Origin of the sequence: Methylorubrum aminovorans (genome assembly GCF_022179725.1) — a bacterium.
GTDB lineage: Bacteria > Pseudomonadota > Alphaproteobacteria > Rhizobiales > Beijerinckiaceae > Methylobacterium > Methylobacterium aminovorans.
In genome coordinates this window covers 1-56,913 of sequence record NZ_BPRC01000002.1, presented here as the reverse complement: position 1 = coordinate 56,913, position 56,913 = coordinate 1, and the positions used below count along the sequence as shown (strand labels likewise).

49 protein-coding genes and 2 pseudogenes (1 of these 51 only partly in view) are annotated in these 56,913 nt (G+C 62.4%); 24 read left to right on the top strand and 27 right to left on the bottom strand.

Annotation, left to right across the window (positions count from 1 at the left end; translation table 11 throughout):
* A protein-coding gene (locus MFF24_RS05255; RefSeq protein ID WP_238223000.1) for a DUF5991 domain-containing protein crosses the window boundary here: on the top strand, positions 1 to 289 show its 3' portion. 179 nt of this gene lie to the left of the window's left edge; the window shows 289 of its 468 coding nt (coding positions 180-468); its start codon lies off the left edge, out of view; the stop codon is at positions 287 to 289.
* Positions 290 to 322: 33 nt separating this feature from the next.
* On the opposite strand, the gene MFF24_RS05250 is transcribed toward MFF24_RS05255, so the two are convergent.
* The gene (locus MFF24_RS05250; RefSeq protein ID WP_238222990.1) at positions 323 to 583 is read right to left on the bottom strand and encodes a PepSY domain-containing protein; all 261 of its coding nucleotides are present in this window, start codon (positions 581 to 583) and stop codon (positions 323 to 325) included.
* 220 nt (positions 584 to 803) lie between these two features.
* Here MFF24_RS05250 and MFF24_RS05245 point away from each other — a divergent pair.
* The 10 genes and pseudogenes from MFF24_RS05245 to MFF24_RS05200 form a co-directional block, all read left to right on the top strand.
* A pseudogene (locus MFF24_RS05245) lies at positions 804 to 1,790 on the top strand (YifB family Mg chelatase-like AAA ATPase); the annotation flags it as partial.
* 44 nt (positions 1,791 to 1,834) lie between these two features.
* Positions 1,835 to 3,595, top strand: a complete 1,761-nt coding sequence (locus MFF24_RS05240; RefSeq protein ID WP_238222989.1) for a recombinase family protein — start codon at positions 1,835 to 1,837, stop codon at positions 3,593 to 3,595.
* A gap of 287 nt (positions 3,596 to 3,882) precedes the next feature.
* Positions 3,883 to 4,455, top strand: coding sequence for a hypothetical protein (locus tag MFF24_RS05235; RefSeq protein ID WP_238222987.1), 573 nt, complete (start codon positions 3,883 to 3,885; stop codon positions 4,453 to 4,455).
* 428 nt (positions 4,456 to 4,883) lie between these two features.
* Positions 4,884 to 6,374, top strand: a complete 1,491-nt coding sequence (locus tag MFF24_RS05230) for a type I restriction-modification system subunit M (RefSeq protein ID WP_238222985.1) — start codon at positions 4,884 to 4,886, stop codon at positions 6,372 to 6,374.
* Complete coding sequence (locus MFF24_RS05225) at positions 6,364 to 7,548, top strand: restriction endonuclease subunit S (protein WP_238222982.1); 1,185 nt, start codon at positions 6,364 to 6,366, stop codon at positions 7,546 to 7,548. Before MFF24_RS05230 ends, MFF24_RS05225 begins: the two co-directional genes overlap by 11 nt.
* A gap of 9 nt (positions 7,549 to 7,557) precedes the next feature.
* Positions 7,558 to 10,575, top strand: coding sequence for a type I restriction endonuclease subunit R (locus MFF24_RS05220; protein WP_238222980.1), 3,018 nt, complete (start codon positions 7,558 to 7,560; stop codon positions 10,573 to 10,575).
* Between the two features lie 2 nt (positions 10,576 to 10,577).
* Positions 10,578 to 11,318 (top strand): M48 family metallopeptidase, encoded by a 741-nt coding sequence (locus MFF24_RS05215; protein ID WP_238222978.1) that lies wholly within the window; start codon positions 10,578 to 10,580, stop codon positions 11,316 to 11,318.
* A gap of 148 nt (positions 11,319 to 11,466) precedes the next feature.
* On the top strand, positions 11,467 to 12,627 hold the full coding sequence (locus MFF24_RS05210; protein WP_238222975.1) for a hypothetical protein: 1,161 nt from the start codon (positions 11,467 to 11,469) through the stop codon (positions 12,625 to 12,627).
* A 163-nt stretch (positions 12,628 to 12,790) separates the two neighbouring features.
* Positions 12,791 to 13,330 carry a hypothetical protein gene (locus MFF24_RS05205; protein ID WP_238222973.1) on the top strand — a complete coding sequence of 180 codons (540 nt, stop codon included), beginning with the start codon at positions 12,791 to 12,793 and terminating at the stop codon, positions 13,328 to 13,330.
* Positions 13,331 to 13,375: 45 nt separating this feature from the next.
* Entirely contained in the window at positions 13,376 to 13,654 is a 279-nt protein-coding gene (locus MFF24_RS05200) for a hypothetical protein (RefSeq protein WP_238222972.1), read from the top strand.
* Between the two features lie 57 nt (positions 13,655 to 13,711).
* On the opposite strand, the gene MFF24_RS05195 is transcribed toward MFF24_RS05200, so the two are convergent.
* From MFF24_RS05195 to MFF24_RS05175, 5 genes are all read right to left on the bottom strand, one after another.
* On the bottom strand, positions 13,712 to 14,362 hold the full coding sequence (locus MFF24_RS05195) for an MAE_28990/MAE_18760 family HEPN-like nuclease (RefSeq protein ID WP_238222971.1): 651 nt from the start codon (positions 14,360 to 14,362) through the stop codon (positions 13,712 to 13,714).
* On the bottom strand, positions 14,359 to 15,486 hold the full coding sequence (locus tag MFF24_RS05190; RefSeq protein ID WP_238222969.1) for a DUF262 domain-containing protein: 1,128 nt from the start codon (positions 15,484 to 15,486) through the stop codon (positions 14,359 to 14,361). Before MFF24_RS05190 ends, MFF24_RS05195 begins: the two co-directional genes overlap by 4 nt.
* Before the next feature lies 1 nt (position 15,487).
* Positions 15,488 to 16,780: a hypothetical protein gene (locus MFF24_RS05185; RefSeq protein ID WP_238222968.1), complete on the bottom strand. Its 1,293-nt coding sequence runs from the start codon at positions 16,778 to 16,780 to the stop codon at positions 15,488 to 15,490.
* A 309-nt stretch (positions 16,781 to 17,089) separates the two neighbouring features.
* Positions 17,090 to 17,653 carry a recombinase family protein gene (locus MFF24_RS05180; RefSeq protein WP_238222967.1) on the bottom strand — a complete coding sequence of 188 codons (564 nt, stop codon included), beginning with the start codon at positions 17,651 to 17,653 and terminating at the stop codon, positions 17,090 to 17,092.
* Between the two features lie 1,351 nt (positions 17,654 to 19,004).
* The gene (locus MFF24_RS05175; protein ID WP_238222966.1) at positions 19,005 to 20,624 is read right to left on the bottom strand and encodes a DNA methyltransferase; all 1,620 of its coding nucleotides are present in this window, start codon (positions 20,622 to 20,624) and stop codon (positions 19,005 to 19,007) included.
* Between the two features lie 666 nt (positions 20,625 to 21,290).
* Here MFF24_RS05175 and MFF24_RS05170 point away from each other — a divergent pair.
* Positions 21,291 to 21,899 (top strand): hypothetical protein, encoded by a 609-nt coding sequence (locus MFF24_RS05170; protein WP_238222965.1) that lies wholly within the window; start codon positions 21,291 to 21,293, stop codon positions 21,897 to 21,899.
* Positions 21,900 to 22,190: 291 nt separating this feature from the next.
* Here MFF24_RS05170 and MFF24_RS05165 read toward each other — a convergent pair whose 3' ends face one another.
* Entirely contained in the window at positions 22,191 to 22,397 is a 207-nt protein-coding gene (locus MFF24_RS05165) for a hypothetical protein (protein WP_238222964.1), read from the bottom strand.
* A 902-nt stretch (positions 22,398 to 23,299) separates the two neighbouring features.
* Here MFF24_RS05165 and MFF24_RS05160 point away from each other — a divergent pair.
* Both MFF24_RS05160 and metG read left to right on the top strand, forming a co-directional pair.
* On the top strand, positions 23,300 to 24,766 hold the full coding sequence (locus MFF24_RS05160) for a hypothetical protein (RefSeq protein ID WP_238222963.1): 1,467 nt from the start codon (positions 23,300 to 23,302) through the stop codon (positions 24,764 to 24,766).
* 494 nt (positions 24,767 to 25,260) lie between these two features.
* Positions 25,261 to 26,943: a methionine--tRNA ligase gene (gene metG / locus MFF24_RS05155; RefSeq protein ID WP_238222961.1), complete on the top strand. Its 1,683-nt coding sequence runs from the start codon at positions 25,261 to 25,263 to the stop codon at positions 26,941 to 26,943.
* 34 nt (positions 26,944 to 26,977) lie between these two features.
* On the opposite strand, the gene MFF24_RS05150 is transcribed toward metG, so the two are convergent.
* The 6 genes from MFF24_RS05150 to MFF24_RS05125 form a co-directional block, all read right to left on the bottom strand.
* Positions 26,978 to 27,658 carry an HAD family hydrolase gene (locus tag MFF24_RS05150; RefSeq protein ID WP_238222959.1) on the bottom strand — a complete coding sequence of 227 codons (681 nt, stop codon included), beginning with the start codon at positions 27,656 to 27,658 and terminating at the stop codon, positions 26,978 to 26,980.
* Between the two features lie 244 nt (positions 27,659 to 27,902).
* The gene (locus MFF24_RS05145; protein ID WP_238222957.1) at positions 27,903 to 28,817 is read right to left on the bottom strand and encodes a DUF3471 domain-containing protein; all 915 of its coding nucleotides are present in this window, start codon (positions 28,815 to 28,817) and stop codon (positions 27,903 to 27,905) included.
* Positions 28,818 to 29,819: 1,002 nt separating this feature from the next.
* The gene (locus tag MFF24_RS05140; protein WP_238222955.1) at positions 29,820 to 30,029 is read right to left on the bottom strand and encodes a hypothetical protein; all 210 of its coding nucleotides are present in this window, start codon (positions 30,027 to 30,029) and stop codon (positions 29,820 to 29,822) included.
* A 228-nt stretch (positions 30,030 to 30,257) separates the two neighbouring features.
* On the bottom strand, positions 30,258 to 31,070 hold the full coding sequence (locus MFF24_RS05135) for an aminoglycoside phosphotransferase family protein (RefSeq protein WP_238222950.1): 813 nt from the start codon (positions 31,068 to 31,070) through the stop codon (positions 30,258 to 30,260).
* 661 nt (positions 31,071 to 31,731) lie between these two features.
* Positions 31,732 to 32,154: a hypothetical protein gene (locus tag MFF24_RS05130; RefSeq protein ID WP_238222948.1), complete on the bottom strand. Its 423-nt coding sequence runs from the start codon at positions 32,152 to 32,154 to the stop codon at positions 31,732 to 31,734.
* Positions 32,155 to 32,236: 82 nt separating this feature from the next.
* Complete coding sequence (locus tag MFF24_RS05125) at positions 32,237 to 32,902, bottom strand: class I SAM-dependent methyltransferase (RefSeq protein ID WP_238223312.1); 666 nt, start codon at positions 32,900 to 32,902, stop codon at positions 32,237 to 32,239.
* A 353-nt stretch (positions 32,903 to 33,255) separates the two neighbouring features.
* Here MFF24_RS05125 and MFF24_RS05120 point away from each other — a divergent pair, with 353 nt between their 5' ends.
* Positions 33,256 to 33,510 (top strand): hypothetical protein, encoded by a 255-nt coding sequence (locus MFF24_RS05120; protein ID WP_238223310.1) that lies wholly within the window; start codon positions 33,256 to 33,258, stop codon positions 33,508 to 33,510.
* A 16-nt stretch (positions 33,511 to 33,526) separates the two neighbouring features.
* Here MFF24_RS05120 and MFF24_RS05115 read toward each other — a convergent pair whose 3' ends face one another.
* From MFF24_RS05115 to MFF24_RS05095, 5 genes are all read right to left on the bottom strand, one after another.
* A complete protein-coding gene (locus tag MFF24_RS05115) occupies positions 33,527 to 33,829 on the bottom strand; it encodes a hypothetical protein (protein WP_238222946.1) in 303 nt (100 codons plus the stop codon).
* A 667-nt stretch (positions 33,830 to 34,496) separates the two neighbouring features.
* The gene (locus MFF24_RS05110; protein WP_238222944.1) at positions 34,497 to 34,730 is read right to left on the bottom strand and encodes a DUF7336 domain-containing protein; all 234 of its coding nucleotides are present in this window, start codon (positions 34,728 to 34,730) and stop codon (positions 34,497 to 34,499) included.
* Between the two features lie 51 nt (positions 34,731 to 34,781).
* Entirely contained in the window at positions 34,782 to 35,447 is a 666-nt protein-coding gene (locus MFF24_RS05105) for a class I SAM-dependent methyltransferase (protein WP_238222941.1), read from the bottom strand.
* Between the two features lie 312 nt (positions 35,448 to 35,759).
* Entirely contained in the window at positions 35,760 to 35,942 is a 183-nt protein-coding gene (locus MFF24_RS05100) for an N-acetyltransferase (RefSeq protein ID WP_238222938.1), read from the bottom strand.
* A 520-nt stretch (positions 35,943 to 36,462) separates the two neighbouring features.
* Positions 36,463 to 36,732 carry a RuvC family protein gene (locus MFF24_RS05095; protein WP_238222936.1) on the bottom strand — a complete coding sequence of 90 codons (270 nt, stop codon included), beginning with the start codon at positions 36,730 to 36,732 and terminating at the stop codon, positions 36,463 to 36,465.
* A 38-nt stretch (positions 36,733 to 36,770) separates the two neighbouring features.
* Between MFF24_RS05095 and MFF24_RS05090 the strand changes: the two genes are divergently transcribed.
* Together MFF24_RS05090 and MFF24_RS05085 are read left to right on the top strand one after the other, a co-directional pair.
* Positions 36,771 to 37,163: a hypothetical protein gene (locus MFF24_RS05090; protein WP_238222935.1), complete on the top strand. Its 393-nt coding sequence runs from the start codon at positions 36,771 to 36,773 to the stop codon at positions 37,161 to 37,163.
* Between the two features lie 177 nt (positions 37,164 to 37,340).
* Positions 37,341 to 37,718 carry a hypothetical protein gene (locus tag MFF24_RS05085; protein ID WP_238222934.1) on the top strand — a complete coding sequence of 126 codons (378 nt, stop codon included), beginning with the start codon at positions 37,341 to 37,343 and terminating at the stop codon, positions 37,716 to 37,718.
* 153 nt (positions 37,719 to 37,871) lie between these two features.
* Here MFF24_RS05085 and MFF24_RS05080 read toward each other — a convergent pair whose 3' ends face one another.
* Positions 37,872 to 39,578 (bottom strand): VapE domain-containing protein, encoded by a 1,707-nt coding sequence (locus MFF24_RS05080; protein WP_238222933.1) that lies wholly within the window; start codon positions 39,576 to 39,578, stop codon positions 37,872 to 37,874.
* An 855-nt stretch (positions 39,579 to 40,433) separates the two neighbouring features.
* Here MFF24_RS05080 and MFF24_RS05075 point away from each other — a divergent pair.
* The 3 genes and pseudogenes from MFF24_RS05075 to MFF24_RS05065 form a co-directional block, all read left to right on the top strand.
* A pseudogene (locus MFF24_RS05075) lies at positions 40,434 to 40,994 on the top strand (magnesium chelatase subunit ChlI family protein); the annotation flags it as partial.
* A gap of 115 nt (positions 40,995 to 41,109) precedes the next feature.
* A complete protein-coding gene (locus MFF24_RS05070; protein WP_238222932.1) occupies positions 41,110 to 42,306 on the top strand; it encodes an FIST N-terminal domain-containing protein in 1,197 nt (398 codons plus the stop codon).
* A 10-nt stretch (positions 42,307 to 42,316) separates the two neighbouring features.
* Positions 42,317 to 43,681 (top strand): ATP-binding response regulator, encoded by a 1,365-nt coding sequence (locus MFF24_RS05065; RefSeq protein ID WP_238222931.1) that lies wholly within the window; start codon positions 42,317 to 42,319, stop codon positions 43,679 to 43,681.
* A gap of 12 nt (positions 43,682 to 43,693) precedes the next feature.
* Here MFF24_RS05065 and MFF24_RS05060 read toward each other — a convergent pair whose 3' ends face one another.
* Together MFF24_RS05060 and MFF24_RS05055 are read right to left on the bottom strand one after the other, a co-directional pair.
* Positions 43,694 to 44,017 (bottom strand): hypothetical protein, encoded by a 324-nt coding sequence (locus MFF24_RS05060; protein WP_133088188.1) that lies wholly within the window; start codon positions 44,015 to 44,017, stop codon positions 43,694 to 43,696.
* Positions 44,018 to 44,181: 164 nt separating this feature from the next.
* A complete protein-coding gene (locus MFF24_RS05055) occupies positions 44,182 to 44,856 on the bottom strand; it encodes a transglutaminase-like cysteine peptidase (protein ID WP_108939862.1) in 675 nt (224 codons plus the stop codon).
* Positions 44,857 to 45,100: 244 nt separating this feature from the next.
* Here MFF24_RS05055 and MFF24_RS05050 point away from each other — a divergent pair, with 244 nt between their 5' ends.
* The gene (locus MFF24_RS05050) at positions 45,101 to 45,514 is read left to right on the top strand and encodes an acyl-CoA thioesterase (RefSeq protein WP_166059123.1); all 414 of its coding nucleotides are present in this window, start codon (positions 45,101 to 45,103) and stop codon (positions 45,512 to 45,514) included.
* A gap of 49 nt (positions 45,515 to 45,563) precedes the next feature.
* Here the strand turns inward: MFF24_RS05050 and MFF24_RS05045 are convergent, their stop codons facing one another.
* Both MFF24_RS05045 and MFF24_RS05040 read right to left on the bottom strand, forming a co-directional pair.
* Positions 45,564 to 46,469 (bottom strand): alpha/beta hydrolase, encoded by a 906-nt coding sequence (locus tag MFF24_RS05045; RefSeq protein ID WP_238222930.1) that lies wholly within the window; start codon positions 46,467 to 46,469, stop codon positions 45,564 to 45,566.
* A gap of 63 nt (positions 46,470 to 46,532) precedes the next feature.
* Entirely contained in the window at positions 46,533 to 47,477 is a 945-nt protein-coding gene (locus MFF24_RS05040; protein ID WP_238222929.1) for a lytic transglycosylase domain-containing protein, read from the bottom strand.
* 305 nt (positions 47,478 to 47,782) lie between these two features.
* Here MFF24_RS05040 and MFF24_RS05035 point away from each other — a divergent pair, with 305 nt between their 5' ends.
* The 3 genes from MFF24_RS05035 to MFF24_RS05025 all read left to right on the top strand — a co-directional run bounded on the left by MFF24_RS05035 (position 47,783) and on the right by MFF24_RS05025 (position 52,922).
* Positions 47,783 to 49,963: a molybdopterin-containing oxidoreductase family protein gene (locus tag MFF24_RS05035; RefSeq protein ID WP_238222927.1), complete on the top strand. Its 2,181-nt coding sequence runs from the start codon at positions 47,783 to 47,785 to the stop codon at positions 49,961 to 49,963.
* Between the two features lie 105 nt (positions 49,964 to 50,068).
* Positions 50,069 to 51,697, top strand: coding sequence for an ABC transporter ATP-binding protein (locus MFF24_RS05030; RefSeq protein ID WP_238222925.1), 1,629 nt, complete (start codon positions 50,069 to 50,071; stop codon positions 51,695 to 51,697).
* 4 nt (positions 51,698 to 51,701) lie between these two features.
* Positions 51,702 to 52,922: a phosphopentomutase gene (locus MFF24_RS05025; protein WP_238222923.1), complete on the top strand. Its 1,221-nt coding sequence runs from the start codon at positions 51,702 to 51,704 to the stop codon at positions 52,920 to 52,922.
* Positions 52,923 to 53,135: 213 nt separating this feature from the next.
* Here MFF24_RS05025 and ettA read toward each other — a convergent pair whose 3' ends face one another.
* The 4 genes from ettA to MFF24_RS05005 form a co-directional block, all read right to left on the bottom strand.
* A complete protein-coding gene (ettA, locus tag MFF24_RS05020; protein WP_108939868.1) occupies positions 53,136 to 54,788 on the bottom strand; it encodes an energy-dependent translational throttle protein EttA in 1,653 nt (550 codons plus the stop codon).
* A 221-nt stretch (positions 54,789 to 55,009) separates the two neighbouring features.
* A complete protein-coding gene (locus tag MFF24_RS05015) occupies positions 55,010 to 55,288 on the bottom strand; it encodes a hypothetical protein (RefSeq protein WP_238222921.1) in 279 nt (92 codons plus the stop codon).
* Positions 55,289 to 55,298: 10 nt separating this feature from the next.
* The gene (locus MFF24_RS05010; RefSeq protein WP_238222919.1) at positions 55,299 to 56,174 is read right to left on the bottom strand and encodes a DNA/RNA non-specific endonuclease; all 876 of its coding nucleotides are present in this window, start codon (positions 56,172 to 56,174) and stop codon (positions 55,299 to 55,301) included.
* A 7-nt stretch (positions 56,175 to 56,181) separates the two neighbouring features.
* Positions 56,182 to 56,436 (bottom strand): hypothetical protein, encoded by a 255-nt coding sequence (locus MFF24_RS05005; RefSeq protein ID WP_166059131.1) that lies wholly within the window; start codon positions 56,434 to 56,436, stop codon positions 56,182 to 56,184.
* Between the last annotated feature and the right edge of the window lie 477 nt (positions 56,437 to 56,913).

Below are 56,913 nucleotides of genomic sequence, written 5' to 3'. Positions count from 1 at the left end.
GCCCCCGGATGTCCGCGACGGCTGCGTCCTCACCGTGCGGGGCTTCCAGAGCGACGAGACGATCCGGTGCAGGACTCGCCGGGAGGGGCAGGATCTCGCCGTGGCGTTCGACCGCTACGGCGATGGCAGCACGGTCAACAAGTACGGGGTGGCGGTCTACAAGCCGGGGCAGCCGCTGTTCACGCTGGCGAAGGGGGCCGGCGGCAAGTTCGCCACCCGCTGGCAGGGCCTCAAGCCGGACGGCGGGGGCGTGGCCGAAAGCGGGCCGTACTTCGCCAGGGTGAAATAGCTCCGGAGCGGCGGGCGCCCCGGAGCCGCAGCCTCACTCGGCCTTGCGGTTCACGATCTCCGTCGTCTTCGGATCGAGCTTGAGATCGAACTGCTTGCCGTTGGCGTCGATGGCGTCGTCCACCTCGATCATGCCGTCGTCCAGCTCGATCTCCTTCCACTTGGTGAAGCCCTCCTTCTTCAGGATGTCCTCGACCTTGGTCTGCTGGTCGGGCGGCAGCTTCTGGTCGGCGAGCGCCGGGCCGGCGAGCAGGGCGAGGCCGAGCGCGGCGGCAGCGAGCGGGCGGACGAACATGAGAAGACTCCTTCGGCAGATTGGTAACCGGCGAACGATTTTGTTTCACCGGTGGTTCCTATCGCCTTGGCCATACTGGCGCGGCTGGTCCCCGTGAACGGGCGAGCACCCCGACGGAGCGAGGAGCCAAACCTGCTGGTCCGAAAGGCCGCGCTTGCAATTGCCAGCGCGCGAAGTGCCGCCTAGGCTGCAACCTCTGGGTTCGGAGCCTATCGAGACCATGGTCACGCGCGTCGCCACCGTCGCCTTCGAGGGAATCGAGGCGCGTGCCGTCGACGTGCAGGTGCAGATCGCCCCCGGCGCGGTCGCCTTCACCCTCGTCGGCCTGCCCGACAAGGCGGTGGCGGAATCGCGCGAGCGGGTGCGCTCGGCGCTGATCGCCTCGGGGCTGGCCCTGCCGGCCAAGCGGATCACCTGCAACCTCGCCCCCGCCGACCTGCCGAAGGAGGGCTCGCATTACGACCTGCCGATCGCGCTCGCGGTGATGGGTGCCATCGGCGCGCTGCCGGCGGACGCGCTGGGCGGTTACTGCGTGCTCGGCGAACTGGCGCTCGACGGCTCGATCACAGCGGTGGCCGGCGTGCTGCCCGCGGCAATGGCGGCCAACGGCCGGGGGCTCGGCCTGATCTGTCCCGCCGCGACGGGGCCTGAGGCGGCCTGGGCCGCGGGCGACATGGACGTGCTCGCCCCGCGCTCGCTGATCCAGCTCGCCAACCACTTCAAGGGCAGCCAAGTGATGGCCCGGCCCCAGCCCGCCGTCGCCGCACCTGCCGGTCCGATGCCGGATCTGCGCGACATCAAGGGTCAGGAGGGGGCCAAGCGGGCGCTCGAGATCGCCGCTGCCGGCGGCCACAACCTGCTGATGAACGGTCCGCCCGGAGCCGGCAAGTCGATGCTCGCCGCGCGTCTCCCCTCGATCCTGCCGCCGCTCGGGCCCCGCGAGCTGCTCGAAGTCTCGATGATCCAGTCGGTCGCGGGCGAGCTGAAGGGCGGCGCGCTCTCGAACCGGCGCCCGTTCCGCCAGCCGCACCATTCCGCCTCCATGGCTGCGCTCGTCGGCGGCGGCCTCAACGCCCGTCCGGGCGAGGCCTCGCTCGCCCATGGCGGCGTGCTGTTCCTCGACGAATTACCCGAGTTCACGCCCCAGGTGCTCGATTCCCTGCGCCAGCCGATGGAGACGGGTGAGATCATGATCGCGCGGGCGAACGCGTTCGACCAATCCCCACCTTCGTGGTAGTCGATGAGAAAGCGATGCACTTTCAGGCGGTTAAAGTGGGAAAACCTCAGCGGCAGGCGGTCTCGTACGCTCGGTTCAGCCACCGGAAGCAGGCGGCGGGTTCGACGATCGAGCGGCAGGAAGAACTCCTCGCGGCGTACCTTCAAGACCACCCCGACATCACGCTCTTGGAGCAGTTTTCCGACAAGGGCGTCTCCGGCTTCCGGGGACGCCACGCGAAGGATGGGGCGCTCGGTCGGCTCCTCGGCGATATCCAGCAAGGCAAGCTTCCGACCCCGCTGGTGCTCATCATCGAATCGGTCGATCGGCTGAGCCGCGAACCGATGATGGATGCGTGGGACCGCTTCAACACCCTGCTGAAGGCGGGCGTGACGGTCGCGGTCTGCGACATGCGGCTCGAAATCGACCGCGACGCGCTCAGCAAACAATCGTGGAAGCTCCATTCGCTCATCAACGCGATGGAGCGGGCACACGGCGAATCAGTTCGGAAGAGCGATCTCATCACCGCGGCGTGGCGCAAGAACATCAAGGACGCCTACGCGCGGAAGACCGCGATCAAGGGGTACGTCGGACCGCCGTGGGTGACGTTCGACGAGGAAACGCAGCGGTACGTCATCACCGAAGCGAATCACCTCACCGTTCAGACAGTGCGGCGCATCTTCGAGTGGGCTGCGGACGGGGTGACCGCGCACGGGATCGCCAAGCGGCTCAACGAGCAGAAGGTGCCGCTCTTCCGCGCCCACGTCGCGAAGACCCACGTGCGGCAGGGATGGTATCAGGGGTACATCACCGAAATCCTGAAGAACCGGCAGGTGCTGGGCGAGCACCGCTACCGGGACGGGGAGGTGATCGAGGGGTACTTCGACCCGATCATCTCGCCCGAATTGTTTTTCCAAGCGCAACAGAATCTCGTGCGGCGTCCGGGGGTGGCGGGACGCCGGGGGCAGACCCTCTCGAACCTGTTCACCGGTCTCGCTCACTGCACGTGCGGCGGGCACATGGAGATGACCCGCAACCGCGCGCCCTCGGAGAACGGCCCGGAACCGATCAAGTACTTGATGTGCTCGAACCGGAAGCGCCGCTTCGGCTGTGAAGCCGTGGGGATGGTCAACTACCCCAAGCTGGAAGAAGCAATTCTTTCGTTCCTCCCCAACGTGCCGTGGTCGGAGATCGTGCGGGAGGAGAACCCCCACGATCCGCTCCCCGGCATCGACCACCGCATCGCGACGGTCATGTTGGAAATCGCCGAGCTTGAGACGACCCGTGCGCAGGCGAAGCGGATGATCCTGAAGGGGGAGGAATTCGAGGAAGAGTTCACTCCCGTCCTCGCTGATGCGATGAAGGGGTTGCGTCAGGCGGAGACGAGCCTTGCCGAGCTTCAGGTCGAGCGGGCGAAGGTCGCCACCACCTGGGGGAACCGCCCCGGCTTGATCCGCACGGCGGAAGAGTTTCACGCGAAGATGAGCACCGCCTCCGACGCGGAGCGCTTCATCATCCGCACCCGCCTCTCCGAAGCCTTGAAGGAGATGGTCACGACGATGGTGTGCGACACGGTGAAGAAGACCGTCGCCGTGGCATGGGGCGGGCGGTACGCCCAGCTTGTCTTCATGCCGATCCGCAAAGACCCCATCGTCTACGGAAGGTGGACGCGGCTCTTCTACCCGAACGACTTCCCTGGAGAGGGGGAGCGGATCAACGCGAAGAAAGAGTTCGCGCGCATCACCCACGAGATCATGGAAGCCGGCTTCTCTTGGGACATGTTCGCGGAGAAGTGACCCGCGATGCCCGCATCGAACACTTTCCTGCTACGGCTCAGCAGATGATCCGCGAGGGGCGGTTCAAGAAGGCGGTGCCGTTGCTGCGCCAGTTTCGGTCGAGGCTGCGCGTATCCATTCATTAAGCATCTGATGAATCGCGACTCGCATTCCCCGTGCCAATGTGCAGAAGTGGCGTTGGGCCGATGTTTTGATGGTCTTGGCTGGGCGAATTTAACCATCGCACAATCTTCGCGTTGATACGGGGTCTTCTTTGTGAGAGCTTCTTCGACGAAGGAGTTTTTGCCATGTCCGGGATCAGCGAAAATAAGACCGCGGCTCAGAGCGCCACGTTTCAACAAAATGCCTCGATGCTTCGTCATCTCGCCCGCCTCTACGTCACCGACATAAAGTTTGCATACCGTTGGACGAACGACGCGATGAACACGTTCGGCTACGGCGAAGAAGCTCTTCTGGACGTAACCGCGGATATGACAGCGGTCACGCGAGCTTTCGCCGAATCGCTATCCCCGTATATCGCGGAGGCCAATGAAGTTGTTCAAGCGTGGGAAGCTCTCATCCTGTCTCAGGCGGACATTACCGATCGTCCGGCGTGGAAGGACCCGAAGATCAACCAGCGGATCGCCGTACTCACCACTGCCTTGTCTCCGACGCTCGGAGCTTTCGAGCAGCAACTGCGCGCACTGAACGATGCAATGCTCACCGCTCAGTTTGACGAAATTCTTGCATCGAGCAGGCATTACGTCAGCATGAAATCGATCGAAGGTTCTGCTGAGGAGTATGGCGCGATCGATTGGGGGCATACGCTCGATCTCGGGCGCTCCACCCTGCCGAGCGCGCACTTCGGACAAGCGGCATAATGCACGTTGATTACGTGGGGTCTTGAGGGAACCGCTACGTCGATCGCGCTGCGCGGTCTGGGAGGGCGTGTAGTTTCACGCCGTGATGACTGACGGCTACACGCTCACCGGTTGTTCATCACCCGATGGTCGGAGAATGACGCAGGGATGAACGTCTGAGCCGACACACGGGGAATATGGGCCTCCGCGACTCAGCATATGTTGCTTGGCGCTTCAAAGTGGAGAGCGACCGCGTGTTCTCCGTCAGCCAATGCAAGGCGACGGCGGTGAAGCTGCGATCGGGCTGAAACGAAAATGGCCCAGAGCCATGTGCGGCACGGTTGGGGCTCGACTCGTTTCCTCCCGTTCACCACCGTGACCTGCTGAGCATAGGGAGGCCATGCAAGCTGGGCTATGATAGCCTCAAACGGTTTCGTTGGGGCTGTAACATGGCTACGCTGACGCTTGCTCAGCTTGAAGGGCACCTTTGGAAGGCCGCAGACATCCTGCGCGGTTCCATCGACGCCTCCGACTACAAGCACTACATCTTCGGCCTACTCTTCTACAAACGCCTGTGTGACGTTTGGCAGGAGGAGTATGAGGATCGGCTCAAGCGCTACGGTAGCGCTGAACTTGCCGCAGACCCAGATGAGCATCGCTTTCACATCCCGCAAGGCCGATTCTGGAAGGACATTCGCAGGCACACCACCAACATCGGTGAACACCTGAACGCCGCCTTTCACGCGATTGAGGATGCGAATCATCGGCTGCGCGGCATCTTTCAGGATGTAGATTTCAACAACAAGGAGCGCTTCCCTGATGCGGCGCTGGAGAAGCTGCTTCAGCACTTCGAGACCTACCGGCTGCGCAACGTCGATGTCGAAGCGGACGTGCTCGGGCAGGCATACGAGTATTTGATCGCGCAGTTTGCCGATGACGCTGGCAAGAAGGGCGGCGAGTTCTACACGCCGAAGATGGTGGTGCGGCTCATCGTTGAGTGCCTCCGGCCTGAGGAGGGCATGAGCGTCTACGACCCAACCTGCGGGTCAGGAGGCATGCTCCTCGAAGCCGTCCATCACTTGGAGCGGCAAGGCAGGAACCCGAAGAGCCTGTCGCTCTTCGGCCAGGAGAAGAACCTCAACACCTGGGCCATCAGCCAGATGAACCTTTTCCTGCACGACATCGACGACGCGTCGATCGCGCGCGGGGACACGCTGCTGAACCCCAAGCACGTCATCGGTGAGGGCTCGAAGGCCATTCGCACCTTCGACCGTGTGCTCGCCAATCCGCCGTTCTCGCTCAAAAGCTGGGGCCACGAGGTTTGGGCAAACGGCGATCCCTATGGACGCGACCAGTTCGGGTGCCCGCCCAAGTCGTACGGCGACCTTGCCTTCGTGCAGCACATGGTGGCCAGCCTGAAGCAGGAGGGGATGCTCGGCGTCGTGCTGCCGCACGGTGTGCTGTTCCGAGGCGGAGCCGAGGGCCGCATCCGCGAGGGTCTGCTCAAAAGAGACCTTATCGATGCGGTGATCGGGCTCGCGCCGAACCTGTTCTATGGGGCCGGAATCCCTGCCTGTGTCCTTATAATCCGCAAGGCGAAGCCAGCCACGCGGAAGGGCAAGGTGCTCGTTGTTAACGGCGTCGAGCAGTACGACGAGGGCAAGGCGCAGAATCATCTGTCAGATGCCAACGTGGCTCGACTCGCAAAGGCGTATCACGAGTACGCAGACGTGGAGCGGCTCGCCCGCGTGGTACCCATGGCCGAGATAGAGGCTAATAACTACAACCTTAACATCAGCCGCTACGTTCACGTTGGAGACGAGGCAGAAGACCTCGATGTAGCCGAAGAGGTCGAGAAGTTGCTCGAAATTCAGGCTCAGCGCGATGTCGCCGAGGCGAATATGATGAGCTTCCTAAAGGAGCTTGGTTATGCGGCCTAGCGCTGACTGGAGGCGTGTTGCACTGCGCGAAGTTGCGGAAATCAATCCTGAGAGCCTGCCTCGTTCTACAGCGCAGGATTTTATCTTCCGCTACATAGATATTGCAACCGTTTCAGGCCCATCGGAGATGGGCGAAGCTCGCAGAATGAGATTATCAGATGCTCCTAGCCGTGCGCGTAGGATCGTGCGCGATGGAGACATACTTGTATCGACTGTTCGACCGTATCTTCGCTCATTTTGCCGAGTTCGAAGCGCGAGTAATGATCTAATCGCTTCGACGGGATTTACCGTAATTCGCCCGCGATCTGGCATAGATAGCGAGTTCCTGAACCAGCACGTTCTTTCAAAATGGTTTGTAAATCATCTCATCCCCAGAATGAAAGGGTCGAACTATCCTGCGGTGTCCGCAGACGACATAGGAGACTATCGCCTGTTGTTGCCGCCCACTACCGAACAGCGCCGAATCGCAAGCATCCTATCGAGCGTGGACGAGACAATTCAAGCAACCCAGGTTGTTATCGAGCAGACTCGGATCGTCAAACAGGGCGTACTCCGTCGCCTGTTGTCCAAGGGCATTGGGCACAATCGCTTCAAGCAGACAGAAATCGGTATGATACCTGAAACTTGGCGCGTCGTGCGAGTTCCTGATTTGCTCGCTAAATTCTCTAAAGCTGCGGTCATTAAGCTTAAAACTCATGATTATCAATTATCCGGCCCCTTTCCAATAGTTGACCAAGGTGCTTCGCTGATCTGCGGCTACACCGATCAGCGATCTGCCTTATGTCCTATACCTAGCCCGATTATAGTTTTTGGGGATCATACTCGGGTATTTAAGTATGTTGACTTTCCATTTGTGGTTGGGGCTGATGGTACGCAACTTCTGAAGCCGATCGAAAATGTTGATGCTAAGTATCTCTACTACGCTCTTTCGGCGCTCGAATTGCCGAGCGAGGGATATTCGCGACATTTTCGATACCTCAAGGAAAAAAATATTGCTTTGCCAAGCATGAGGGAGCAGGAGCAGATCGCTTGTTGTATCACAAGCTTTGACAGCAATATTACAGTTTTGAAGTCGCAAGTCGAAGCTCAAAGGGCGTTAAAGGCTGCTCTCATGTCTGATCTGCTGTCCGGCCGAGTTCGTGTCGGGTCCGACCTTCCCCTGGCGGCTGAGTAGGAGATCGTCATGACCGGCATGGAGTGGCATCTCACCGAAGGGCCGACCATCGCCTGTCTAGAGAGCCTCGGATATCGTCATGTGACACCGGCAGAGCATGCGAGCCTGCGGGGAGGCGACAACGAGGTTCTCTTTCGCCCGCAACTGATCGAAGCGCTCCAGCGCATCAACGGCATCTCGGAAGCAGATGCGCGCGCTGCCGCCGCCGACCTCGCCGCGATCTTCGACAACGAGGCGTGGCTATCCATCCTACGCGGCAACTTCAGTCGCACCGTACAAGGTGCGGCGACGCGTCAGACGCTGCGCGTGATCGATTTCCTCAAGCCTAAGAACAACCTGTTCACGGTCACTAATCAGTTCCGCGTCAAGGCCGAGGCAAGCCGAATCGCCGACGTGGTGTTGCACGTGAACGGCATTCCGCTCGTCGTAGTCGAATGCAAAAGCCCGGTGAACGGTAGGGACAAGACCGGCGAGGCGTTCGAGCAGATCAGGCAGTACGAGCGCGACATCCCGCGCTTGTTCCTCTCAAATTGCTTCAACATTGTCACGGACGGCCTTGCCTGCCTCTACGGCGCGACCGGAAGTCCGTCGAAGTTCTGGGCCGAATGGGGCGACCCCTGGCCCCGGAAAGCGGGCGACTTCCCCGACGCGCTCTCGGAGGGGCTTTGGAGCCTTTTGGAGCCTACGAGGCTCCTCGATCTGGTTGCCCACTTCATCGTGTTCGAGAAGACCGAGACGGGCACGGTCAAGAAGGTCTGCCGCTACCAGCAGTTCCGGGCCGTAAACAAGATCGTCAAGCGCGTCGTCCAGGCGGAGCATCGGCGCGGGCTGATTTGGCACACGCAGGGCTCGGGCAAGTCGCTCACGATGGTATTCGCGGCGCTCAAGCTGAAAACGCACCTGACGCTCGATACGCCGGAACTCACCAATCCGAACCTGATGGTGCTGACCGATCGGCTCGACCTGCACGGTCAGATCAGTGGCACCTTCGCGGCTTGCGGCCTACCGAATCCCGTCGTGCCTGAGAGCATCCGCGCGTTGCACGACTTGATCGGCAAGGGCACGGACGGCCTCACCGTCCTCTCGACCATCTTCCGATTTCAAGGCTCGGATGAGCCGATCCCGAACTCGGGCAACTGGATCGTGATGGTGGATGAATGCCACCGCACCCAGGAGAAGGACCTCGGAGCCTATCTGCGGGCGACCATGCCCGACGCGCGGTTCTTCGGCTTCACCGGAACGCCGATCCGCAAGGACGACAAGGACACCTACGCCAACTTCGGCGTCGTCGGCGAGGGGTACCTCGACAAGTACGGGATCGACGACGCCGTGGCGGACGGCGCGACGGTGCCGATCTTCTACACCGGGCGGAAGACGGACTGGCACATCGACGAGGCCAAGATCGACATCCTGTTCGACCAGTGGTTCGCCGATCTGCCCGACGACAAGCTGGAGGAATTGAAGCGGCGTGGCGTCAAGCTCGCTGACCTGCTCAAGCATCCTCGCCGGGTCGAACTCGTCGCCTACGACATCTGGACCCACTTCAAGGCGTACGCCCGGCCGGATGGCTTCAAGGCGCAGATCGTCGCTATCGATCGCGAGGCGATCATCCTCTACAAGCGCGCCCTCGACCGAGTGATCGCCGATGACCTGATTTCCCAGGGCTTGCCCGAGGACGAGGCTGTCGCGCGGGCCACCGCGATGTCGGCCTGCGTCTACTCGGCATCGCAGGAGGACGCAAAGCCGAGCGAGGACCCGCAGATCGAGGCGCTGCGCTCGGACCTGCGAGGCAACTACCTCGACCGTGATGCCGAGAAGGCCGCCAAGCAGGCGTTCGGACAGCGCGGCCGTGACCCGGAGTTCCTGATCGTCTGCGACAAGCTCCTGACCGGCTTCGACGCGCCGCTCGAATCCGTGATGTACCTCGACAAGCCGCTGAAGGAGCACGGGCTGCTCCAAGCCATCGCTCGCACCAACCGCGTCGCCGACGCCAAGAAGCGCAACGGGCTGATCGTCGATTACATCGGCGTCTCGGGTCACCTCGACGATGCGCTCGCCTCCTACCGCGCCGACGACGTGCAGAACGCGATGCGCGACCTCGACGACCTGCGCAGCCAGCTTCGCACCGCCCACGCGGCCGTCATGGTGATGATGAAGGGCCTCAAGCGCGAGAACGGCACCTCTGAGAAGGACCGCCTGAAGACGGAATTCAATCGGCTCGCGGGCCTGCTCGGCAGCGAGGATCGATGGTTCGAATTCCGGGCCAAAGCGCGCGAGTTCATCGGGCTCTACGAGGCCATCAGCCCCGACCCGAGCGTGCTGGAGTTCACCGCCGACCTCAAGTGGATCGCGGTGTTCCTGATCTACGCGACTCAGGTCTTCGAGAAGCGGGAAGCGTTCGACCACCGCTCCTACAGCCGTAAGATCAAGGACATGCTCGAACAGCACCTCGACGCCACGGGGCTCAGCGTCACGGTGAAGCTGCGCAACATCACCGACCCGGATTTCTGGGAAGACTTCGACACCGAGGGCAAGAGCGAGGACGACCTCAAGACTGCCGCGATTCGCAAGACGACCGAGCTTCGCAAGGTCGTGACCGAGCGCATCGGTCAGAATCCCCACCAGTACGGCAAGTTTTCCGACCGGCTGCGTGAACTGCTGGATCGGCTCGACGATGCCCAACTCTCATGGGCCGACAAGCTGAAGCTTGCCGAAACGCTCGCGGCCGAAATCACGGCTGAAGAAAAGGCTCATGAGGGGACTGGCCTATCGCCCGGAGCGTACGGCATCCTGCAAGTACTCCAATCGTTCGACGTAAGCGGCAAAGGCGAGCAGTTGGCTGCCGAGATTGCGACCCTCTACACCGGCGACGCAACGGCCCCGCCGGGCTGGTGGGAGAAGGACGGCTTGCGCAAGTCGCTGCGGCAGCAGGTGCGCGCGATGGCCCACGCCGCCGGTATAGGAAGCCTCAAGGAGGTCTCCGAACAGGTCGAGGATTTCGCACTCAAGCACTTTCCGCGGGCCTGATCGTGCCCACGCTCGTCGTCGGCGCAAGCCAGATTGACTACATCCTCCGCCGCTCGCTCAGCGCGAAGCGCGCTCGGATAACCGTTACTCCAACTGAAATTGAGGTGGTCGTTCCGACCTGGGCGACGGAGGACGACATTGCGGCGGCTCTGCACAGGCGTCGCGAATGGCTGGCTCTACAACGTCGCGAGATGACGGCCCGTGTAGCAGCGACGCCGAAGATCGGGCATTTTGTGACAGGTGCGAAGATACCCTATCGCGGCCGACGGGCTCGTCTGACGGTAGAGCAGGCCGACACCAGCGTAGTCGAAGTCACCTACCGCAACGGGTTTTACGTAGCCTGCCCGAGCAGCCTTTCCGAAGCATCACGGGACCCACTGATCGAAACTGCACTTAGGCTCTGGTTTCGTAGGCAAGTTCGGAAAGACGTGACTGCTTTTGTTCGCAAGCATGGTACTGAAAACGGGCTGAGGCCCAGAAGCATCCAGATCAAAGATCAAAAGCATTTCTGGGGTAGTTGTGGCGCGGACCGCATTGTAAATCTAAATTGGCATCTTATCTTCGCGCCCAAAACGGTTCTCGAATACGCGGTGGTCCACGAAATTTGTCACCTCCGGCATCGTACTCATGATCCAGCCTTTTGGGGGCTGGTCGGAAGCATACTGCCGGATTGGGAGGTCCGAAAGAGGTGGCTCGAACGGAACGAGCATCTTCTCGCGATTGAACGCCTTTCTCCTGAGTGACGGGGCTAACGAACACGACTCAGTTTAGGAGACAAAGTGGGTGAACCAACGACCGAACTGCTAAACGAATATATTGCGAGATGAGAAGGATTTCAGTTCATTATAAAATACTAAATTAAGTTTTTGCCTCCATTTTGCGTAGCCCATCATGATGGAGAGCTATTTGGAGCCACTGATCTACCGATCCAGCACCGACCCGAAACCCTTCGACGGCGAACATCTTGCGGCGGCGTGCCGGCTCGATGTGGCCCTCCCCGGCTACCTCAACGCGGCTTTTCATGCTTCCGCGCTGAAGCGGACCGCACAGTTCATCGCGTACGCTGAAATCGACTTCGACAGGCCGCAGATTATGGCGGATCGACTGGCCGCGATCAGCCCAACCGACATCTCGGCTACCGATCCTTTCGTGCAGATCGCGAAGGCTTTGATCCTGCTCAGGCCCGCGGAGATCATCCGGGCGCTTTACGGCAATGCACCGCCGGGGCTTATGGGTCTTCTCGCTCGGATCGGGCACAATCCGTTTCGAGACACCACCGACTACCGGCTCGCCTTCGATCTGTTCTCCAAGCCGGAGAATCGGGCGCGCGCCAAGCTCCTCGGCCAGATTGAGGGGACGGTCACCGCGAAAGCGCTTCGGATCATCGCGCGAATCGATCCGATCTTCCTCCGCCCGCATGTTCTCGAAAGAGTGCGCAGCGAAACGTCGCTTGAGGCTCTCCACGAAGCTCTGGCGCTGATCCGCAGGCTCGTGCCGAGCGCGACCGATGCGACGCTCATGGAGAGCCTCGACCATCTCTCGCCACGTGATCGCGATCTTTCGAAATGGATCGAGGGTTGGCTGCGGAAGTCAGAGCGGCTCCTCGTAACCCCGCCCATTCCGGTGGATGATCCCGATCTTCGCCTCATCCCTCTCAAGGACCTCGACGAGGTGGGCCGGAAGCTCGGCAACTGCCTGGGCAGCAGGATCGCCTATGGAGCGCTGGGCTGCCGGCTCTACTACGAATGGGGCAGAGACCAGACCGCCGCTGCCGTTGAGCTTCGGGCGCTGAGCGGTGGCGCGTGGGTGATCGAGCAGATTCGTGGCACCCACAACCAACCGGTTACCCCGGTCGGCCTGAAGGCGATTCGCGCAAAGCTCAGCAGCTACGGCGTTCTCTCCTACGTTGCCCCTGGAATGGGGCGGGCCGGATCGCGGCTGGCCTCTCTGCTTCGAGCGTACGACCTCACGGACACGGACGCCGAAGAGGATTTCGATGATGCTGTCGATGGGATTGTCGAGGAACTCGCCGACCTGATGGACCACGGCTGATGGACGGAACGGCAGCCATCGTCATGGCCGCGCCCGCACGCGAAGTTCTGCGGGATGGCCGCGGCACAATCCTCGGCAGCTACGACGCACGCTCCGATGCAACGCGCGATGCCTCGGGTCGGATAGTAGGCCGAGGCTACCTCCTGCCCGTGCTGCTCAGCCGTTGATCGCGATCATCGAGTTCCTCGTCGAGAGTCTGGAGGAGCAGGCGCAGCGGCTCCGGTCGATGACGGTGCTTCGAACGATCCTCGCCGTTTTCAGCCTCGCGATGCTCGCCTACACGCCAACGATCGGCGGACTGCTGGTTTGGGCTACCGCGATTCGATATGCCCCGCTCGCGCTGCACGAACGCGAACAGCGCCAGCGCATGGCTTGGGCACGGCGTACTGCTGACGATAACGCAGAAGCCGCCAGTGAGGCGCTGAGGCAATTACAGGCGCATTCGGCTGCGCTTGAACAGGAGATCGATCGCCTGCACGCTCGTGAGGCCACTCAGAGCGGGATGGAGATCGACCCGCTGTATCGTACGGTTGGACTGCACGAGCGTGCGCCGGACTGGCTGGTCGTCGCCGCGCGACGGGCGTATCGAGCGAATCTTCACCCGGATCGTCACCCTCGGCACCGCGAGCAGGCTCATGATCGGTTCGTGCGAGCCGAGGCGGTGTTCGACACAATCTACGCGCAGCGGCAGCTTCGAGCCTGAGCGTCATCCCGCGGCAGCAGGAAAGCGCCAGGGGTAAATACGTGCATGACGATGTTCTCCGCCACGCACGCATTCATCACGCGCCTCGACGCCGACAAGCTCAAAGCCACCCCTCACGTCGTGCCTCAGCCGGGTCTACTCCGCTCGGCCATGGGCGACGATGCCTTTCTCGCAGCGTTGGATGAACGTCGAAGATGGATCGCGAAACACTGCGTAGGCGAGTTCCAGATTGCTGACTTGCAGGACGAAATCGGAGAGAAGATTGGCAAGAGCTATAGATTTTCAGATCGAGATGTCGCGTTCTTGTTCCGCTTTCTTTTTTGATGAAGCTTGCCGGGCTACAACGGTATACGCGCGTTAGTAAATCAAAGGGAATATCTATCAACCGACGTTCTGATTTGCCTCCCTTCGAAAACTCTCTTGCACCACAGACTCGTTTAGTATGGCTTCGAATGTTGTTATCAAACTCATGACTAATACAGCATCGCCTTCTATTTTCTCGCGATCCACCTGTTGCGCTCTACCAGTATGGGCGGCATTGTTTCGCCTATGCACAAGAGCGTCTATTTTCTTTTTTTCGCTTTTGATCCGAGATACGTCCACACGCACACTATCGCATATGTCCTTCAATGCATCAAAAGATAGGTTTGATCTGGTCTCTATGTTCTTGTCAGAAAAGGACAGCGGCGAAGTTGCATTGGCAATCACCCACGTGGCAAAATCGGCCATTCTTTCAACGCTCTGCTGCGCGATCAACCCCTGCACTTTCTTCCTGAGCATAAACGAGAATACTGTTGGATGCGCATCGCCAGGAGATAGAGAAAGATTTTCGATATACTCAATGTACATCTGGACGGCTTCTTTAACAAAGCCTTCCCAATGCGCATAGAGCATCGGAACCGCCATTAGATAGGCTGTACTTTGAAGTGTTCCGTTTTCGAATGCCGTGGCGACCCGCTTAACTGCGCTGATTTCCAACCTGCGGCGGTCCACTGTCTCCGCAAGGGCCGACTGGAATTGTGCAACGCTCATGGACGAGCGCCTAAAAACCGGCCTGCTATCGACAATCTCGCGCGCATCCTAGCGCCGGTATTGCCTCCAGGGCCAGTGTTATCACGAAACTCAGCATCTCTCTTCAAATCAAGACAGCGCGCAGCAAGATCGTCAGGCGAAATATCCGCCATGATGTCTAGGCTTCGCGAAACTCCAATTGAAATCGAGTCGAAAAGATAGACAGAAAAGGCTCCTTGCGGCTTGTCATCCCTTAGGTGCTTCCATGCGTCAGCACCCTGCGCCGCATAGATAAGTGCAAAAGTCTTTTCAAAAACAAATCTTTCGGCGAACCTGTCGAATTCTATTTTGCCGCTCACGATTTTTCTGATGTAATTTGTGATGAAAGGATCAACATCGTGGGAGAACGCCTCGAAATTGTTCTTCAGTGTGAAAAACCTCAGAACCAAACCTTTGTCGTACATCGAGTTTTTCTGGTATGGTGATATCTGCAACGAATCTGCAAAAGGCGGGAATCTTGCAAGTTCGTCTATGAACTCCATAAATTCTGGATCGGTGGACCGAAAAATGGCATTCCTGACCTCCTGCGGCTCAAGACGCGCGCCGCCAGTGTTCAATCGCTCGAACACGTCGTATTTCATTGCAGGAGCACTGCCCACTTTTATCACTTCAACCCTGCAATATGTCCTCTTAAGAGCAAGGCGCGATCTTAGGCTCATAGTGTCGAACTGAGTACCATGGAGCGCCGGAAGTTTATGGTCCTCAACAGCCGAGAAGCTGACGGTGAGTGGAGGAAGCTGTCGATCTTGAATGTCGCGAAGGCTTCCCATAAACTCAAATACAGTTGAGAGACGCTGTAGACCGTCTACGAGTTCCCAAACTCCATCATCTCTTTCGGCCACAAAGATGGCTGGAACTGGAAAACCAAGAAGCAAAGACTCTATAAAACTGGCTTTCTGATCCGCAGTCCATCGAAATAGCCGCTGGTACTCAGGTGATATAATTAGTTCCTTGTTCTCGTAAAGAGATGCAAGCTCACCATAGGAAAGATCGATTTTGTCGGTTCTGATATTATTGCGCTCTGTATCAATCTGCGTGTCTAACGTGGCGGTTGGCTCCATAGAGCCCGCAGGTTGCCGTGCCATTTCAATGATCCTTTGTAAAACAAATTACTGATTCCGTAGAGCCTTTTGAATCGCGATAAGTCGCAGATTTGGCGTTTAGCTTGGAGAAGCACCTCAGCGATTCAAACTCACGTTTGTAGACGAACTTAAAGCCGCAATTCTGCATCATTTCTATAGCAATTTTCGGGACATCGTTGTGCAAATCCTTGTAATACGAGTCTTGTATCACCATTACTGCGGCACCACCCGGCTTTATTGCGTCCGATACACAGCCGAATGAGCGATATAGCTTGTCAAAATAGTCTACGTGGTTCTTGTAATAGTACGTGGACGACGCAACAGATTGGTGGTCCGCCACATCCTGAATGAAGCGGTTGCATGTAGGGCCCCAGGCTGAACTCGGCCGGCCAACCTTCTTCGGAACAGTTGTAGTTCCAATCATACTGCGACGAAGTTGATGCTGGTCGATCGATGTGACCGGTTCGAGGACAGCAAGTTCCATTCTGCTACTAGCGGCGTAATCTATCCGAGTGCAGTAAGGTGGTGAGGTCAAAACAAGGTCGTGTTTGAATGCCGCCGCGTAGCTGCTGCTATCTGCCCAATCTATTTTAGCAGATGAGGGGGCATTCCCAGAGCGTTGCACCCAGTCAGCAATCTTAATCAAAGCTTCGATGAATGAGCTTTTGATATTACTAGAATTTATCTTTTCATCAGGAGACTTTGGAAGTTTTGTCCACGTCGGGTTGGTTGACTTGCGGCCTGAGGCCGCTGATCGAACTACAAGAAAGAGTGCCATGTAGAAGCACGAGGCAAGGCTCGAAAACCCGGTGAATAGCGAATTCTTGGCTTGATCGGACGTTGGACACACAAGAAAACGATGAATTGTGCGCTCGATTGAGCGAATTTCATCCGCGTTTTCGCTCGTGAACCAATCGTGCAAAGGATCGGCCAATGGCGCTTGACAGCGCTCGCGTGCCGCACTTGCCTGTATCTCATATGCGAGCGGCAATAGGCTTTTCGCCTCTGACGCAGGCAAAAGTCGTGCTCGTCCAACGATGACCATTGTTGGATTGATGTCGAACCCAGATGCCTGGAATCCAAGCTTCACTGCCGAAGAGGTTGTGGTTCCACTGCCATTCCAGGGGTCAAGGATCGTTGCACCCGCCTTCAGATCAAGCGAACTCAAAAAATGTTCGGCGAAAGCTTGAGAGTACCCCGCATAGTATGGGTAAACTTTGTAAAAATCGCCGCTGACCTTCTTTTCGCGCTTCGGCGAGACGACCGCTTCCGCCGCTGCAACGAGCTTCGTATGCAACACTTACCTCGTTATCGTTTTGCCGTCGTTTGGACCCGAGTGGTATATCTATGTCGGAGCCTCGTCGAGAGCTTACCAATTGTCTCCACCACAAACTGTTTGGCACAGCCGCGGCTGGTTCAAACGAGGGCTCGCAGCACTGCCGGATGATCTGTGATTGGGTGTCCGACGAGTGTGCGCCTTGCGCCGAACTCTCGTAATTGAACGCTGCAATCATCGTGTTCGAGCGAACCGCAGGCCAGATGCATACCCTCGTGCGGCCAAATCGCCCTTGGCAGATCAGTGGGCGGAGCCGCAAAGCATACCTCGCTATGGTGTATCAGAAGCCCCGCCTGCGAGAATGCGGAACACGCTTCGTGCGCTGATCCCAAGCTCGGCAGCGATCACCGCCTTCTTCACGCCCGCCGCAGCCATCGTGCGAACCTCCTCGGCCTTCGCCCGCGCGGTCGGCGCACGTCCCTTGTAGCGCTTCTCGACCTTCGCGCGCGCTACGCCCTCACGTTGTCGTTCGAGCATAATCTCTCGCTCGAACTGCGCGACGCTTGCGAGGACGTTGAGCATCAATTTGCCGGTGGGCGTGGCAGTGTCGAGCCCGAGGGTCAGCACCCGGAGATCGACACGCTTCTCGGCCAGCCGGGTCTGTGTCCGGCAGAAGTCGTGAACTCCGCGAGCGAGGCGGGACAGGTCGGTGACGCAAAGCGTATCGCCTTCGCGGCTGAACTCGATCGCCGCCTCAAGCGCCGGGCGCGGTCCGACTGAACTGGTCTGCTCGACGAACAGCTTCTCGACGCCTGCCGCACCGAGCATTCGCTTCTGCGCCTCCAGCCCGGCTTCCTGTTCAAGGGTGGAGGTGCGAGCGAGGCCGATCAGCATGCGTGTCCTTCTGCGCCAATGAGGTCGAGGGATTGTGGCACGAACGTGCCAATGGTCAAGCTGGACTTATGTGGCACGCTTGTTCGTGCTGAAGAATGCCCGAAGCCGATGTGCCACATGACCAGGGTCTAAAGCCGATATTCGAGGTGACACCATCGTAGGAGCATGTGCAGCTTTCCAGCGTATTTGCGTAAAGTGCTTGAAAAAATGTAGTGGCATTTCTTCGGGGGAACGCTGATTGATTATGCCAATTCAAAAGGCCCCGCCTTCAGCGGGGCCTTGTTGTTTGAGGTGTAAGGATGAGGAGAGTGCTAAATCTGTCTATCTCCGTCTGATTTCCTTTGCCATTAAAATCGACGGCCGTTATGTCATTGCATGCCGCAGTTGGCTTGCATCGGAATCGTTGAGTCTCAATCACTCGGTCCTAAATAGATACGCGACCGACAGAGAGCTTCAGCAATTACCGCACCGCAATTCCCCCCTGTGATTACAGAAGTACCTTATACCGTCGGCTCGGGCTGGGCAGATTGAAAGATTTGTGCTGGTGCGCCGATTATCACAGTCGCAAGTCATATTGCAGTTTGGATCGACAGTGCAATTTCCACACGATTTATTGTAGCTGCCGCCAATATTTTGTGGGCACGACTGGGCCTGTGCTGCGATATTACGCAACGGCAAGCCACTCGCCAACATTGATAAGACGAGAGTATATTTAAGATATCTATTCATTCGTGCCCTCAAAGCGTTGTGCTGGTTACAAGTAGTAAAAATGTTATGCCAGTGGTAGCTTTGCTAACGAACCTCGCATCGACCATCTGAAGGACAGCGCGTCCATACATTCATCCCAGAGCTAGGGAAGAGTGGATCGCTCGTTCGCCGCCAGCAAAGCTCCTCGGCATTTGCGCCTGTCCCGGGGAAAGGCTGTTGCCAGCCCTTCGTAACAGGCTGAGGACCAAATACCCTTCTGTTTAGGTTGCAGTCTTGAAGTCTTCCTTGAGATATCTCGACTTGAGGCAAATAATCCCATGCTTCCATGAACACTGTAATTTGCGCCTTTGCAGGCAAAGAGACTAGGGAAATAGCTGCTCCTGCGAAGGCTATTCTCATAAAGTTGCGCAATGCATGATCCTTTTTCAAATGAATATCTATCAGGCTCGTCCCGAATGGAGTTAATAATTATGGTAAAAATAAGGCATCTGGTATGGAGGTGGCTTAATTCGATTGTATGGCCGATCGTGCTGGATATTAGGCAATGCGTCTCAAGCTAACGGCCTACAGGTGCACTACCGGTCTGGCAAATTTAGGCATTACCTCGGTCGTGATAAGGGAACTGCACTTCCCAAGATATAGATTAGACCCTCAGGGGTGGTTTGTTTGCCATGCTGATCCGCAAGCTCGCGATCCGCACGTACTCCGGCATCAACTCGCATCCGACGATGCCGAACCCCTCCTCCACCGCGGCCTTCCCCGTTGAGCCTGACCCGAGGAATGGATCGAGCACGGTTCCTCCAGGCGGCGTGACCAATCGCACGAGGTAGCGCATGAGGTTGTTCGGCTTAACCGTTGGGTGAGGGTTGCTGGAGCCGCGATCGGACGCAGATGCTTTCGCGCAGTAGAAGAAGCGCGCGGGGTTGATCGTTTTGTTCGGAGCGGACGTGGCATCCATCCCGCTGCTCGGCGTGTGATGCGGCTGGCGCGTCGGGCGACGTTGGTCGCGGGGTGTGGGCTCGGTTGCCGGGCTACGGAACGAGGCGAGCGCTGCGTCAGAGCCGTCGTGGATGATGTTTGCCGGCCACCGCGCGGTCCCATCAACCCCAGCAACACGGCAGCCGTCGATGTTCAACCCTCCAGTGCCGTGCTTCAACACGTTCGCCGCGACGCTCCCCTCGCTCAACGGTTTGCGGGCGATGATGATCGGCTCGTAGGCCGGCTTGAGCGCGGTTCCGAACCCCTCCCAGCGTTGAGCATCAGGATCGGTGATCTCGACCGTCCGCCCCGTCCACTCCCCTGTTGCCATCTCCCGCAGCAGCGATCCTGGGACCGCGCTGCCCTCAGCGGACGGCATCGTTCGACCGGAGTAGCGAGCGCTCCCCTGGCGCAGCCCCTGGATGCCTCGACCAACGCTCGTGGATTTCGGGAAGCCCGTGCCGAACACCCAGGAGATCGTGTCGCGAATCTCGAAGCCGGCATCCTCAACCGCAACAGCGAGACGGTGGAACGTCCGGGTGCCGCCAAAGGCGACGAGGTACCCACCGGGCTTCAGCACGTTGTAGACGGCGCGCCACGTATCGGCATCGAACGCGACGCCACCACCGTCCCAGTCCTGGCCCATGAAGCCACTCGCCATCCCTCGGTAAGGATTCGCGGTGCCGGGCTCACCACCTTTGAGTGGCGCAGAGTTCTTCCTGCCGAAACGCTTTGCGATCGAGAGGTGATAGGGGGGATCGGTGACGCAGGCGTCGAACTGCACGCCCTCGGCAGCGAGTTCGCGCATGATCTCTCGGCAGTCGCCCTGGATCACCCGAATGGCCGGTGCCGGATGAGATGCGCCGGACGCCGCTTCCTTCGGCTGTTCATCAAGTCGAAGGGTTGAAGCGAGCTTCAGCGCCGAGAGCACGGCCAGGAGCGAGTTGATGTGGCCCTGCCCCCTCTCGACCTGAATGATGCTGGGCTTCGAGCACCCTGCCATAAACGCTAGACGCTGCTGGGAAAGGCCCGCGCTCTTCCGGTGTGCGGCCAACCATTCCCCTATGTCCTGCTCGTTGCTCTGAGCGGTGAAGCGATGGTGCAGAACACCCAGGACCGCCCGCATCGACGCGAGAGTGCCGCGTCCGGCTTCGAGATTTTGGACCGTCGCGAGGTCGAGGCGGGCTGATGCGGCGAGAGTCTTCTGAGTGACCCTCCTGCGGCGGCGCGCGCTGCGCAGTTCCTGACCGAGGGCAGCGGCGAGGCTCTCAGAGGGTAGGTTCATTGACCGTCTAGGATCGGAGCGGAGGCGAACTGCCGCCAGGATACCCGAGAAACGCTTACCGCCAAGCTGACGCCGACGTGCTCGGCACAGCGCTTTTCATCGCCGCCTTCGCGACCCGCTTGGGAAGCGCCAGCAACAGCTAAATACAATTATCCCGCATGGTTTCCCGCAGGTCCCTTTTGTACGGATCATCCCTCATCATCATCAACGACAAGCTTCAGGCTCTCGGCCTAAGCTCTTCCGACCGTGATACGTCAATTCGTTGGTGCGGATGTTCGCCCGACCTTGTCCGCGACTGCCGGCGACGGACTGGCGCATTCGCGCGCGTTTCGCCTCGAACCGTTTCTCACCTCCGCCACCGTCTCGCGGCGGCTGCACAGGTCGTCGCGCCGGAGATCGCAGCCGAGCTTTGTAAGCTTGATGTAGACATCGTGCGGGACGTTCGCGTTTACGATCTTCTCGGCCGGCGGTATGGATGATGATTGCGACCCCGCCCGCTACCTAGTGGTCGAAATCCAACACTCGGTACTCACCCGCAGGGTCAGCAGCGGGTGGTAAGCAGTCATCACCTTGATCGTGGGAAGCGGACCTCTCAGGGTCGCTCAAACCCGATCAGGCTACTGGAGAGAGGGCGCGGGTGATCGTCCTAGCCCTACGAAATGCGCAATGAGAACGATCCTTGGCCTGTTTGCATTGCTCTTATGCGCGTCCATCGTTGCGGCGTTGCTAACGCCTCCGCTTCGGCCCAATTATGACGGCCCGTGCACACCATTGCAAGTAGTAGAGGTCCTTGTTAGTGGCATCACGCTTTCAATACCGAGTGCTATGCAACCAGATATTCAAGAACTTGAAGGACAAGAAAAAATTCGCAGAGAGCTAGAGTTGCGTCACTATTGCAGTGAGCAGGCAACACAACCGTTTTTAGCGCAGCATCTCTTCCTGAAGCGCTACCCAGATGGTAGCCCTTTTGGGCCGGAGATGACAACTATTTATATCAGCGACAATCCACATAGAACAGAAGGAGAGAAGGCTCTTCTAAAATCAGGAGCAAGGGTTGGACCAATATTTTTCGGTGAATATACAATTATTATTTACACAGGTCCTTTGAAGACAGTGAATGGTCCGACGAACCTTTATCGGATCATAGGACGTTTTTACTCCGCACAAGTTACGCTCAATCTAAGTACTATAGACCATCCCGATCCTGTGCCGGTTTTGCGGACTACGGAAGAGATATTGAACAAGCTCCGAGTTTTACCGCAGATTTACGAATGATTGATTGTCAATTTGCATTGCGATAACCAAGCTATATGCCGAGACGATGGCCCGGAAGCGGACGTAACGTTAGTCCGGGATGGGTCGCAAGCCCCCCCCTCACTGTCGGTACCAAGCGCCGGATTTGGACCACTAGATTGGTAGGCCGTCTCTCATCCTAGATACCATCATCGACGCAACTGATCGCGATTGCCTCGAAACCAATCCACCCAAAAAGTTCCTCCCGACAGCAGTGCGTATGCTCGCCGGGACTTGCGGCCGAAGGCTCTGAAAGTAATTGAATTTGAAGCTCTAAACTGACTTTTTGGCCTTGAGCATCATCTGGTATCCAGCGACCATCATTACGGCCGCTGACAACGTAATTTGCCAGTTCTCGTTGATGATGGTTTGCGAGACCGAGCGGCCAAGTCCGTTTGCTGCTTGCGCAAGTTTAGCAACATACAGCATCAACAATGCTCCGCTGGCAAAGGACAGGGCTCCATAAACGAATTTGGACACCTGCGAATCTCCTGTCATCGATCAGAAACGACTATCGATTGGATTTGCTTAAAATTTTACGTCTGATCGAGTTCGAATCTACTCAGCTTCGGTCCTTCGCGCATGTATCTTAGGATGAATTCTGCATCGTGAGGACGCGCTAAACGTCCAGAGGTGAGGCCGACAGAAGCCACCTCCATGCCCGCCATACCGAAACGGTCGATCTACGAACATAGATGCTCGCTGCGATCGAGGAACCAGACCGGTGGACCATCGTCGGCACAGCGAAACGGGTTGGCATTGGGAGCGAAGCCACCGGTAGAAGAGCGTTCCGCCCGTGGTGGCGAAATCGGAGCTTCGCGACGTGAGCGTCAACCTCCTCGTATCATCACCGGGAGACAACGCCGTCCGCCGCATGTTTGGGCTGCCTGCGGCAGCGGTGTCATAGGGTGAGCGTCGAGGAGAAGAACTTCTTCACCTCGGGGAAAGAGATCACCTCGAACAACAACCTCAACCGCTCGCCGGTCGGCGACGAGTGAGCGAAGCGCGTCAGCGTTCGCACGCGTCGAGAGCCGGGCCGGTACGGGGATCGCGCGCGTCAGCGCGGCGAGCGCCGTCTCCTATGGGGATAACAACATCACCTACGTCGAGCGATTGCCGCCAATGAGGACGAGGGGCGGACGAAGCCGCCCCATCGTGATGAAGCCGTCGTTGCTTCGCTCTTTCGCTACGCTCAAGCGCTTCACACGCCGTGCTTCATCGAGTCGAAGATTGAATTTGGTCCTCGTCCTTGATGTACTGTAGAAATAAATCCGTCCACCTTCTTCTTTATAAACATGCAGCGGACGCATTTATTAAGGCAATATTCGATGACGAAACTACATGTACTCACTGGCGCGCCCGGTTGCGGCAAGACCCGGAAGATGCTCGACGAGATGATCGCTGAGCCGGGCCGTTACCTCCTCTGCTCGCCCCGCACAAGCCTGATCGACGAGCAAGCAGTGTACCTCCGCGGCTCTGCCGCTGCCCTCGACCAAGCCGTCGAGATCATTCCGATCCATTCCGCTCAGAAGGGCCAGCGTGGAGACGTGCTCCGCCGCCTGCGTGATGTTGTTCGCGAAAGTGCAGCGACCAGCAGAGACGACCATCGGATCGTGATCGTCACGCACGAGGCGCTGTTGACCCTCGATCCGAGTACGATCGCTGGTTGGCACGTGCGAATCGATGAAACACCGAACATCATCGCTTCGGGCTCGATGCGGATCGGCGCAACGTGGAGCAGCCTCGACCGTCACTACGCCCTGGAACCGGTGGAAGGAACTGCGTGGGCTCGCGTTGTTGATCGCGATGATGTTGCTCGGTTGGACCGGCGGCAGATCGTTGAGGACGATGCCACGACGCTCAACGCTTTCCGCAAGGCGGCTTCGAACCCGAACCGCACCACATTCGTGGACCTGCGGGAATGGCGCGACGCAGGGCGATCCCGTAGTCCGGTGCGGTGGTGGTCGATGTGGTCGTTCACCACTCTGGAGGCGTGTGCGTCGGTGGTGATGACCGCCGCCAGCTTCTCCGACAGCATCGCCTACCGCAGCATCCGCAAGTTCGATGCTGAGCGGGTTGAGGTTGTCGAAATGAACGTGTCCGCCGGAACGCCACGGGCGCACCCGAACGTCCTGATCCATCATTTCACGCGGTGCTCGGGCTCAACCACGTGGTGGGAGGGAGATGAAGGCAGCTACTGCCTCGTGCAGATTTCGAGGCATCTGGAGCGCATCGGATTCGACGGGTTCTGGGCGGCGAACGAAGCTGCCGTCCCCTACTTCCGGCACCGCTTCAACGGAACAAGGTGTCAACCGAAGCAGGCTGGCACGAACTCGCTGATCCATCACACCGCTTGTTCGATGACCTACTCGAACAAGGCGCAGAACTCCGACGCTGCTTCGATTGAGGTGCTTGGCCTCGATAACGAGGCCATTCGGAGCGCGCGCGAAGAAGAGGATGTGTTTCAGTTCGTTCTACGGGGAGCGATCCGCGATGCCTCATATGGTGGCACTTATCGTGTGTACCTGCACGACTGGCATCAGGCTGAGGCGCTCAGCCGCCGCCTCTGCGCGAGCGGGATCACGAACAACATCGAGATCGTACCGGTCGTGGAGGCCGAGGTTCTCGACGTGCAGCGCCCCGCCTCGAAGCACGACCGCGGTGCCGGATCGAAGATAGGTCCAGAAGCGCTCGGTGATCGAGTAGCACGGAAGAAGGCCAGGGACCGTGCCCGAGGCGAGCAGCGGCGCATCGCAGCCCGTGAGGAGAAGATCGCGGCGGGAACCTACCGTCGGCGCGGGCGACCGCGGAAAGACGAACATCAGCGAAATGGCACGCCGGGGACATGATGTTGAAAGTGCGCGGTTGAAGGTGGTGATTTCATCGGCCTCCGAGTTCACCGCCTCCGATCCGACCGTGGGGTGCGCCGAATCGCTTGTCGTGGGGCCGAAATGGTTCGAGCCTCGCGCTCGGTGACCGCTCGCAAGATTTCTGAGACGGACGCGATACGTCCCGGCACTCTTTGGCGGTGATCTCGATCACCAGCGCGTGCCCTGGCGATGATGCTAACCTTAAGCTCCGCTGAGGGGACATAGTGTTTGGAGCAAGCGACATCGCGCATTGATCGTGCGCGATCAGCACGGTAGACAGTTCTGATGCGTCCGATTCTCGCCCGCACCCCGCGAATGACCCGGCCCGACCGCACGAGGTTCGGCCGGAGAGGGTGACGCGCGTCAGCGTGCGATAGGCGAGAGCGCCGAACCCAGCCCTTCTCGTGCCGCGCGCGAGGGCTTTTTTGTTTGCGGGTTCGGCGCATCCACTCCCTTCATACGGGACGCTTCCCATGTCGCGCCGCATTCTCATCACCAGCGCCTTGCCCTACGTCAGCGGTGCCAAGCACCTCGGCAATCTCGTTGGCTCCCTCCTCCCCGCCGACGTGCACGCCCGCTTCCATCGCCAGATAGGCAGTGAGGTGCTCTTCGTCTGCGCCACAGACGAGCACGGCACCCCTACCGAGATCGCGGCCGCCCAGGTCGGTCTCGACCCCCGCAGCTTCTGCAACCACGAGCACGACCGGCAGGCAGAGGTCTATCGCCGATTCGGTCTCAGCTTCGACCACTTCGGCCGCTCGTCCTCACCCAGCAACCACGCGCTGACCCAACACTTCTACCGCCGCCTTGACGCTGCCGGACTGATCGACGAGCGGGTCGTTCCGCAGGTCTGGTCATCCGCGGATGGTCGCTACCTGCCCGACCGCTATGTGCGAGGCACCTGCCCGCACTGCGGCGCTGCCGAGGCGCGGGGCGACCAGTGCGATGCCTGCGGCACTCTGCTCGATCCTGTGGACCTGATCGCACCGCGCTCAGCGCTGTCCGGCGACAACCGGTTGGAGGTGCGCGAGAGCCGGCACCTATTCCTATGCCAGTCAGCGCTTGTGGACCGGCTGAACAGTTGGCTCAACACTCGCTCGGGCTGGCCGCCCTTCGTCACCTCCCTCGCCCGAAGCTGGCTGACCGCTGACCTCAAGGACCGCTGCATCACGCGAGACCTCGCCTGGGGCGTGCCGGTGCCGCGGCCCGGGTTCGAGGGCAAGGTGTTCTACGTCTGGTTCGATGCGCCCATCGCCTACATCGCCGCGACTCAGGATTGGGCCGCCGCTCAGGGGCGCGACTGGCGAGACTGGTGGTGGGACGAGGCTGCCCGCGGGAGTGGCTACGTGCAGTTCCTCGGCAAGGACAATGTGCCGTTCCATGCCGTCAGCTTCCCTGGCACCTTACTGGGCTCTGGGGAGCCCTGGCGAACGGTGGACGTGATTAAGGGCTTTCACTGGCTCACGCACGAGGGCGGCAAGTTCTCGACGAGCCAGGGGCGTGGCCTATCCTGCGAGGCCGCGCTCGACGCGCTACCCGCCGACCTTTGGCGCTGGTGGCTGATCGCGAACGCGCCCGAGAGCGCCGACGTGGATTTCCGAGCGGCGCGATTTGCAACGGACGTGAACAAGGACCTCGCCGACGTGTTCGGGAATCTCGTGCACCGGGTGACGCGCTTTGCTCGAACCGCCTTCGGTGGATGCGTGCCCGAAGGCGGCGAGCACGGCGAGGCCGAACGCGCACTCGCGGTGAGCATCCAGGAACGAGTGAGCACGATACGCGCCCACCATGAAGCACGCGAGTTTCGGCACGCTGCGGCGGAGACCCGGGCGCTCTGGGCGAGCGCGAATGCCTATGTCCAGGCCGCGGCTCCCTGGTCTTCGCTCCGAAGCGACCGTCCCCGTGCAGCGGTGGCGACCCGTACCGCCCTGGCGCTGATCGAAGTCTGCGCCACCGTAGCATGGAGCGTCATTCCGAACCTCGCGACCTCGGCCATCACCGCAGTCGGTGGAGTGGTGAGCGAAGCCCCGCCCCTGTGGCCGGACGATGTGGCCGATCAGCTTCTCAATGAACGACGTGTGGGATTGGTTCTACCGTCTTCGTTCGAACCGGTAACCAAACTCAGCGCCGAGAATTTCAGCTTCGCGTATCGGTGATGAGAGAGCAGAGTGCTGTCAGCCTCAACACCCTTCACTCCGCAGCTTGTGGGCGCACCAGCGATAAAACTTCCGAAAGATGGTCGATGCTGGCCCCTGGGTTGGAAGGAGCATCTGGCGGCCACTCAGCGGTCCTACGAAACCAAGCGGTTCTCATGCCCACCGCGTGAGCGCCGAGAACGTCGGCCATGGGGTTGTCGCCGACGAACAAGCAACGTGACGGCTCGGTCCTACAAGCCGTCGCTGCTCGGAGAAACAGGGCCGCATCCGGCTTCCGTAACGCTTCCCGCTCCGAGATAAGGACAGCATCGACCAGCCTGTCCAGTTCGAGCGCTTCGATATGCCTCGACTGGAACTCGGTCTCACCATTCGTCACAATACCGAGGGCAAGCCCCTGTGCCCGCATTTCCCGCAGAACCGCCCTCATCCCGCCGAACGGCTGTGCGAATCTCGCGCAGTGAGCGCGGTAGTCCGAAAGCAAGATGTCAGCGTGCTCGGCCCGCCCACCGAACTCATCCAGTATGCGAGGATAGACTACGGACTTATGGACGTGTCCGCGCCGGTCCAAGACGAGGAACCGGGCGCACCACTCGGCTGGCTGAACTTGGCCCAGATGATCGGCGTGCCGCTCGAACTGGTCTCTCAGGAACGCCTTGAGGGAGGTAGTGCGATCCAGCAGAGTTTCGTCCAGGTCGAAGAGAACAGCGTCGATCATAGCTTCGTAGCACTCCTGCCCGTGACAGCCATTTCCCTACAAGATGGCTGGTAGCATATCTCAGACGCCTACTTTGGGTCGGTACGGCGGCCTCGGATTATAGGTAAAGCCGTCGTCTTTCCGACGTTCATCAACGCACAATTAGAAAATTGCTCGGAGTGATACGGGGGCCAAATCCAGTCGATAAAACGCGACAGAGGAGTATACGTCCGTCGCGTTCTAGATGATGTGAGTGTGGGGGCGGTCAGGGTAAGACGCGGATGCTGGCAGTGCCGATTTTCTCCGGCCCCGCCATGGTCAGACGCCATTCAGTGCGTGCTGCCGCAAAATCTACCTCGAAAATGTCGCTGTCGTCAGTTTTAGAGACTCCGAGAAATTTGATCGAAATTACATCGCCCCAAGCTTGCATCGCTCGCATGTTGTCGCGAAGTTGCTCCTTGAAAAAATGAGCCAGCCTTTCGCTCATCAACGCATAATCTGGGGTTCCAGTTCGTGTAAGCTCGATGAGGCGGCGGAGGGCATCTTCACTACCCGGCAGTGGCTCACTGGCGGCTTGGCGCTCTTCTCGAAGCCTCTCGACGAACTTTGCTCGATCTTCTTCTACACGACCTGCCGTCTGCTCCCACCCATTTTGGTGCAAGGTCACGGTCGTCGCTATTCCTTCGATACCCGTAATGAAGCTGAGTTGCGCGCAAATATGCGAGTTTCGGTAGAAGAATTTGGAATTGCTTTCGGGCGCGAGGGACAGGAATGTCTGCCCTGTTAAGCGCGCTATGAGTTCGTTTCCTTCACGCTGCACCGATATGATAGATTTTTGATTTAATTCATAATATCCAACATACCCATCCAATATTGCGGGATCGATGGCAACTTCCTGCCTTGAAAGAGCTTGCTCTATTCTGAGGCGCTCGGATTTAGTCAGAGCGTTCTCGAATACAGGCGAACTCGAAAGTCTTGTTACCTCGGCGTGCAGTCGCCGCCAGCTTGGAAAGCCATATGCTCGCGCGATTTCAAGTTGAGCGGTCGATAGTTGTGCTGTTGGATCAGAAGCACGAAGGAACTTGAGCCGCGATTTAGCTTCGTTACGAAGGTGTTCGAGGCTCGGACGCTCAGGGAGCGGACGCACGTCGGCGACACTGGACCGGACAGAAACGGCCATAGAATCCTTCCTTCCTCAGCGCCCATGTCCGCGTTTTTGGGCAGGAAGTCAGGAGGTATCGGAGAACGTCGAATGGGCTGTGCCCTTCACGCGGACCGTGGGCCTATCCTGAGGCCATTCCGAAGGTTATGGCGTCCTCCTTGAAACCGCAAGAGGTTCCGCTTCGGGCCGGCAGCGAAGATCAGACGTAGGGCACCCAACCCCAGAACGCGAAGCAAACGTTACCAGCGCCTGCATGGTGACGATCTCGTCCGGCGTGTCAGCCCGAGCGGCGCGAGTGCAGGTGGTGATCTCATCGCTCTTCGAGTTCACCACCTTCGCACCGATCACAGGCTGAGCCCGGTCACGGCCGCGAGCAGCCGGAATGGTTCGGATCGCGCGCGGTGCCGGCTTGCGCGAATCCCAACATCAGAGGCGATCCGCCTCGGCACTCTCGGGTGGTGATCTCGATCACCACTGCGTGCCCTGGCGATGATGCTGCGTGACGCGACAGAGCCGGACCGTGCCCGTGGTGCGATGATGTAGACGATCTCGACGTGAACACGATGAGATCGTCTACATCTCCTTGAGTGTCTCCACCGGGATGGGGTCGCCGCCGGTTTCCCCTGTAACGCAACGACCCCGCAGAAGGGGCACGTGTCAGTCAGCGGTCACGCGTCTTGGTCGTCCGCGAATCCTGTGTCGCGTTCCCGCTGGCCGCGGGCGAAGCCCCTGGTTGGCCGGTATTGCCAGACCCGCCCCCCATTTCTCCCGCTTTCAACTGCTCACCCTTCTGTTTGTCGCCTGACGTACCGGGTGAAATTTCGTTTGGCGAGGGCTTCGACGGTTCCTGTGCTTGCACCGCATCAGCGCCAGCGAAAAGGAACGGCAGGGCTAAGGTAATCGCAAGGACATGCCGCATGATGTGCTCCTGTGGTTTGCGTTTGCAGAAGCCATGGGATCACATTTGGTTCAAATACCGGCTCTTAGATTTCTCTGATGCATTTGCCAAAGCATCCCTGCTCACAGCATCATTGTGGCACGGAGCGTAGAATACCGGATGCCGACCAGCTTCATCATCGTTGCACGTTGATGCGATAAGATCATCCTCTCGATCTCGTAGTTCGGCTTCTTGCCGCAACGGATGTTCGTCCACCTTGCCATGGCTGGGCAAGCGATGGTGCCGCGCAGGCTCTCAGTTATGCTGACCTTACCAGCCAAAGATGCGGGCATGGGGCCACTTCCCCATCAACTCCGGTCATTGGAATATGCTCGCTCGAAGGTACGAGAGGGGTTGGCAGCGGAGATCATACGTAGGCGGCCCAACTCTGGAACGCGAAGCCATCGTTGAAGTGTCGAGGTGACAATGCCGCCCGGCGCGTCAGAACCCGATCGTGCGGGTGTTGGGGGCGATATGGACGATCTCAACGAGAACTCGATGGTAGCGACGGGCGTCACTGTTCATCGGTCCAGTTCGGCAGCGGCAAGCTCGGCAATCTGCAAGTCGATGGCCGCGAGAGGATCACCGTCGCCCAAGAACCACGATGCCGACAGGCCGGTCGATGCCAAAATCCAGAGCAGGAGCCGTCGCCTTTCAAGACCAGCCGCTTGGGCCACCACGTCGAGACGCCGCTCGAACCGGCCGGGCTCCGTCGCAACTGGCCGGGTCGGTTCGGCGAGGTCGGGGTTGGTGAAGATGTTGGCGAAGTCGAAGCCGCGCTCACCGAGCAGCCGTTTGGGGTCGATAGCGAGCCAGCCCCGCTCTCCAAAATCGAGCACGTTGTCGTGGTGGAGGTCGCCGTGCAGAACGACGACCTCGCGTTGGTCGTCGAGCAGCAGGCGTGCGGCCTCTACACTTCGCCTCAGGATGCCGCCGTGGCTGGCAGCGGTGGGTTCGAGGTCCTGGAACCACTGCTTCAGCGGGATGAGTTCGGGGTGCGGTTTGTTGCGAGGGGCGTGCAGCTTGGCGGCGGCGGTGCACAGGATGCGACAGGCTTCGTCGTCCTGCCCCTGACGGGCCATGTCGGCGAGCGAGGCGGGGCCGGTGGCGCGTTCTAAGAGGAGGGCATTGGCGTCCCTAGCCAAAACCCGCGCTGCGCCCTCACCGCCCCACCATTCCATCAGCACCCCGCCTAAACGCTCGTCCTGCTCATGCGACAGCTTGAGCATGGCGGGCTCACCGTTTCTCAGCACGGGGAGCAGATGGGCGGCATGGGTCGTGATCGGATGCCCGTCAGGGACGAGACCCCAGCGGTTCAAATGACTCTGAAACATGCTCCCAGGATAACACGCAGGGGTCCGCTGAGGGTGGGAAGCGGGCGCTCGTAATCGTCACTGGCGCTGACGTGATGGGATGATGCATCGGGCTAAGTGAACTGCGCACCTGAGAGTGTTGGCTAACATCAGGAGCGTCACACCCACAAAGACCCAAGGCCACTGATAGGTGGTTCGACTGACCGGCCGGGTACATGGGCCCGGGCGAACGCCAACGCTGATCTGCCCCCCTATCTCTGGATAGGTCCTCGCAGTGCCCAGCGACACTTTTCCAATACAGGCAACTTTACGTCCGTCGGTCGTGCCGCTGTATTCGATGGTCGCTACGGAATAACCTCCTCGCGCGCTGTGCAAAGAAATCACACGCGCGTCAACGAATTGCCCGTCGCGCAGCACGGCCGCATCATAGAACTGTGACATGGCCGAGGAGCCGAAACAGTAAATGAGAATCAAGCCGATGAGCACCCCGGCAAGATTCTCTCGGATACGTTGCTTGAGAGTGTTGGTCGGGGCCACTTTTCATCACTTAATCGCTGGGAGCACCCTGAAGATATGAACCGCGAACTTTACCATATCGGCCTCAAAGGGAGCCGTTGAGGTGGACTGCCACTCAACCTCGCACATACAGCCTGACGGCCTGCTAAGGGTGGAAAGCTGACCCTTAAGCGCCTGAAGCGGATAGCACTATCACTTGGCATTGTGTGCCGTCCGCCTCGTCATAGTCGATATGCAGTGCTTTCGATGCCGGTTCGTTGAAAACAATAAAACCATCGCGATAGATGACTTCCATCTGCGAAAGATGGCGCAGAAGTTGATGCATAGGTACGAGCAGCACTGGGTCCGCAATAGTGCTCCAGCCCATTATGGACACTAAGTCACGGCCACCTGCAAAGGAACGGACTTCTGTTTTGATGTCCATCAATGGTCTCAATGGCTGCAAGCTACGGCCGCCACGCATCCGAGACTTAAGCGCCCAATGTTGCTCGTGTGAAACCCGGGTGACGGACACGCCAAGCGCTGACCATTGACGCATCAACTCGGCAGAGCGTCGGCGAAGCGCGCTCTCGTACAGCAAGCGTTGCATCTGGTTGGGATCGCGTTCAGTCATTGGGCCAGAGTGCGCAACGAGAACGATGCCCGCAACGGGTGGTTTGCGGATGCTGGCGTCAGGCCCACGCGGCCCAGCCGCGGAACGCAAAACCGGCGTAGAACAGACTGACATCGGTGAACCCGGCCTCCCGCAGCAGGGCCTCGTCATCCTCGGGCGAAAGGATCGGTAGGCGTTCTCCGATCCCAATCTTGGCGCTCTCGGCCTGCGAAGGGTCGATGCCGGAGGCGGTCGCGAAGGCGGCATACCTCGAAAGCCATAGGTCGCGTTCGTCCTGCGGGATGCTGAAGTGCGCTACGACAAAGGGAGCGCCGGGCTTCAGCCGACGCCGGACCTCTTGGAGAGTGCGTGCCCGCTCCTGCCGCTCAATGAAATGCATGGTCAAGATGCAGGTAGCGCCATCGAACGGTCCCCGCGGCGCGCTGCCGATCAATCCTTCATGAAGGTGCGCCCGGCCTGAGAGGTCACCCAGCGTCCTGCGGGCAAGGTCGAGCATCGCGGCAGACGGATCAACGCCGACGAACGACCAGCCGGGTCGGTTTTCGGCGAACACCTTGAGTTCGAGGCCGCCCCCAGCACCGAGAACGAGCACCTGCGCGTCGTTTGGGGCGCGCTCTGCGAGAAGCAGCATCGCCATGCGCAGCATGTCAGCGTAGCCGGGCACCATACGTGGCGGGTTGTCTGCGTAGCGAGCGACGGCTTGCGGGTCAGAGAAAGCGTCCATGCCGGATGGTATCACGCTCTCTGACTGAGTGAGCGTCCGTTAAGGGTCGAGAGCGGCCCCTCCAAAGCGCCGGTCCTCTCACAATCCTCGAATTATGAGCTTCGATGCTGACGGAGGCGCAGGCGCGCGCACGAAAAAACCCCGCGCCGATGAAGGCACGGGGTGAGAGTGGACCTAGTATGCTCCTTGGGAGGAGTGATGCGTACAGTGCATAATGAATGCCAAGCCGCAACAGGCTCCGGTCTCATTTCCTAGTGTAATCCCAAAATTGTGTGCGCAATTACGCCTGAGAAAAGAATTTTAAGCTGGCAAACTATACTAGACATGAGAGATAATGTGCCTATGACATGGGCATGACGCCCGTGAGCCGCTGCCTCCACAAGGTCGATCATCTCTCCGCCGTGCCGGACAGCACTGCGGCGGATCGCATCAACGCCGCGCTTGATGAGTTGGAGGGGGCCTACCGCAGACCCTGCGAGCGCATCGTGGCGCTGGAAATGGTTCTGCACGAGGTTCGTCAGAACCGAAGGATCGGCGGTACGCCCTTCGCCCGTTTTGTCCATGTGAGCGTTGAGCGTCGTCAGGAGAAGCTGTCGCGCTGCGCCTGATAACGCTCGGAAGCTGTCAGTGGACGGGCCGCTCCGCTGCCCCCACCTTTCCGTCCTTTTTTTTCCTGCGCAGTTTAGCAGGCTTCACCGGTTCGTTGTCGTCTGGCGCACGCTCGGTGATGGCAAAGCCGTGCAGGTCCAGAAAGTGCTGGGGGGCATCGCCGTGGCTCTCAGTCAGCGCGTAGAAGGCCGCACGGACGACTTCCTTCTTGGTCGCCTCCGGGTGCCGCTCGCGCACGGCTGCCAGCAACGCTTTCGGCTTCATGCCGCTCGCCGCTACGCTGCGCAGGGTGTTTGCAATCGCTTCAAGCGAAGCCATATCGAACCTATTGATCTCCCAGCGCCCCTCTGGCGCGACGAGCGTTGATCGACACCTGCCCGGCATAGCATGACAGTGAGGTGACGGTCTCCCCGTCAGGATCGTGGCACGGGGACACACAAATCTCAGCCGCCGTAGCGTACGAAGCCCGCAGTTCCTTTTGTGGGACCTGGGAACCACCCTGCGGCTCGGCACGGCGCGGCTCCTATCGCACGCGTCGGTGCTCCCGGTCACGGCGCGAAAGAGCGGAACGTTCCGGCGAAGCTGATGATCTCATCGAACGTCGGCGAGATCACCGGCAAGGCCGGCAGATCGAAGGCTCCCGATTGGGCTGCAACGATCCCGTTAAGGGGTGAACTGGGTCACAGGCGGTGATCTTCGCCTATAGAATTTGGCATCTCGGCGTGAGTCTTATCGGGAGGGCCGGGAGCCTGACGGGCGGGGTGAACTTCCCGGGCATGCCACGGCGGCTGGAGTGGTGATCGCGATTCCCGAATTCGGGCTCAGACCCGGACCGTGCCTGTGGTGCAGATGATCGCGTTGATTTCCGCCAGATCACCACCTTCATCATACGTCCGGTTGCACCCAATCGGATGGGGGCCGGTAAAGTGGCCGAAATCGCGAAATCCGTGCGCCGTGATGAGGTCCGCAGCGGGTGGAAAGCGGCTCAGCCTTCCTCGTCGTAGCGAACGGAAACAAAGCCCTCGGTCCAATGGTCCTTGTCGAGGGGATAGACCGAAACCTCGAAACCCTCAGGACGATCGCGAAAGCCCGGCTGCCCTTTCACCCTCAGCACGGCTGCGTCCGCACTCTCTTGGGATCGGTAGACACCGATGAGCTTTGCATTCTCTTTGTAGGGATCATCAGCCCGGACGTGCCAGAGCAGGTAGACGGAATCCATCAACCTACGATGACCCAAGAAGCGTTGGGCTGCAAAGGGTGGAAGCGGAGATCAGGCGTAGGCGACCCACCCCCGGAACGCGAAGCCAACGTAGAAAAGGGCGACGCTGGAGAATCCGGCATCGCGAAGAAGCTGCTCATCTTCCTCAGGCGAAAGGATCGGCAACCGCTCTGCAATCCCGGACCGTGCGGCTTCTGCCTGAGAACGCTGGATGCCGGATGAGACCGCGAAGGCAGAATACCGCGACATCCAGAGGTCGACCTCGCCCTGCGGGATACTGAAATGGGCGGTGACGAAGGGAGCACCCCGCGTCAGGCGACGCCGCACCTCTTGGAGAGTGCGTAGGCGCTCCTGACGCTCGATGAAGTGCAGGGTCAGAATGCAGGTCGCACCGTCGAACGGGCCTTCCGGCGCGCTGTCGATGAAGCCCTCGTGCAAATGTGCTCGGACCGAGAGTTCACCGAGCGTCATTCGAGCGAGGTCGAGCATCGCCGCGGAAGGATCGACGCCAACGAACGACCATCCAGGCTGTGCCTCAGCAAACACTTTGAGTTCGAGGCCGCCTCCAGCGCCGAGAACGAGCACCTGAGCGTCATCCGGCGCACTCTCTACCAGGAGAAGCCCTGCCATGCGTTGCAGGTCGGCGTAACCGGGCACCATCCGCGGCGGATTTTCGGCGTAGCGGGCAACGGCCTGCGGATCGGAGAATGCGTCCATGCTCAACGGTAACACGGCGCACGGACGCTACGAATGTCGCGTTGGATCGAGAGCCGCCGGTCGTGAAGTTCTCGGGCGAAGAATGGGATCACCGGCACCTGCACGGTGATGATCTCGACCGGCGTGTTAGGGCCGCGCTGCGCGGTTGAAGGTGGTGATCTCATCGGAGTTCGGCGAGATCATCGCCTTCACCCCATCTGCGGATCGCTCGGCACCGGTAGGTTCGGGCGGCCGGAATGATTTGAGCCTCCCGTCCGGTGCTCGCTGGTGAGGACCGGAACGCGTGCCGATCGGACAGGTGGGTACCGGTAATCACGCCTTGCCGAGCGGCTTACGCATATAGACCCGCCGCAGCCCCTTCTCTTCAGCCCGGTGTGTCTCCTCGTAGCCGGCTCGCGTGTAGCGGGTGATGTTCTCCGTCATCGCCTCGTTCGTATAGAGCGTGACCGCGGAATAGCCGCGCTCGATCGCCGCACGCTCTGCGAACTCCAACATCATGCGTCCGAGCCCGGCACCCTACCCCTCGGGTGTGACCGCCATGTTGTTGAGCAACAACGTCTCGTCGTGTTCAATCAGCACGATGATCCCCTGTCTGACCCAGGGTGCAATGGTTCGCCCAGCACCAGACCATCAGTTCGAGCGGATCATCCTCCCCATCGAGCACCAACGTCGCGTCAGATGCCGCCCGGTCCAGCGTAGCCCAGCGCTCCACGGGACAACGAGATAGGCGATGGGATCGAGCGAATCGCAACCGCGAGATTTAGAAGCGTGATTTAATCGTGCTGCGTTGAAGGGGGCTGAGGATGCGGCGTCGGAGACCGAACTGGCTTCTCGGGTTGAGTGCCGTAGCCGGAAGCATCGTTGGGCTCGCGCTTTGGGCGCTCGCACTCTCCTTCGGGTGGGCGATCGGCACGATGACCGTCGCAATGGGGGCGGGTGCGGCGATCGGGGTGGTACTGGGTGGGCTCTACCAAAACCGGAAAGCCATCTGAGACGCCGCCAACTACGAGGCCGCTCACGCCGCCTTCCCCTGGTTCGGAACGTCGCCGCTCAGAGCGCCGTACAGCGCCAACAGCGAGGCTTCTGCGGCGTCCGCATCCTTGGCGCGTCGGAAGCGCTTCTGGTCGCCCGTGAGGCTCTGCGCGAGGCTCCGTGCTCCCCCTTGTCGGCGGTGATCCCGTACGCCGCCTTCTAGGTCCGACTGAGGAGGCTTCTGAATCTGCTGCCTGAAAATGGAGTGATCGACGTTACGGTCGCTCAATCGTTGGGGTTTATTGTTCGGCATCCCAGGAGATGTCTTCCATGCCCTCTCGGTCAGGCCAGATGTTCGTTGCCGCGGCAGCGCTGATCTTGACAGGCTGCGGGGAAGAGAAGCCCGCCGAGTACGTCTCGCAATCGGGTTTCCAGCCGTTCATTCACAAGCGCGAGGGCCGCATCACCTATCAGATGCTCGATGTGATCTCGGAAAATGGTCCGATCGTGCGGTACGTGACGAAGCAAGAAGTGCCACCGGGTGGCCTCGCGGGTGGTATGGTCAATTACGCCTCTCGGCGCGGTGACTGCCATCGGCTTGTGTACCAAACGATCGGCGAAGGCGACACGGTTACGAAAATGGAACGGGACCGTCCTGAAGACCGGTGGGTCGAACTCGTGAACGGTTCGAGCGCTACGGCGGCGCTGGTGACGGCATGTCAGGTGGCGAAGAAGTTAAAGTAGGCGATCGATTCCTCGCGATCGGCCCCGCTCAAGGGTGAACGGGATCGATAAGATTTAACGACCTCGAACAGCACAACCTCAACGGTGCGCCGTGACCGTCGCTTAAGGTGCGACGTGCAACTCTCCGGGGAAGGAGAGTGCGGCGCGATGGAAAAGCTACGGAACACCCTCGTTGGAATGGCAATCGTCGTCGGCCTGCTGACGTGGTTGGTCAGCATCCCGAACCGCGAGCCGGCACAGGCAACGGCGCTACCGGAGAACGGTCTCTCGAAGATTTCGATCGGTAGCCTGCGGGGCAACCGCACCGGGTTCGGGACCGTCCTCGAACTGTCTTTCGTGATTTCCAACCGGAACAACTATCCGGTCAAAGACGTGACCTTCGCTTGCATACTTAGGGCAGAGAGCGGCACGCACGTCTCAAACGTCAGTGGCACCGTTTACCAGCGGGTCCAGGCGAATGGGTCGGTAATGGTCAACGAAATGAACATGGGGTTTATCCCGGCTCAGACGGATGGGTTCGTCTGCGCCCCTACGTCGTTTTTGCCCGTCATCTGAGCGGCGCGGAGATCGATCCCGCCCAAGGGTCTGGGCGGGATCGTTGGGGGCGAGAAGGTCTCAGCGCCGTCAGTGGCGTCAGCGCTTTCAGGATCGTCAGCGGCGTCAGCTTTCTCCTGACAGCGCTGAGAGGTCTGACGGCGCTGATCGCCCTTAGGGTTTCGGTTCGAAGGCGCGCCCGAACACCGAGTGGTCGTTGATCCGAACGAACGGCCCCGCGCCTTGCTTGTAAAGATCGGTCAGCAACCGATCGAACTCTTTTCGCGTCAGTCCTGACCCGTCCGGCATACTTCCTTCGTACAGGCGAAACAGATCGGGGAACGTGTAGTACTTTATCTGTTTCCCCCTCGCGAGGGCTTGAACTTCAGGTTTGGTTAAGTCGAGATTCCGAAACCAAATCGTCAGCTTACCTGCAGGGGACTTCATCGCTGCCTTTGCATCTTCTCGCTTCATGTATTCAATAACGGGTTCGATCGGGTCTTCGTCGTCTTGACTGACGCTACGCCAAAGAAGCTCCCAATCTATCTTGTTTACGGTACCCCAAATCTTTTTCTGATTGTTGCGCTCAAGGTGCTTGAACGTCAGCATGAGGAATCGCCGATGTCCGCTCGGATCGCTTACCAACTCGGTGATCGGGCGATTGGCCGTACCGACGAACACCGCCTGCTGACGGACGTGCGCCATCGACTGCTTGAAGAACGTGCGCCGATCGATGTAATCGGCCGTAAGAACGCTCTTGAACGTCCCAACGTACTTTTCGTCAAGCTTATCAATGTCGTCCAGAAAGACGATCGGTTTTGAAAACAGATAAATATTGCTCTTGTCCACAACGTCCGATAGAAGAGTCACGCCGCTCAGAAGCTCATCCATTGGCGATGTGAAGAGCTTCGTGAACCATGACTTTCCAGGCCCTCCAAGCTTCGAATAGAAAACCACCATCAGATGGTTTCCCACCTTCATGCGGAGTGCCTTGAGCTTGACCTGATGGATAATTTTCTTGAGACCGGCGATCGCGATTGCAGGTGAATCTTCGAAAACGGTCGCAGCGAGGAGAGCCCATTGCTCTTCCGCTTCGGCTTTCTGCGCCGCATCCAACGGCACCATCAGCCGTTCGAAGATTTTCGCCCGTTCTTCGTCGGCTTGCGCGGTGATGAACGCCCGCAGGCCACTCTTGAGGGAGGCTTTCGTGACATCACCCCCGCCGGGGTTAGCTTGGCGCTCACGGTGATCCTGAAGCTCAGACTGCAACCGATCCTCGGTGATCTCGAAATCGCGAAGCACTTCACCGATGGGAGATTTCGGATAGCTCTTGTAGCCGTTTTTCGGAACAAGGTGCTCGCCGGCGGTTACCCGCCAGCCTCGAATGCGCATGTATTCCTCGATGAACTCCGAGGTTTTGGACGGAGCGTTCGGGCGGTAGGTCGCATCCTCCCACGCACCGGCCGCGTCAGCGTCGTCAGAGGCGTCAGCGCTCTCAGCCTTCTCAGTCCTCTCAGCGCGACCAGCTTCTTCCTGACGATCCTGGGAGCGCTGACCGCGCTGACCATCCTGAGAGGACTGAGAGCGTTGCCACTCCTGCTGCCACCTGCCGAAAGGATCGGATTGGCGCGGCGTCGTGCGGTGGAGTTCGCGCTCGATGTTCTTCTTGAACCAATCGCGTGCCGCGTTGATCCGCGCCGCGATTTCATTCGAGCCGCGTCCTTCTTGGGTGGCGGAACCGGTGTCGGGGTGATGGACCTTCATGCGAGCTTTCCAGGCCGCATAAACTTGCCCGTAGTCCCTGACAGCGCCGGGCGTCAGACCGAGGGCGGCGTAGTGCTGATCGGCTTCGGCGAGCGTGTCTTCGGTGGTGGTATCCATAGGGCATCCTTTCTGGACGCCGCGTCGAACAGAGCTTTCCCGTTCCCTCTCGAAAGAGGGCTTGCACTTCAGATTTTCGGGAGATAAGTTCGTTCTTGTCGGTGAACTAACTCTATCCCCCTCACGGGGTTAAGCGCGCACTTGAACCCTTGCCGGGGTTCTTGGGCGCGTTTTGCTTTGGGCGAATCGCGGGCTGTCTCTCCAATCGTTGACGGAGCCTTAAGATGCCCGATCGCAGCCAACTCGACAAGTCACGCCGCCGAAAACTTTGGTTCGACTACTTTGGTCTAACGAAATTAACCAAGTAGATCATGTCTCCGATCTGCAACGAAACGATTTTAACCAAGCGCTTCTGCGACTGGGCCTCACTCTGCGTTTGACGCTTTAGCGGCATGCTTGCCAAAGTGACGCAGGCATACGCTTGTGGGTAAAGACGGCGCTTGCCGCCTGTGGATTCCCTGCGAATCTCGGCGCTTGCCGACGCGATCGCGCGTGTAGCGGCGGCGAATCGCATGAACATTGGGAGCCGTCGCGACGAACATCCACGAGCGTAGGAAGATCGAGTAGTAGCTCGCCGCGAAAAGGGTGGGTTCAAACGGCTGTTCAGGTTTTGCCGAGGAATGGGTGCCGTTCGGACGCGACGCCTACGTCCTGGGCTTCGGTCCTGACGCGAGTCGGAGCGATCCAGACGAAGATCGTTACGGTTCGGCGCGAGATCGGCACCGTCGAAATCGTCGCTGCGTCTACCAGTCTGACCGATGCACCCACCTGCGGGGTGCGCTCGGTCCGATCCACCGGGTGATCTCTTGCGAAGAGACTGCGGCTTCCAAGAGCTAAAGGTGGGGAATCAAGAAAAAGGTCAACCACCGCGTGACCTACCCGGCCCGCTTCCAACTCGTGGCGGCGATGAACCCCTGCCGCTGCGGCCTAGCCCTGGAGCCGGGCTACGCCTGCCGCCGGGGGCCGAACGAGCGCTGCGTCGCGCAGTACGGCGCCCGCATCTCCGGGCCGCTGCTCGACCGGATCGACCTACGCATCGAGGTCGCCGCCGTGACCGCCGCCGACCTGATCCTGCCGCCGCCCGCGGAAGGCTCGGCCGAGGCCGCCGCGCGGGTCGCCGCCGCCCGCGCGCTCCAAAGCACGCGATACGCCGCCCTCGGCCTGCCCGCGGCAACGACCAACGCGACCTGCCCGGCCACCGTGATCGAGACCGCCGCCACGCCCGATGCCGAGGGGGCGGCGCTGATCCGCCACGCGGCCGAGACCATGCGGCTGTCCGCCCGCGGCTTCCACCGCACGCTGCGCGTCGCCCGCACGCTGGCCGACCTCGACGGCGAGGCCCAGGTGCGGCGGCTGCATCTGGCGGAGGCGCTGTCCTACCGGGCGCGTGGCGAGCGGCCGGCGGCCGCGGCCTGATCGACCCCGCGAACAACCGCCCATTGCCACGCCTCCTCGCCGGGCACATAGTCGTGGGCAATCCAACAGGGGCGGCCGGCTCGCCGGAACAGACCCCGCGCGAGGGAGCGGGCGGGTGGCGCACGGCACGCAGATGCGCGGGCATCTGTGCGGAATCCAGACGGCCTGGACGGAGGCGGGCGACGCCGGGGGCGCGGTCGCAGCCGTGGCGGAGATCCTCGACCGGGCGGCGATCGGCCACCTCATCGTGTTCTTCTCGCCGGCCTACGAGGCGGACGCCCTCGCTGGGGCGCTCGCCGCGCGGTTTCCCGGCGTCGGGATCACCGGCTGCTCCACCTCCGGCGGGATCAGCCCGGCGGGCTCGATTGATCGCGGCCTCGTCGCCATCGCCTTTCCTCGGCAGGGCTTCCGCATCGTCTCGGGCCTCCTCACCGACATCGCCCGGCTCGATGTCGAGCGCGCGGCCACGAGCGTGCGGGCCCTGCGTCGGACCCTCGACGGCGGACGGCCGGACGGCGGCAACGGCCACCGCTTCGCCCTGTCCCTGATCGACTCGTTCGCCAATGCCGAGGAGACCGTGGTCTCCGCGGTGGCCTGGGCACTCGACGGCATCCCGCTGATCGGCGGCTCGGCCGGCGACGACCTCGCCTTCCGCAGCACGGTGCTGATCCACGAGGGCCAAGTCTGCCGCGAAGCGGCGGTGATCCTGCTGGTCGAGACCGATTTCCCGATCCGCATCTTCAAGAGCGACAATTTCGAGCCGACCAACCGCAAGTTCGTGGTCACCGCCGCCCGCGAGGAGGAGCGGCGCGTCACCGAACTCAACGCCGAGCCGGCGGCGCGCGAATACGCCATGGCGGTCGGGCTCGATCCGGAAAATCTCTCGGCGATGTCCTTTGCCGCCTATCCGCTCGCGGTGAAGATCGGCGGCGAGTATTACTGCCGCTCGATCAGCCGGGTGGAGCCGGACGGCTCGATGACCTTCTTCTGCGCCATCGGCGAGGGCGTGGTGCTGACGCTCGCCCAGCCCCGCGACATCGTCGAGGCGACACGGGCCGAACTCGAAAGCCTCGACGCGTCGCTCGGCGGGCTCGATCTCGTGATCGGCTTCGACTGCGTCTTCCGCCGGCTCGATGCCGAGAGCCGGCAGGTGCGCCACCGCATCGCCGACCTGTACCGGCGCTACGGCGTCGTCGGCTTCGAGACCTATGGCGAGCAGTACCGCTCGATGCACCTGAATCAGACGTTCACCGGCATCGCCATCGGCCGGGCCGAGTGGCCGGCGGGCCGGCCGGTGAAGCGTGGGACGTGAAGAGCGCGCGATGAACCGCCCGACCCTCCGGACCGAGCCGCCACCCGAGCCGCAGACCGTCGAGGCCCTGACGCATCGCGTGGCCAAGCTCGAGCGCATCAACGCGGCGCTGATGGCCCATGTCGAGCGCACCATGGACCAGCAGGGCGGCGCCTACTCGCTGTTCCAGACCGCGATCATGCTGGAGGCTCGCGTCCGCGCCCGCACGGAAGAGCTCACCGCGCTGATGAACAGCCTGGAGCGCTCGAACGCGGCGTTGCAGGTGGCCAAGGAAGAGGCCGAGACCGCCAACCGCTCGAAGACGCGCTTCCTGGCGGCCGCGAGTCATGACCTGCTCCAGCCCCTCAACGCCGCCCGCCTCTCGCTCTCGGCGCTGACCGACCTCGCGCCGGGGCCGGAAGCCAAGGCGGTCGCCCGCCAGGTCGAGCGCGGGCTGGAGACGATCGAGGATCTGATCAAGGCGCTCATCGACATCTCGAAGCTCGATGCCGGCATCGTGCGCCCCATGGTCAAGCCCGTGCGGCTGGTCGACCTCGTCGCCGGGATCGAAGCGAGCTTTCGTCCGTTCGCCGAGCGCAAGGAACTGCGCCTCGTCACCCGCTGCGCCGACCTCGTGGTGGAGACCGACGGGATCCTGCTCCAGCGCATCCTGCAGAACCTCGTCTCCAACGCGATCCGCTATACCGAAAGTGGCGGCGTGCTGATCGCGGCGCGGCGGCGCGAAAAACGCTGTCGCATCGACGTGGTCGATACCGGCTGCGGCATTCCGGAGCACGAGCGGGCCCTGGTCTTCGAGGAGTTCTTCCGCGGCGCCCGCGAGGGCGACGATGGCGGAATCGGCCTCGGGCTCGGCCTGTCGATCGTGCAGCGCACGGCCTCGACACTGGATCACGCTGTCGAACTGCATTCTCGCGCCGGCCACGGCACGCGGCTGAGCCTGACCCTGCCGCTGGCCACGCAGCGTCCGGAGGCGCGGGTGCCCCTCGCGCCGCTGGCGACTGCCCTGACCGGTGCGCGGGTGCTGGCGATCGAGAACGACGCCTCGACGGCCGAGGCGCTGCAGCGGCTCCTGCGCAGTTGGGATGCCGAGGTGCAGGTGTTTCGCGATCTCGCCGGCGTCGTCGCGGCGCTCGCCGCCGGCCTCGCGCGGCCGGACGTGATGGTCATCGACTACCACCTCGACAACGGCGCCTGCGGCCTCGACGTGGTGGATTACCTGCGGCGCAACCGGGGCTGGGTGACGCCGGTGATCCTCACCACCGCCGATCACGGCGCCGACATCGCCGCCCGCGCTCAGACCACGGGGGCCGAACTCGTCCACAAGCCGATCAAGCCGGCGCAGCTGCGGTCTCTGCTGGCCTACATGCTGGCGTGAGTGGGGAGCGGATCAGAGCGCGCTGAAGCGCCGCTCGCCCATCAGCCGGTCGCGGGCGCGGGCGATGAGAGCGGGGCGGATGCGGGCGACGTCCTCGTCGTCGAGGAGCGGCGAGCCGGCCAGCGCGCCGAGATAGGCCTCTTCCCGGTCCCGACAGGTGGTGACCGCCTTCGTCGCGGCAAAGCTCCGGCTCGTGGTGCGGACCTGCTCCGAAAAGGCCTCGTCGAGACAGCTCTGCCACGCGGCGTGGCGCGCGCCCTCCGGGCTTTCCGCCCGCGCGGGGACGGCGGCGAGAAGGGCGAGGGCGGGAAGGCTGGCGAGGAGGACGCGACGCATGGGACGAGAGGACCCTGGGACGGCGAACCTGAGGCACGGATGGAGTTTTCCGGGGCGGGAGTCGCTCGCGGAAACCTCTCGTCAACCTTGGTCCCTGCCCCGTTAAAGTCCCCTAACGCGCGAGATGCGGGTCCGGTCCCGATTTGGGACCGGGAAAGTTCGCCTCAGCGGTTGGCCGCCGTCAGCGGAGAGGCGTCGCGACCGAGCGCCATCCAGCCCACCGCCTCCTGGCTCTCGCGCTTGACGAAGGTGTAGCCAGTCTGGGTCCAGGGCAGCACCGCGTTGGTCTTGTTGTCGAGGATGTAGTCGCCGCGGTTGGTGATGAGGGTGAGCACCGCGTGGCCCTCGCCCTTCTCGTCGATCACCACGGTCATCCGCATCGCCCGGCGCGGCAAGCCGGCCTCGACCAGCAGGCGGCGCTTGAGGAGCTGAAAATCCTCGCAATCACCCCGTCCGTCCTCGGCGAGGTCCCAGCGGTCGGCCGAGCGCCAGTGATCCTGATCGGTCACCGCCTCCACCGCCCGGTTGATCCGGCGGTTGACCGCGTTGACCGTCTGCCACAGCGCCGGCGTCAGGGTGATGCTGGCCGGCTCGGTGCGGTCGACCGCGCACTCGGCGGAATAGCGCTCGCAGAATTCGGCCCAGGCGGCGATCGGCCGGGCCGGGCCGGTCGTCACCGCCGACAGGCTCATCGCCGGGAGCGCGGCCGTCGGCTGCGCGGCGGCCTGCGGCGCGGGAACGGTGAGGAGGGCCCCGGCCAGGGCGAGGCCCGCCAGCAGGCGGGTCGCGAAGGAGCGGGTGGGCCGGACGACACAGAGCTTGGAGAACGCGATACGCATGGCCCTGACCGAGCAGTTAAGCTTCCGTTAATGAAGCTCTCACAGCCGCCCGCCGGCCGCAATCGCCGGGTTAAAAATCGGTTAACGCGATCGGTCGCATTTGAGCGACCTGCGCCGGAACGTCCGATCCGGCCGCGGGGCGGGAAGCGAAACAGGTCCGCCGCACCGTCACGGGCCGCGGTGGCCCCGCCGACACGGTACCTGCTACGCTCGGATCTTATCCTTTGATCCGCAAAGCCTTCCGATGACGAGCGAACCGACTTCCGCCGAGCCTGCGCAGCCTACCGATCGCGGTCCGCCGGTGATCCGCACGGTGGCGATGCCGACCGACACGAACCCGGCCGGTGACATCTTCGGCGGCTGGCTGATGGCGCATATGGACATGGCCGCGGGCAACGTCGCCGCGCGCCGGGCGCGGGGGCGCTGCGCTACGATCTCGGCGGAGGCGATGACCTTCCACCGGCCGGTCTTCGTCGGCGACGAGGTGAGCTTCTACGCCTGGATCGTGAAGACCGGCCGCACCTCGATGGGCATCCAGGTCGAGGTCTGGCGCCGGGAGCGGGAGGGCGAGGATACGACGAAGGTGACGGAAGGATTTTTTACCTTCGTCGCCATCGGGCCGGACCGGCGACCGCGGCCGCTCCCGGAGGCGCGATAGATCGAGCGCAGCCCGGCGCGTGCCGACCGGGCGTGCCAGTGCAGCGACGTCAGTGCATCGTCAGCGTGGTGAGCCGGCGGGCGCCCGAATGCTGGTGCAGGAAGGCGCTCATCTCGGCGAGCACCGGCGCCTTGCGGCGGAAGCTGACGGAGAGCGCGAGCAGCGTGTCGGAATGGTCGAGGCCTTCGTAGACCCGTTCCTGCACCGGCACGCGGGCATTGCGCAGGATCGCGGCGAGGCTCGCCGTGTTGCGCGGCTTCACCACGGTATCCCGGTCGCCAGTGGCGAGGAAGGTCGGCGGCGAGTGGGCGCCGGCGAAGGAGACGGGCTGCGTCGCCTCCGGATCGGGCGCCTGCCCGAACACCTCGATCGAGGTCTTCTGGTCGAAGGGCAGGAAGTCGTAGGGGCCTGACAAACCGGCCACCGCCCGCACGGATCGCGGATCGACGCCGGCTTGGCGCAGGTATTCCGGGTCGAGCCCGAGCATCGCCGCGTTGTAGGCGCCCGCCGAGTGGCCGGCGAGGACGATCCGGTTCGGATCGCCCCCCTGCGCGGCGATGTTGTCGCGCACCCAGGCGATGGCCGCCGCCCCGTCCTTCAGGAAGTCGGGGAAGCGCGATTGCGGGTAGAGCCGGTAATCCGGCAGCACGGTCACGAAGCCCTGCGCGGCGAAGGCCTGTGCGGCGAAAGCGTAATCGTCCTTGCTGCCGCTGCTCCACGAGCCGCCGTAGAAGAACACCAGCACCGGCGCCCGCTCCACCGGCACGGTCGGCACGAACACGTCGAGGCGCTGGCGCGGGTCGGCGCCGTAGGCCGCGTCGCGGACCGCGAGGCGTCCGCCCTTGTCGCGCGGCCCCAGCGCATCGAACAGGGCCAGCGGCGAGCAGCCGCTCAAGCCCAGCGCGGTGAGGCCGAGGCAGACCAACGAGACGAGGGAGACGAATGCCTTGATCATGTGACTCGTGATTGACGCGGCGGTCGCGGCGGTTTCATGGCCGCGCGGTGACGGTGTTGGGAGTTATGTCCTCAGGACGATACAGGCGCCGCCCACATTGCGGATCTTCTGACACAGGCCGTCGGCCGCGTTCCGGCTCTCGGCCGGGATGCGCACCCGGTAGAAGGTGCGGGTGCCGCGGAAGCGCAGCCGCGTGCCGATGATCATCGGCCGCACCTCGCCGATCACGCTGGTGTAGCGCGTGCGCGCCCGCTGGAAGCTCGCCAGCGCCAGCGACTTGGAAAAGTTTCCGGCAAGCTGCACGCCCCAGGGCGCGGCCGGGCCGCCCTCGATCGCCAGGGCGAAACGGTCGCCGCGCGACGGGATGCGCAGCCCTGCGGTGACTTGCAGGCAAGTCTGCGTCTCGGCCTCCGGCGCGGGCGGCTTCGCGTCGGATTTCTCTGCCTTCACATCCGGCTTCTTCGCAGACGGGTCGGACCCCTCCGGCATCTCGATGCCGGCGTTCGGGCGCCAATCCTCCGCCGGGCGGCCGGTGATGGCGATGACGTAGGCCCGCGTCTCGGCGGGCAGGCCGCCGCTGCCGGCGAGCCAGGCCGAGACGCGCCCCGGCCCGCCGTTATAGGCCGCCGCCGCGAGCCCGAGATTGCCGAACTGCCGCTTGAGGTCGGCCAGGAAGTGCGCGGCGTGCGGGATCGCCTGCTCGGGATCGAAGGGGTCGCTGAGGCCGCGGTCCTTGGCCGTGCCGGGCATGAACTGCGCCACCCCTTGCGCGCCGGCCGGACTCACCACGCCGACGCGGAACGAACTCTCGCGCCAGATCAGCCGGGTCAGAAACGGCACCGGCAAGTGCCGCGCCTTGGCCGAATCCTCGATCAGCCGGCACAGTGCCTGCTCCACCGTCTCGCTCTCGGGCGAGGGGGCCGCAAGAGAGGGACCGGCGCAGGCGACGAGAGCGGCCGGCAACAGGGTGAAAGCGAGACGGTGCACGGCGCCTGATCTAGGGCGCATTCCGGCGAAGTGGATGGCGGTTTGTCGAAACAAGGCGCCAGAAGACACGGAGCCGGAGCCGCCGACCTGCTGCAATCGGGTCGAGCACAGCTCCAGGGCGCCGGCTCAGGAAGGGGACGGTTGCCGTTCGACACGTCACGGACTGCTCTGTTGGCAAGCAACATTGTGCCGGGATTGGTGCTTCGCGAGAGAGTTGTACCTTAGGCCGATTCTTAGAATCGCACTATTTTTCCGGCAGCCTCCGCGCTAGGCTCGATGCTTGCAAGAGCCGGACGCCAAGATCCGGCCTCAGGAGGAGGAACACGATGCTCGAAGAGCGCATCTCGGAGATCGACGCCGAAGCGGCCGCCCAAACCGCGTCTCAGGCCATCACCCGGCTCGGCGCCTGCCCGCACGACTGCCCCGATACCTGCTCGATGATCTACACGGTCGAGGACGGGCGGCTGATCGACGTGCGCGGCAATCCCGACCACCCGATGACCCGCGGCGCGCTCTGCGGCAAGCTCAAGGACTTCGATCGGCACCACTACAATCCCGATCGCATCCTTTACCCGATGCGCCGTGCCGGCCCGAAGGGCAGCGGACAGTTCGAGCGCATCACCTGGGACGAGGCGCTCGAAGAGATCCACCGCCGGTTCAGCGCGATCATCGAGACGCACGGGGCGGAAGCGATCCTTCCCTACAACTACCTCGGCAACGAGGGCGTGGTGCAGGGGCTCACCGTCGGTGACGCCTTCTTCAACCGCCTCGGCGCGACGGTGGCCGAGAAGACCTTCTGCGGCTCGGGCTCCTGCACCGCGTGGCTGCTGACGGTGGGCCCCACCAACGGCACCGATCCGATGAGCTTCGAGCAGTCGAAGCTCATCGTGATCTGGGGGTGCAACTCGGTCTCGACCAACCTGCACCACTGGCACATCGTCAAGGAAGCGCAGCGCAACGGCGCAAAGGTGATCGTGATCGATCCCTACCGCTCGCGCACGGCGGCGCAGGCCGACTGGCACCTGATGCCGAAGCCCGGCACCGACGGCGCACTGGCCATGGCGATGATCCACGTCATCATCGAAGAGGGACTGACCGACGACGACTACATCGCCCGCCACACCGTCGGCTTCGAACCGCTGAAGGAGCGGGCGCGGGCCTTCACCCCGGAATTCGCCGCCGGGATCTGCGGCATCTCGGCCGAGGATATCCGGCACCTGGCCCGCGAATACGCCACCACCCCCAACGCGGCGCTGCGGCCGGGGATTGCGGTGGAGCGCAGCGCCGGCGGTGCTCAGGCGCTGCGCGCCATCTTCTCGCTGCCCGCGCTCACCGGCTCGTGGAAGGACCCGGGCGGCGGCGTCTACCAGATGCCGCTCTGGGAGTTCCCGGTGCACTGGGACCGCGTCTGCCGGCCGGACCTGATCCCGGAGGGCACGCGGGTCATCAACGTGCTCAAGCTCGGCGAGGTGCTGACCGGTGAGGCGGGGATCGAGCCCGGCATCCACGCTTTGATGGTCTACAACGCCAACCCGGTCTCGAACTCCACCGAGACCGCCAAGATCAAGCACGGACTTGCCCGCGAGGACCTGTTCACGGTCGTCAGCGAGCACTTCGTCACCGATACCGCCCGCTACGCCGACATCCTGCTGCCGGCCACCATGGCGGCCGAGCACGACGACATGATGTTCTCCTGGGGGCACTTCTTCTTCACCCTGAACCAGAAGGCCATCGAGCCGCCGGGCGAGACGGTCTCGAACGCCGAGCTGTTCCGGCGGCTGGCCAAGACCTTCGGCTTCACCGAGCCGCAATTCTCCATGAGCGAGACCGAACTCATGGAATGGTATCTCGATTGGGAGAGCCCGAAGCTCGGCGGCATCTCGATGGACCATTTCCGCCAGCACGGCTGGTATCGCCTCAATGTCGGCGATCCGGCTACGCGCACGCCGCACGCGGAGGGCAACTTTCCGACGCCGTCCGGCAAGTGCGAGTTCTACTCGGAAGCTGCGGTCACCGGCGGCAACTTCGTCGCCCCGCCGTTCCGGCAGATGTACGAGCAGTTCCAGGGGGGCGAGCCCCTCGACCCGCTGCCGGGCTACGTGCCGGCCAACGAGCGCCCGGAAACGAACCCGGCTCAGGCCGAGCGCTACCCCCTCAACATCGTCTCGCCCAAGAGCCACGGCTTCCTCAACTCGCAATACGCCAACGAGGCGCACAAGGTGCGAGCGCAAGGCGAGCAGACGATCCTGATCAACCCGGCCGACGCGACGAGCCGCGAGATCACGGAAGGGGCGCTGGTGCGCGTCTTCAACGACCGCGGCGCCTTCCACGGGCAAGCGCGGGTGACCGACGAAGTGCCGCCGGGGCTGGTGATCGCCTCGCTCGGCTACTGGCACTCGCTCAACCGCGACGGGGCGGTGAACGTCATCAGCGCCTCGACCTACGGCGGCATGGGCCACTCGCCGACCTTCAGCGACAACCTCGTGCAGGTCGGGCTGGCGCAGTAGCGCGACGCGAAGACGATTCGCGTGCGGGAGCCCGCGCGCTATAACCCCACGGCCCGCCCGCTCGACACCGGAGCGCGGCGGGCCGATTTTCTTCGCCGGGGTTCGATGTCCGATACGCTGCTGACCGTCGAGGATCTCTCGGTCGCCTTCCGGGGCGGGGTGCGTGAGACGCGGGCAGTGGATCGCGTCAGCTTCACGATCGAGCGGGGCGAGACCCTGGCGCTGGTGGGGGAATCCGGCTCCGGCAAGTCGGTGACGGCGCTGTCGATCCTGCGCCTGCTCGACGGCGCCGCGTATCATCCGGGCGGGAAGATCCTGTTCAAGGGGCGCGATCTCCTGGCGCTGCCCGAGCGCGAGATGCGCGCGGTGCGCGGCGCGGACATCACCATGGTGTTCCAGGAGCCGATGACCTCGCTCAACCCGCTCCACACGATCCAGCGGCAGATCGGCGAGGTGCTGGAGATCCACCGGGGGCTCAAGGGCAAGGCCGCGCGGAAACGAATCCTCGAACTGCTCGACCTCGTCGGCATCCGCGATGCCGAGCGGCGGCTCGGCGCCTATCCGCACGAATTGTCGGGCGGCCAGCGCCAGCGGGTGATGATCGCCATGGCGCTCGCCTGCGAGCCCGACCTGCTGGTCGCTGACGAGCCGACCACCGCCCTCGACGTCACCGTGCAGGCGCAGATCTTAGGCCTGCTCGCCGACCTGCAGAAGCGGCTCGGCATGGCGATGCTGTTCATCACCCACGATCTCGGCATCGTGCGGCGCATCGCCAACAGGGTCTGCGTCATGCTTTCCGGCCGGATCGTGGAGGCGGGACCGGTGGCGCAGGTCTTCACCCGGCCGCAGCACGAATACACCCAGCGGCTTCTCGCCTCCGAGCCCACCGGCCGGGCGAACCCCGTGCCGACGCACGCCGAGGCTTTGGTCGAGGCCGGGCCGCTCAAGGTGTGGTTCCCCCTCAAGGCGGGCGTGCTCCGGCGCACCGTCGGCCACGTCAAGGCGGTCGATGGGGTGCGGCTCGTCGTGCGAGCGGGCGAGACCGTCGGCGTCGTCGGCGAATCCGGCTCGGGCAAGACCACGATCGGCCTCGCCCTGCTGCGGCTCACCGAATCCGAGGGACCGATCGTGTTCCTCGGCCAGCGGATCGAGGACCGAGGCCCCCGCACCATGCGGCCCCTGCGCAAGGACATGCAGGTGGTCTTCCAGGATCCCTACGGCTCACTCTCTCCGCGGATGTCGGTGGGCGACATCGTCGCCGAGGGGCTCGCCGTGCAAGGGCTGGTGCAGGGAAGCGCCGAGCGCCGGGCCCTGGTGGCGAAGGCGCTCACCGATGTCGGTCTCGACCCGGCGGCGATGGACCGCTACCCGCACGAATTCTCCGGCGGCCAGCGCCAGCGCATCGCGATCGCCCGCGCCATCGTCCTGAAGCCCCGTTTCGTCGTCCTCGACGAGCCGACCTCGGCGCTGGACCGCTCGGTGCAGGCGCAGATCGTGACGCTGTTGCGTGATCTCCAGCGCGAGCGCGGCATCGCCTACCTGTTCATCAGCCACGACCTCAAAGTGGTCCGGGCGCTCTCGAACTACGTCATGGTGATGCAGCACGGCCAAGTGGTCGAGGAGGGCCCGGCCGAGGCGATCTTCGCCGCGCCGAAGACCGACTACACCCGCACCCTGTTCGCGGCGGCCTTCGAGATGGATGCCGCGACCACCGCCGAAATCGAGCCGGCCTGAACGCATGGCTCGCGCCCTCCTCGTCGTTCTCGATTCCGTCGGCATCGGCGGCGCCCCGGACGCAGACCGCTACGGCGATGCCGGCTCCGACACGGTCGGGCACATCGCGGAAGCCTGCGCCGACGGGCGCGGCGACCGACCGGGCCTGCGCGCGGGGCCTTTACGCCTGCCGAACCTCGTGGCGCTCGGCCTCGGTCTGGCCTGTGAGGGCGCCACCGGCCGCGTGCCGCCGGGCCTTGCTTCGGAGGCTGAGCCACAGGCGCTGTGGGGCCACGCCGTCGAGACGGCCGCCGGCAAGGATACGCCGTCGGGCCATTGGGAGATCGCCGGCGTGCCGGTGCGAGAAGCCTGGGGCCACTTCCCCGATACGCATCCCGCCTTCCCGGCCGAGCTCACTGCGGCGCTGATCGCGCGGGCGGGCCTGCCCGGCATCCTCGGCGATCGCCACGCCTCGGGTACCGCGATCATCGACGCGTTCGGGGCCGAGCACGTCCGGACGGGCCGGCCGATCTGCTACACCTCCGCCGACAGCGTCTTTCAGATCGCCGCCCACGAGGAAACGTTCGGGCTGGAGCGCCTCTACGAGACCTGCCGGATCGCGCGCGACCTCTGCGATCCTTATCGCGTCGGGCGGGTCATCGCCCGGCCCTTCATCGGCAGTGAGAAAGACGGCTTCCACCGCACCAGCCGCCGCAAGGATTTTTCCGTGGCCCCGCCCGCCGACACCCTGCTCGACGTGTTGGACGCCGCCGGCCGTGCCGTGGTGAGCGTCGGCAAGATCGGCGACATCTTCGCGCATCGCGCCACCGGCCGCGAGGTCAAGCCCGCTGGCAACGCCGCCTGCCTCGACGCGGCGCTCGACGCCTTCGCCAGCCTGCCGGATGGCGGCTTCGTCTTCCTCAACCTCGTGGATTTCGACACCGAGCACGGCCACCGCCGCGACGTGCCGGGCTACGCCGCCGAACTGGAGGCGTTCGATGCCCGCATCCCTGAGATTCATGCCGTCCTGAAGCCGGGCGATCTGTGCGTCATCACCGCCGACCACGGCAACGATCCGACCTGGACCGGCACCGAGCACACCCGCGAGCAGGTGCCGGTGCTGGCCTTCGGGCCGGAGGTCACGCCCGGTTCGATCGGGCGGCGCGACACCTTCGAGGATATCGGCGCTGCGGTCGCGGCGCATCTCGGCCTGCCGCCGCTCGGGGCCGGCCGGGCATGGTGGTGAGGGCAGTGCGCACCCCTCTCCCCGCAGGTGGGGAGAGGCCCGCAGGCACCCCGTCGTGCCTGTCGGAAGCGGAGGCGAGGCCGGAGCGGCGGTGAGGGAGCGGCTCGGATAAGCCGCCTCCGGCACCGCCCCCTTACCTTCGGCCGCCGCCTCGCTTTGCCGACGACAAGGTCGGCAAAGCCCTCTCCCCACATAGCGGGAAGAGGGGAGTTATCAGCGCGAAAACTTCTTGTACTTCAGCTTCTTCGGAATGATCGACTCGAGGCCGAGGCGGCGCTTCTTGTCCGCCTCATAATCCGAGAAGTTCCCCTCGAACCACTCGACATGGCTGTCACCCTCGAAAGCGAGGATGTGGGTCGCGATGCGGTTCAGGAACCAGCGATCGTGGCTGATGATGACGGCGCAGCCCGCGTAATCCTCCAGCGCATCCTCAAGGGCGCGCAGGGTCTCCATGTCGAGGTCGTTGGTCGGCTCGTCGAGCAGCAGCACGTTGGCGCCGCCCTTGAGCGTGCGGGCCAGATGGACGCGGTTGCGCTCACCGCCCGAGAGGGTACCGACCTTCTTCTGCTGGTCGCCGCCCTTGAAGGCGAAGGCCGCGCAATAGGCGCGCGAATTGATCTCGCGCTTGTTGAAATAGATGATGTCGTTGCCGCCCGACACCTCCTGCCAGACGGTGGCGTTGGGGTCGAGCGCGTCGCGCGACTGGTCGACGTAGCCGAGCTTGACCGTCTCGCCGACCTCGATCGTGCCGCCGTCGGGCTTCTCCTGGCCGGTGATCATCTTGAACAGGGTGGTCTTGCCGGCGCCGTTCGGGCCGATGACGCCGACGATGCCGCCTGGCGGCAGCTTGAACGAAAGATCCTCGATCAGCAGGCGGTCGCCGAAGGCCTTGTTGAGGTGGCTGAACTCGATGACGTTCTGCCCGAGCCGCTCGTCGATCGGGATGACGATCTGCGCGGCCGCGTCGACCTTGCTATTCTGCTTGGCGACCAGTTCCTCGTAGCGGGTGATACGCGCCTTCGACTTCGACTGCCGGGCCTTGGGCGAGGCGGCGATCCATTCCTGCTCGCGGGCGATCGAGCGCTGGCGGGCCATGTCCTCGCGGCCCTCCTGCTCAAGCCGCTTCTGCTTCTGCACCAGCCACGCCGAATAGTTGCCCTCGTAGGGGATGCCCCGGCCGCGATCGAGTTCGAGGATCCAGCCGGTGACGTTGTCGAGGAAGTAGCGGTCGTGGGTCACGATCAGGATCGCGCCCGGATACTGCTTGAGGTGACCTTCCAACCAGTTCACCGTTTCGGCGTCGAGGTGGTTGGTCGGCTCGTCGAGGAGCAGCAGCTCCGGCTCCCAGAGCAGAAGCTTGCACAGGGCCACGCGGCGGCGCTCGCCGCCCGAGAGGGTCGCCACCGGCTGCTCGTCGCTGGGGCAGCCGAGCGCTTCCATCGCCTGATCGACCTTGGAATCGAGCTCCCAGAGGTTCTGCGCCTCGATCTGGTCCTGGAGGGCGGTCATCTCGTCCGCCGTCTCCTCGGAATAGTTCATCGCGAGTTCGTTGTAGCGGTCGAGCAGCGCCTGCTTCTCGGCCACGCCCTCCATGACGTTCTCGCGCACCGACTTGTTCGGATCGAGCTGCGGCTCCTGCGGCAGGTAGCCGACGCGCGCGCCCTGCGCGACGAAGCCCTCGCCGGTCCAGTCCTTGTCGATGCCGGCCATGATCTTGAGCAGCGTCGACTTGCCGGCGCCGTTGATGCCGAGCACACCGATCTTGGCATCGGGGTAGAAGGACAGGTTGACGTTATCGAGGACCTTCTTGCCCCCGACATAGGTCTTGGTCAGACCCCGCATGTGGTAGATGAATTCGCGGGCCATGTGCGTTCGTCCTGCGTGAAGCGTGGGTGCCGGGCGGGCCGGCGGTCGCGGATGCGTGGCCTCTCGCGCGAGGCCGGCTCAGACGAGCCATGCCGCGCGGGCACCGTCCGCTCGCGGATGAAGAATTTCGTGTTCGAGTATCAGGGCCGCCGGGCAGGGGCAAGGCGAAGCGCTGGGCATCGGCGCGATGTCGGGCTTCGGCCGGGGTGGGCGAACTGGCCTCAGGCGAAGGGGTTGCGCACCGGCTCGGCCGTCTCCGGCTCATCGGGGATGGAATCGGGCAGGTCTTCCGTTTCGAGGGTGGCGACGATGGCCTCGAACAGGCTCTTCAGCGTTCTTGCACGTTCGAGCCCAGCTCGGTCGCGGGTGAGATCGAGGCTGCCGTGCAGGGCGATGCGCTGCGTGCCGTTCTCGATCGAGAATCCGGCCAAGGTCTGGACGCCCGCATCCTCCGCGAAGGGGCGGAAGGGTAGGGCGGGATCGGATTTGCGGCGCGGCATCGGAGCCTCCTCAGAAGATCGCGCGCATCAACTCGCGCCAGAGCCGGCGCAGGACATCGACGGCCAGTTGCTTCAGGAAGTCGGCGAAAGATTCCTGGCTGCCGCGGGAGAATTCCTGCGGTTCGGGCAGCGACATTGCCTTGGCTTTCGTCGCCTCGGGCAGCGCCGGGAACACGTCGAGGCCGGCGATGTCCCGCAGGGTGGTGAGCGGGACCGCGCGCCATTCCGCGCCCGCCGCGTTCGGGGCGAGATAGGCCCCCGCCTCGCCGGTGCGCGGGTCGTAGATCGCTTTGAAGAGCTGCGTCGGCACCAGCACCCGCCCCTTGATCGCGCCGACCGAACGGCCCTCGAAGACCGGGCCGGTCACCACGAAGATCTCGCCGCGCTCGGTGGCGAGCCGGCGCACGCTCTCCTCGATCGCCGCCCACAGGCCGCGGTTCAGCGACCGGTTCTGGGGCACGATGTTGGCGAGGCTGAAGGATTCGGCCTGGGCCACCGCGGTCGGCATGTCGCCGGCCGGGGCGAGGTGGCCCCGGTCGTAGCCGCTGCGGACGTAGTCGGCGAGGCTGGCGCGGTCGTCCTCAGGCAGGCGGTCCTCGTCGTGGAAGGCGTCGGCGCGCTCCACCCGGCGGGCGGCAGACACACTGCGGCGCGTCAGGCGCTCGGCGGCGTAGAGCGGCGTGCGCGAGGCACCCGAATGCAGCACCGCGAAGGCCTCGAAGCAGAGCGGCACGGCCCTGTCGGCAAGCTTCGGGTTGGTGAGGGCCGGCGCTCGGCCGTCCGCGAACAGCGTGGGACAGGCAGGGGCGTCCTGAAGCGCCTGGGATGCCGCGGCGTGGGAGACGACGAGGAGGAAAAGGGCGGGAAGGACGGATCGCAGCGCCATTTCCGGATCAATAGCAGACTCGGACGCGCCGGGGGCCGGACGGCGTCTCGCGCCAGCGGATACCACAGGGGCGCCCGAGCGGGTCGATCAGCGGGCGGATGTCCCGGTCCGGCGGTCCCGGCGGGCGGCGGCAACGGACGTCGCCGGGGCAATGCGCCGCGTCGACGCGCGGTCTGCCGGCATCCGCCGCCCAGGCTGTGCTGCCGCCGATCAGGGCGAGCGCCAGCGCGACCGTGACCGGTGTCAGTGCGGCGAGAGACATCGAGCGGCAGCCTGAGGATGAGCGGGCCAAAGGGAAACGGGCCGCGGGAGCGAAAACCGGGCGAGATGTTGATCAATGCACCCTTCATCCATAATTGAGGGCGCGTCACGCGTGAAATCGTGGGGCTGCCTTAACTCTGAAGGCAGACGAGGCGGCCGAATCCTCTGAAAGGTGCGCCGCTGTTGCAGCGAGATCATGGTATCCCGTGATCGGTTTGCGCTAGAATGATCGTTCATACGTCCCGGGGCGAGCGGTTTCCGGGTGCGGGCGAGATCCAAGCGGCGGGCCGCGTTCGAGGATTCGGGCGTGCGGTCCTGCAGGAGCCGCCCTGCTGACGGGAACGCATTGAGAGACGGGTGAAGGCATTGGCACTAGCGGACACGACGATCCTAGAGGGTCTTGAGACGCCGGATCGTCTCCGGCTTCTGCCGGAGAGCGAGCTGCAGAGGGTGGCTGACGCGGTGCGCGCCGAGATGA

What these genes read in the sequence shown, in the direction of transcription:
- MFF24_RS05250 (WP_238222990.1), bottom strand. Translation starts at nt 583, where the DNA reads ATGTTCGTCCGCCCGCTCGCTGCCGCCGCGCTCGGCCTCGCCCTGCTC.
- MFF24_RS05240 (WP_238222989.1), top strand. Translation starts at nt 1,835, where the DNA reads ATGCACTTTCAGGCGGTTAAAGTGGGAAAACCTCAGCGGCAGGCGGTC.
- MFF24_RS05235 (WP_238222987.1), top strand. Translation starts at nt 3,883, where the DNA reads ATGTCCGGGATCAGCGAAAATAAGACCGCGGCTCAGAGCGCCACGTTT.
- MFF24_RS05230 (WP_238222985.1), top strand. Translation starts at nt 4,884, where the DNA reads ATGGCTACGCTGACGCTTGCTCAGCTTGAAGGGCACCTTTGGAAGGCC.
- MFF24_RS05225 (WP_238222982.1), top strand. Translation starts at nt 6,364, where the DNA reads ATGCGGCCTAGCGCTGACTGGAGGCGTGTTGCACTGCGCGAAGTTGCG.
- MFF24_RS05220 (WP_238222980.1), top strand. Translation starts at nt 7,558, where the DNA reads ATGACCGGCATGGAGTGGCATCTCACCGAAGGGCCGACCATCGCCTGT.
- MFF24_RS05210 (WP_238222975.1), top strand. Translation starts at nt 11,467, where the DNA reads ATGATGGAGAGCTATTTGGAGCCACTGATCTACCGATCCAGCACCGAC.
- MFF24_RS05200 (WP_238222972.1), top strand. Translation starts at nt 13,376, where the DNA reads ATGACGATGTTCTCCGCCACGCACGCATTCATCACGCGCCTCGACGCC.
- MFF24_RS05195 (WP_238222971.1), bottom strand. Translation starts at nt 14,362, where the DNA reads ATGAGCGTTGCACAATTCCAGTCGGCCCTTGCGGAGACAGTGGACCGC.
- MFF24_RS05190 (WP_238222969.1), bottom strand. Translation starts at nt 15,486, where the DNA reads ATGGCACGGCAACCTGCGGGCTCTATGGAGCCAACCGCCACGTTAGAC.
- MFF24_RS05180 (WP_238222967.1), bottom strand. Translation starts at nt 17,653, where the DNA reads ATGCTGATCGGCCTCGCTCGCACCTCCACCCTTGAACAGGAAGCCGGG.
- MFF24_RS05175 (WP_238222966.1), bottom strand. Translation starts at nt 20,624, where the DNA reads ATGAACCTACCCTCTGAGAGCCTCGCCGCTGCCCTCGGTCAGGAACTG.
- MFF24_RS05170 (WP_238222965.1), top strand. Translation starts at nt 21,291, where the DNA reads ATGAGAACGATCCTTGGCCTGTTTGCATTGCTCTTATGCGCGTCCATC.
- MFF24_RS05160 (WP_238222963.1), top strand. Translation starts at nt 23,300, where the DNA reads ATGCTCGACGAGATGATCGCTGAGCCGGGCCGTTACCTCCTCTGCTCG.
- metG (WP_238222961.1), top strand. Translation starts at nt 25,261, where the DNA reads ATGTCGCGCCGCATTCTCATCACCAGCGCCTTGCCCTACGTCAGCGGT.
- MFF24_RS05150 (WP_238222959.1), bottom strand. Translation starts at nt 27,658, where the DNA reads ATGATCGACGCTGTTCTCTTCGACCTGGACGAAACTCTGCTGGATCGC.
- MFF24_RS05145 (WP_238222957.1), bottom strand. Translation starts at nt 28,817, where the DNA reads ATGGCCGTTTCTGTCCGGTCCAGTGTCGCCGACGTGCGTCCGCTCCCT.
- MFF24_RS05140 (WP_238222955.1), bottom strand. Translation starts at nt 30,029, where the DNA reads ATGCCCGCATCTTTGGCTGGTAAGGTCAGCATAACTGAGAGCCTGCGC.
- MFF24_RS05135 (WP_238222950.1), bottom strand. Translation starts at nt 31,070, where the DNA reads ATGTTTCAGAGTCATTTGAACCGCTGGGGTCTCGTCCCTGACGGGCAT.
- MFF24_RS05130 (WP_238222948.1), bottom strand. Translation starts at nt 32,154, where the DNA reads ATGCAACGCTTGCTGTACGAGAGCGCGCTTCGCCGACGCTCTGCCGAG.
- MFF24_RS05125 (WP_238223312.1), bottom strand. Translation starts at nt 32,902, where the DNA reads ATGGACGCTTTCTCTGACCCGCAAGCCGTCGCTCGCTACGCAGACAAC.
- MFF24_RS05120 (WP_238223310.1), top strand. Translation starts at nt 33,256, where the DNA reads ATGACGCCCGTGAGCCGCTGCCTCCACAAGGTCGATCATCTCTCCGCC.
- MFF24_RS05115 (WP_238222946.1), bottom strand. Translation starts at nt 33,829, where the DNA reads ATGGCTTCGCTTGAAGCGATTGCAAACACCCTGCGCAGCGTAGCGGCG.
- MFF24_RS05110 (WP_238222944.1), bottom strand. Translation starts at nt 34,730, where the DNA reads ATGGATTCCGTCTACCTGCTCTGGCACGTCCGGGCTGATGATCCCTAC.
- MFF24_RS05105 (WP_238222941.1), bottom strand. Translation starts at nt 35,447, where the DNA reads ATGGACGCATTCTCCGATCCGCAGGCCGTTGCCCGCTACGCCGAAAAT.
- MFF24_RS05100 (WP_238222938.1), bottom strand. Translation starts at nt 35,942, where the DNA reads ATGTTGGAGTTCGCAGAGCGTGCGGCGATCGAGCGCGGCTATTCCGCG.
- MFF24_RS05095 (WP_238222936.1), bottom strand. Translation starts at nt 36,732, where the DNA reads ATGCCGAACAATAAACCCCAACGATTGAGCGACCGTAACGTCGATCAC.
- MFF24_RS05090 (WP_238222935.1), top strand. Translation starts at nt 36,771, where the DNA reads ATGTTCGTTGCCGCGGCAGCGCTGATCTTGACAGGCTGCGGGGAAGAG.
- MFF24_RS05085 (WP_238222934.1), top strand. Translation starts at nt 37,341, where the DNA reads ATGGCAATCGTCGTCGGCCTGCTGACGTGGTTGGTCAGCATCCCGAAC.
- MFF24_RS05080 (WP_238222933.1), bottom strand. Translation starts at nt 39,578, where the DNA reads ATGGATACCACCACCGAAGACACGCTCGCCGAAGCCGATCAGCACTAC.
- MFF24_RS05065 (WP_238222931.1), top strand. Translation starts at nt 42,317, where the DNA reads ATGAACCGCCCGACCCTCCGGACCGAGCCGCCACCCGAGCCGCAGACC.
- MFF24_RS05060 (WP_133088188.1), bottom strand. Translation starts at nt 44,017, where the DNA reads ATGCGTCGCGTCCTCCTCGCCAGCCTTCCCGCCCTCGCCCTTCTCGCC.
- MFF24_RS05055 (WP_108939862.1), bottom strand. Translation starts at nt 44,856, where the DNA reads ATGCGTATCGCGTTCTCCAAGCTCTGTGTCGTCCGGCCCACCCGCTCC.
- MFF24_RS05050 (WP_166059123.1), top strand. Translation starts at nt 45,101, where the DNA reads ATGACGAGCGAACCGACTTCCGCCGAGCCTGCGCAGCCTACCGATCGC.
- MFF24_RS05045 (WP_238222930.1), bottom strand. Translation starts at nt 46,469, where the DNA reads ATGATCAAGGCATTCGTCTCCCTCGTCTCGTTGGTCTGCCTCGGCCTC.
- MFF24_RS05040 (WP_238222929.1), bottom strand. Translation starts at nt 47,477, where the DNA reads ATGCGCCCTAGATCAGGCGCCGTGCACCGTCTCGCTTTCACCCTGTTG.
- MFF24_RS05035 (WP_238222927.1), top strand. Translation starts at nt 47,783, where the DNA reads ATGCTCGAAGAGCGCATCTCGGAGATCGACGCCGAAGCGGCCGCCCAA.
- MFF24_RS05030 (WP_238222925.1), top strand. Translation starts at nt 50,069, where the DNA reads ATGTCCGATACGCTGCTGACCGTCGAGGATCTCTCGGTCGCCTTCCGG.
- MFF24_RS05025 (WP_238222923.1), top strand. Translation starts at nt 51,702, where the DNA reads ATGGCTCGCGCCCTCCTCGTCGTTCTCGATTCCGTCGGCATCGGCGGC.
- ettA (WP_108939868.1), bottom strand. Translation starts at nt 54,788, where the DNA reads ATGGCCCGCGAATTCATCTACCACATGCGGGGTCTGACCAAGACCTAT.
- MFF24_RS05015 (WP_238222921.1), bottom strand. Translation starts at nt 55,288, where the DNA reads ATGCCGCGCCGCAAATCCGATCCCGCCCTACCCTTCCGCCCCTTCGCG.
- MFF24_RS05010 (WP_238222919.1), bottom strand. Translation starts at nt 56,174, where the DNA reads ATGGCGCTGCGATCCGTCCTTCCCGCCCTTTTCCTCCTCGTCGTCTCC.
- MFF24_RS05005 (WP_166059131.1), bottom strand. Translation starts at nt 56,436, where the DNA reads ATGTCTCTCGCCGCACTGACACCGGTCACGGTCGCGCTGGCGCTCGCC.